Here is a 55,832-nt window from a genome sequence, read left to right on the forward strand (position 1 = left end):
CGCATTGACACGACCAGTCTTCGCCAAACTGCTCCCTGGGGTTATGGGTCCCCGCCTTCGCGGGGACGACGTTGGGGAGAGAGACAGCAAAACAATAAGGCGCCTGAAAAAATCAGGCGCCTTCCGCATCACTCACTTGCTTTAGCTCCGCGGATACCCCGCGGCCTCCAGGATCAAGTTCGCGACCTCCTTCGGGTGCGACACCAGCGAGAGATGGCCGGCGTCGAGCTCGACCGTGGTGGCGTTCATGCGCTTGGCGAGGAAGCGTTCCAGATCGGGATTGATGGTGTAGTCGTTCTTCGACACTGCATACCAGCTCGGCTTGGAGCGCCACGCCGCCTCCGTGGTGCGGCCGGCGAAGATCGAGGCCGCGGTCGGCCATTGCACCGCGTAGAGCTCCCTGGCCTGCTCCGGCTTCACGCCATTGGCGAAATACTTCAGGAACGAGTCCTCCGAGAGCTTGGTGTACCCGTCATGCTCGACGATGCCGGCACGCACCGGGCCGGTCGGAAACTGCTTCGACAGTGCGACAAAGTCCTCGTTCGCATCGGGCGCGCGAGCGGCGACATAGACGAGGCCGGTGACTTTCGGATCGGTGCCGACCTGGCTGATCACGGTGCCGCCCCAGGAATGGGCAACCAGCACGGTCGGCCCGTCCTGCTCGGCCAGCGCGCGCTTCGTCGCGTCGACAGAGTCCGCCAGCGACGACAGAGGATTCTGGACGGCGGTGACGTGCAGGCCCGCGGCCTGGAGGATCGGAATCACCTCCGACCAGCTGGAGCCGTCGGCCCACGCGCCATGCACCAGCACGACGTTCTTCGCTTTCACGGCTTGCTGCGTCTGTGCGTGAGCAAGGCTGATCGGGGCCGCCAGCAGGCTCGCGGCGACGAAAAGGCTGCGCCAAAGTGACATGATCGTTCTCCGTCTTGTTATGGGTCGACATCAAAGGGACGGCACGTGGGGCGGCGGCGTTACGCTTGGTCACTCAGCCGTGACCGGCGCCCGTACGTGGTGATTGCGCAATCGATGCAACCTGTCGCCAGGTCCAGAACGAACATTTGCACCGGGCGCGCAGGCGTGGTGTCCGCAGTACCCGGGCATCGTAAGATGATGAGCCGAACCCGTATTTCCGTTTCGACCGAAAACCGGGGCCGTGGACTGAACACGCAAAAAAACGCCCCGGGGCACCGGGGCGTTTTCTCAAACCTGGAAGTGGCGCGTGACTTACGCGGCGGCTTGCGCGGCCGAGTTCTCGATCACCTGCGGCTTCGGCGCGCTGGTGTTGATCGCGATCTGGCGCGGTTTCTTCGCCTCGGGAATCTCACGGACGAGATCGACGTGAAGCAGACCGTTCTCGAGCGAGGCGTCCTTCACCTGCACGAAGTCGGCGAGCTGGAAAGCGCGCTCGAAGGCGCGCGCGGCGATGCCGCGATACAGCACTTCGGACTTCGAGTTCTCGTTGGCGACCTTCTCGCCCTTGATCGTCAGCGTATTTTCCTTCGCGACGATGGAGAGCTCGTCCTTGGCGAAGCCCGAAACCGCAACAGTGATGCGGTAGGCGTTCTCGCCGGTACGCTCGATGTTATAGGGGGGATAACCGGGGCTGGCGCCGTCCGAACCGGCCTGGTCCAGCAGGTTGAAGAGGCGGTCGAAGCCGACGGTGGAACGATAGAAGGGGGTGAGATCGTAGCTACGCATGGTCAAGTCCTCCATTGAGCGACTGTTGGCAACCCGCCCGCCAATCGGGCCGGGCTTTCGTCTGTGTGCAGCCTGATGTTCCGGTTCCGAAACACTGGTAGCGGCCTGCACGAAGGTGATATGGGTGAGGCGAGACGGCGTTCAAGAGGGCGGCATTGGCGCCTTTTCGGCGCTTGAACCCCTTGATTTGCAGCACTTCCCACCTATGACGCTGGTCTCGATCCCGTCCAACCCAGTCCCTGAAAACGTCGTCAGCGGCACCATCAAGACCCCCGATGGTGTCGAGCTGCGCTTTGCGCGCTGGGCGCCTCCGGCGAACCGCAAGGGCACGGTCTGCGTCTTCACCGGGCGCAGCGAGCAGATCGAGAAATATTTCGAGACCGTGCGCGACCTGCGCGACCGCGGCTTTGCGGTGGCGATGGTCGACTGGCGCGGGCAGGGCCACTCCTCGCGCCGCCTGCGCGACCCGCGCAAGGGCTATGTGCGCGATTTCTCCGATTTCGAGATCGACGTCGAGTCCTTCGTGCAGCAGGTGGTGCTGCCGGATTGCCCGCCGCCGTTCTTCGCACTGGCCCATTCCATGGGCGGCACGGTCATGCTGCGGGTGGCGCATGCCGGCAAGCGCTGGTTCGACCGCATGGTGCTGTCGGCACCGATGATCGACCTGCCCGGCCGCACCACCTCGTTTCCGGTGCGTACATTGCTGAAGACGATGCGCTTGCTCGGGCAGGGCGGCCGTTACGTCCCTGGCGGCAGCGATCGCATCACCGGGCTCGATCCCTTCATCAACAATCCCGTGACCAGTGATCCGGTCCGCTATGCCCGCAATGCCGCGATCCTGGAGGAGGATCCGACGCTCGGACTGGCGTCGCCGACCGTGGCCTGGGCCGATACCGCCTTCCGGGCGATGCACACCTTCAAGGGCACGCACTACCCCTCCGAGATCCGCCAGCCGATCCTGATGCTGGCGGCCTCCAACGACACCGTGGTCTCGACCGCGGCGATCGAGGAGTTCGCCTATCATTTGCGCGCCGGCTCGCACCTCGTGATCGCCGGTGCCAAGCACGAGATCCTGCAGGAGCAGGACCGCTACCGCTCCCAGTTCTGGGCCGCCTTCGACGCCTTCGTGCCGGGCACGCCGCTGTTCAAGTGAGGATACATCCGCGAAGGCGGTGCGCCCCCTCGCCCCGTTCTTACGTGGAGAGGGTTGGGGTGAGGGGCCTCTCTCCACACGCGAGATCGTCGAGAGACCTGTACCCCCTCACCCGGATCGCAAGAGCGATCCGACCTCTCCCCGCAAGCGGGGCGAGGTAAGAAGGCCGCTACAACGTCTTTAGATACTCGATCAGGTCATAGCGCTCGGCGTCGTCCTTGAACGCGCGGCCGATGACGCCGTCGCGCTTGGGCTCACCGGGCTTGCGCTCAAAGGAATGGCCGAGCACGCTGTTGCCCTGGACCGGCTGGCCATCGGATCCCGTCGCGGTGAACTCGGTCTCCCCCGTCTTGCACTTCTCGTTGGCGGCAACGGCAAAGCCGACCGTCACGGGATCATAGTCGCGGCGGCCCATGCAGAATTTGGTCGGGCGCTCGCTCGCCGGCTTCAGCAGCCAATACAGCGAAGGCACCGAGCCATTGTGCAGGTAAGGCGCGGTGGCCCAGATGCCGTTCAGCGGCCGCGCGCGGTAGCGCGGATCGGGCGCCGGATTGAGACAGTTCTTGCGCGCCAGATTCCACATCTTTGCGCGTTCGGCCTCCGGCACCTTCTCGTCGTCCATCCATTTGCGGGCAACGAGATCGACCACCGTCATGAGGCCGAGCGCATAGACCATCTCATTGGGCGACTTGCTCGCAGTCGGGATCTCGCATTGCCACCAGGTCTGGAGGTCGGCGGTGTTCACCTTCAGAAAGCTGGGCACATCGACGATCCTGTTGCTGAGCACGAGCGACTGCTCGGGATCGGTGCTGATCTCCTTCTGCGGGATCGTGACGGCGTTCAGCACCTTGCTGTCGCCGCTCGGCTCCCAATGCGACGACGACCAGAAGGCCGGGGTGCTGATATCAGGCAAATGGCATCCGGAGCACATCTCGGCGTAGATCTTGCGGCCGTTCTCGACCTTCTTCTGGTCGATCCTCCAGGCGTCGCCGAGAATCTGCGACGGCCATTTCGGCGCCAGCAGGCCACCGAACTTCGGTTCGGCCGACTTGAACGGATCGGGGCCCCGGAGCATGTCCTCGATCCAGCCGAGTGTCCTGATATTGACCGAGGATCGCCAGATCCTGTCGTCCGGATAGGCGTCGGACAGATTGAGCAGCGCGGTGACGCCGAGCGCTTCGCCGGCATTGCGGATCAGCGGCTGCTCGATCGAGGCGTCATACTGGGCGAACTTGAACCAGGGCACGGTCCAGATCGCAGGATAGCTGACCGGCGCGTCCTGCGCGTGCAGGTTCTTCTCGAATCCCTTGACCCCGCTCAGCGCGAGGTCCTGCGAGAAGACCTGGTTGCCGATGCGATTGAGGGCGTCGAGGCGGCCGAACCCTTCCTCGGTGTCCGTCTGCACCTTCTTGTCCCAGGTCTGCTTGTGCTTGATCGTGTCGTCGTACTTCTTCTGCCAGTCGATCAGGAATGTGCCGATCGCGCTGAGCTTCTGCTTGAGCGCGGCGCGGTCCGCCTTGCTGGCATCAGGACCGAGCACGCGGTCGGCAAAGCGGTTGAAGCGGAACGGAACGTACAGGGTGTAGGCGATCGACAGGCCGGTGGAGAGCTCCAGCTTCTTCAGGTCGGTCATCGCCGGGCCGCCGTCGAAGCGGACGTCCACGCCCTGGTAATGGATCTGGCCGGTATGGCAGGCCGCGCAGGTCAGCCCGATCTTGTCTTCCTCGCGACGGCCGGTCGCGGGATCGACCACGCCGGTCATCCGCGCGAAACCGACCGGCAGGCCGTCGACGTTCTCCGCCGGCGTCCACCTGGCCGACCAGTCCGGCACCTGCGTCGTGTCATAGACATTGGCGTAACCGAAGCGGCGCAACGTGGTCGTGTCGGTCTGGATCGACTGCGGGCTCGGGATGAAGCCGAAGCGTTCGAGATAAGCGCTGTCCTTCATCATGCCCGGCTTCGACAGCAGATGCAGTCGCGGCTGCTCCAGCGCCATGAACCATTCATAGGGCACCGGGAAGGTCGCGGTGCCCTGGCTCGCATGGTGGAACCAGTGCCGGTCCTTCAGCGACCAGTTCTGGTCGAGCCAGTAAGCGGCCTTTGCCGCGGGCGCCGCAGGCAGGGGCGGCGGCAGAAGATTCACCAGGATGCCCTTTTGCGGCAGCATGGCCCGGATCTGGTTGGGGAATTCGGCCACCGCGACGAGGCCAACGAGCCCTATGGCGATCAGCCAGGCCGCAAGCTTGAGGGCGCCCCGCACCACGCGTTGGCAGGTCGACAGCACCGGCGGGACCAGAAGCTGGTTGATGCGCGCGGGGAATTGGCGCTCGTTGAACAGCGTGCGCACATCGGCGACGCTGAGATAGCGATCCTCGCCCGTGCCCTTGCCGATGATTTTCAAGAGGATCGGCCATTCGAACTTCATCAGCAGCGGGTAGTACCAGCGCGCAGCGCTGCCGGCGCGCTTGAGGTTGTCGCGCATGAAGACGTCGATTTCCGAGGCATTGAGGCCCGGCTCGGAGCCGCCGTTCGGGTCGGTGTAGGTCCGGCCGTAGCTCGCAAACCGCGCGATCTCGTCTTCGTTGACCTTGCCGTCGACGCCGAGGATGCGCGAGCCGGCGCCGCGCTTGTCCAGCGGGCCGCCGCGCAGCGCGTCGAGCTGCGCACCCGAGACGATGCTCTTGAAGATGTGACCGAGGCCGTTGGCGATCAGCGCCACCCCGCGGACCTGGACACGCGCCGAGGCCTTTTTCAGCCCGGTCTCGCCGGTTGCGTTCGCGATCGTCTCGGACAGCTTGCCGAGCGGGACGGTGCCGCCCTCGACGAAGCCTTCGCCGACGAGGCCGCGCAGGAAGGGGCAGGGATTGTTCGGCGAGACCTGGATCGAGGGATTGAATGGCGGTTTCGAAGCGGGGTCATGCATGGCCCAAAATCCTGAAAACGGCGAATCGTGAAATGGCGCGCCGATCAAGCGCTGAAAGTCCTAACAAACTGGCAGCAAGCTATACTACTTGAGCGTGTGGCGAAGTGTGGCCGAATTCACTGTCCTGTCAATAAAAGCAGGCGTGTTCCGGCCAGGAAAGTGCGTGGACAACCGGCGGCCGACTGGCAGCCTGCCGGTCAGGATTCGGCGGCGCGTTTGACGTCGCTCTGCACCAGGGTCAGTCGACCCAGCGGCACGCCCGCCTTGAGCAGTCCCTCGCGATAATGGGCGATGTCCTCGGGGCGCTTCCAGTGGAAGTTGCGCAGGTGACGATCGACGTTGAGGGTCGGGTAGTTGCGCATCAGCACCAAAGTGGCTTCGCTCGCCTCGGCGGTCCGCCCCAACTGGGCCAGCGCCGCGGCGCGGATCGCCAGCGCCTGCATGTGGTTGGGGTTGATGTAAAGCTGCTCGCGCGCCCATGACAGGGTCGCGTCATATTGGCGCAACAGATAATGGCTGAAGGCGTTCAGGGCCGCCCATTGATAGCGCGGGTCGCTGTTGTCACGCTGCGCGGCCATCGAAAACAGCTCGATCGCCTCGCGGTGCTCGCCGATGACGAAATGGCAGATGCCGAGCACGCCGCGTGCGCCATTGTCGTAGGGATTGAGCGCGACGGCGCGCTTGGCGGCGTCCATCGCGGCCTCGTAATGCCCTTCCATGGCATGCGCCCAGGACAGGATCGAGAACGCGAAGGAGGAGCGCGGGTCGAGCCGGACGCTGGTTTCGGCGAGGTTCATCGCCTCGGCCCACATCTCGCGCGTGCCCTTGACCCAGCCGAACTGGATGCTCTGGATCTGGATCGTGGCGAGATAGGCGTGGGCGATCGACAGTTTGGGATCGAGCCGGATGGCCTCCCGGAACAGCTCGACCGCGGTGGCCAGGTCTTCCTTGGTCTGCCGGTAGTAGTGCGACAGTCCCTTGAGGAAACGGTCCCAGGCGCTCACGTCGGTCGAGAGCCGCGCCGGCGCCGACGCCTCGGCCCGGACGATCTCGGTGGCGATGGCGGCGGACAGGTTGGTGGTGATCTCGTCCTGCATCGCGAAGAGATCGCCGATGTCGCGGTCGTAGCGGCCGGTCCAGAGCTGCTCGCCGGTCTCCGGCGCGATCAGCTCGGCGGTGACGCGGATCTTGGCACCGGCGCGCCGCACCGAGCCCTGGATCAGATAGGTGGCGTCGATCTCGCGCGCGATCAGGCGCGTGCTGGTGTTCTTGCCCTTGAAGGCGAAGGTCGAGTTGCGGCTCAGCACGCGATAGAAGGATTGCAGCGACAGCGCGTGGATCAGATCCTCGGTGAGGCCGTCGGAGAAATATTCATCCTGGGCGTCGCTGAGATTGGCGAAGGGCAGCACGCCGACGATCGCGGTGCGGTACTGTTGCGAGAGGGCGGATGCCTCCCGTAGTTCGGGCGCGAGCGCCGGTGCGCCCTCGGGCGTCCAGGTAAAGACCCCGAGCGGATCCTTGATGTTCTTGAAGCGATGGTTGCCGGCATCGACCAGCGGCACGGTGAGATGCTTGCTGGCTTCGCGATGGGCCTTGGCCGAGATTGCGAACCCGCCGGGGCTCGCCACCGATTCCAGGCGGACGGCAATGTTGACATCGTCACCGAACACCTCGTCCTCGTCGGCGATGACGTCGCCCATGTGGATGCCGAGGCGGAACTGCATGGCGCGGTCGGCGGGAAGATGGTGATTGCGCTCCGCCATCAGCGTCTGCATCGCGACCGCGGCCTCGGTGGCACCGACGATGGAGGGGAACTCCAGCAGGAAGCCGTCGCCGGTGTTCTTCACGACGCGGCCGCCGTGATTGAGGATGATCGGGTGGATCGCGGCGCGATGGGCCTTGAAGGCGGCATGGGTGCCGGCCTCGTCGCGACCCATCATGCGTGAATAGCCGGCGACATCGGCGCAGACGATGGCGGCCAGACGTCTTTCCATATTCTCGGAGCTCCAAGGGAGGACAGACCGGCCACGACGTGGCAGTCGCCTCGAATCCCGCATTTCAAGAACCTCACCTTTATAAAGCAGATGGGGCCGAGCGATAGTAGGATCCGCATTGCAAATTCGAGGTAAATCCTCCGCAATCCCGATGGTGGACGGAGAGGGACGAACCGACTAAGCCCGTTCACCGGGGCCGAGGGTGAGGGCACGTCACATATGTTGGGCATTCACGAAATCTGGCTGTTCATCCTGTCGGGCGTGCTGCTCAACATCACGCCGGGGCCGGACTCGGTCTACGTCATCGGCCGCAGCATGCAGATGGGCTGGCGGGGCGGGGCCGCCGCCGCATTCGGGATCAGTTGCGGCTGCTTTGTCCATGTCGCTGGCGCCGCGATCGGCCTTTCGGCTTTGCTGATGGCTTCATCCACCGCCTTCTCGATCCTGAAGCTGGTCGGCGCAGCCTATCTGGTCGTCACGGGATTGCAGATGCTGTGGTCACGGCCGGTGCTGACGGCGGTGAGGGACGAAGCCGAGCGGAGCTCGCTGCGGCGGGTCTTCCTCCAGGGCGTCTTCACCAACGCGCTCAATCCCAAGGTCGCGCTGTTCTTCCTGGCCTTCCTGCCGCAATTCGTCGCAGCCGATTCGTCGCACAAGCCGCTCGCCTTCCTGACGCTGGGCTTGATCTTCATCTTCACGGGAACTCTGTGGTGCCTGGTGCTGGCGGCGTTTGCGGCGAAGGCCGCTCACCGGTTGCGCCAGTCCGAAGGCGCGATCGCCTGGGTCAATCGCGCGCTCGGCGGTCTCTTCATCTATCTCGGCATCCGCGTCGCCATGCTGGAGACGCGGTAGCCTCATTCGAACGAATGAGGTTCGGTGCGCAATCGGCCCAAGAGAGGTCGCGCAGGGGAGGTCTTAATGATTCGTGGAGGCTGTCTGTGCGGCGCCGTGCGTTTCGAGATCGATCAGGTGCGCGCACTGACGCACTGCCACTGCACAAATTGCCGCAAGCTGACCGGCGCGGCCTTCGCGACCTATGCCCATGTCGATGCCGACAAGTTTCGCTTCGTGGCGGGCGAGGACGCGACCGTGGCTTACGAACCCGCGCCGGGCAGTTTCCGCCATCGCTGCAAGATTTGCGGCTGCCTGACTCCGGGCAAGGCGAGCTATCTGCCGACCGTCAGCATCCCCGCCGGCCTGCTCGACGACGATCCGCAAGTCAGGCCCCGCCTGCACGTCTTCACCTCATCGCGCGCGCCGTGGTGGACGATCGAGGACGATTTGCCTCAATACGAAAAGTTTGTGCCGGGCTTTGAGCCGAAATCCTAGGCGAATTCCTTGAGCAGCGCACTGCCGGCCAGATAGAGCCCGAGCAAAATCATCGCGATCAGGAACCAGCGGCGGAACGCTTCCGCCGGCATCCGAGCCCGCACCGACTGGCCGATGAACATGCCCGCGAAGGCCATCGCCATGCCCACGGCGCCCGGCACCGCATTGGCCGGCGTCAATAATCCGCCGACGGTGAGGTTGAAGGCGAGCGCCAGCGTCGCCGTCGTGAAGAACACGCCGAGCGCCTGCACCAGCTCGTCCTTCTCCATGCCGATCGCCTGCATGAACGGCATCGAGGGGATCACCTGCACCCCGGTCGAGGCCGAGATCACGCCGGTGACGACGCCGACCACGCCGCCGACCCATCCCTCGTTCGCGGGAGCGACGTGGAATTTGAACTTGTTGAGGCCGATCACGGCATAGATGACGAGCAGGACGCCGAGCACGATCGTGCCGTAGCGCGCATGCGGGCCGGTCAGCGCGCCGGCATTGAGCCAGCAGCCGATCACTGTGCCGATCATCAGCGGCCATAGCCGCCGCAGGATGTCGCGCAAATAGGGGCCGGCGAAGGTCTGCCAGATATTGGTGACGATGGCCGGCACGATCACGATGGCGATGGCGCGGCTCGGCGCCATGCTCACCGCGAGCAGGCCCATGGACACCGTCGGCAGGCCGAGGCCGACCACGCCCTTGACGAAACCGGCGATCAGGAAGACGGCGGCGATGAGAATGAGGAGCGGATCGATCATGCCGACACATTGACCGAAGCCGCGCGGCCGCACAATCTGGAGGTTACGGAGCTAGCCTTCGATCCAGGCGAAGGCTGTACGATCCGGACCCAAGGGGCCGCGTTAGCGCAACGTGCGAAGCGGTTCCCGACAGGCCGTGCTCAAACCACAGCTATGGGACCTGCCATGCGTTTCGACCTCGTCGATCTCCAGCTCTTCATTGCGGTTGCCGACCAGCGCAGCATCACCCGCGGCGCCGAGCGGGCGCATCTGGCGCTGGCCTCGGCCAGCGCGCGCATCAAGGGGCTTGAGGACGCACTCGGCGTCGCCCTGCTCAAGCGCGGACGGCGGGGCGTGGAGCTGACTGCGGCCGGCGAGAGCCTGCTCGATCACGCCCGGCTCGTGATCCACCAGGTCGACGCCATGCGCGGCGATCTCGCCGGCTTTGCCTCTGGCGTGCGCGCCAGCGTGCATTTCCTCGCCAACACCTCGGGATTGTCGGAGCACCTGCCGAAGGCGCTCGCCGGCTTCCTGCGCGAGCATCGCGATATCGCCGTCGACATCGAGGAGCGCGAGAGCACCGATATCGCGGCCGCGATCACCGCAGGTGCCGCCGATCTCGGCTTCGCCGCGGAGCACGCGCTGCCGGACCATATCGAGCGCTTCGTGTTCAGCGAGGATCGCCTCACGCTGGTGACCGCACGCCGCGGCCCATTCGCCGGCCGCCGTCAGATCGACTTCCAGGAGGCCGGAGCCTGCGATTTCGTCGGGCTGACCAGCGCCACCGCGCTTCAGATGCATATTTCCAAGCATGCGGCGCGGCTCGGCATGCGTCCGCATTTCCGCGCGCGCTTGCGTGATTTCGACGCGATCTGCCAGATGGTCGCGGCCGATGTCGGCGTCGCCCTGGTGCCGGAATCCGCCGCCCGCCGCTGCGCCAGGCTGATGCCGCTGTCGGTTGTTCGGCTACGCGATGCCTTCGCCAACCGCCGCCTCGTGATCTGCGCGCGCAGTTTCAAGGCGCTGCCGCGGCCGGCCAAGATGCTGGTGGAGCATTTGCGGTCGGCGGCGGTGTGAGGCTTCCGACCCCTCCAGGGGAGGGTAAGGAAGCCCTACTTCGCCGTCTCGACCCCGGCGTCCTTGATCACCTTCGCCCACTTCTTCGTTTCGTCGGCGATGAAGGCGCGGAAATGATCCGGCTCGTCACCGACCAGCGTCGCGCCTTGCGCGGCGAGCTTCTCCTTCACCGCGGGATCCGCCATCGCCTTGGTCGCGAGGCCATGCAGCGCGGTGACGATCTCCTTCGGCGTGCCCTTCGGCGCGACCATGCCGTACCAGTTCTCGATGCGCAGATCGGGAAAGCCGGCCTCCTTCATGGTCGGCACGTCGGGCGCGGTCGGAGCGCGCTCGTTCGAGCCGATCGCGATCGGCCGCAATACGCCCGCCTTGACCTGCGGCAGCAGCACGGGGAGATCGAGGAACGTCATCTGCACCTGCTGGCCGAGCAGATCGTTCACGGCCGGCGCGGCGCCGCGATAGGGCACGTGCACGATGTCGATCTTGGCCGTCAGCTTGAACAGTTCGCCGGCCAGATGCGGCAGGCTGCCGGGGCCGGAGGAGGCGAAGTTGAGCTTTCCGGGCTGCGCCTTGGCGAGCGCAATCAACTCACCGACGTTCTTCGCCTCCACATTGGTGGCGACCACGAGCATTTCCGGCACGGTCGCAACCAGTGTCACCGGCGTCAGGTCGGCCAGCGTATCGTAGGCCACCTTCTCCATGCTCGGGCTGATGGCGAGGGCACCGGCCGAGGAGATCGCGATGGTGTAGCCGTCGGGCGGGGCCTTGGACACCGCGTCGGTGCCGAGCACGCCGCCCTGGCCGCCGCGATTGTCGATCACGACCGGCTGCCCCGACAGCTCCGACATGCGCTGGCCGATCACCCGCGCGATGATGTCGTTGGGGCCGCCGGCCGGGAACGGCACGATCAGCTTGATTGGCTTTGCGGGGAAATTCTGCGCCGCCACCGCTGACGGCAGCAGCAGGAATAGTCCAAGGAGAAGCCTGCGTGAGATGGTCATGCAAGCCTCCCGCTCGCGTTTGCTATTGGTTGAGCAACTTCAGTGCTTCTTCATGCACCCTGGCGTCGCCCGCTGCAACGATGCGGCCGCCGCCCTGGGCCGGCTTGCCTTCCCAGGTGGTGACGACACCGCCGGCGCCGGTCACGATCGGGATCAGCGCGGCGATATCGTAAGGCTTCAGCTCGGTCTCGACCACGAGATCGACGTGGCCGGCCGCCAGCATGCAATAGGAATAGCAGTCGCCGCCATAGCGCGACAGCCGCGCGCCCTGCTCGATGCGGCCGAAAATGGCGCGGTCGCGCTCGTTCATCAGCAGGGGGCTGGTGGTGTAGGTCGTGGCTTCCGCAAGCGAGGCGCAGCGGCGGACCTGCAGCCGGCGTTCGCCGGAGGGGCCCTTGTAAGTGGCGGAGCCGTTGTCGCCGGAGAAGCGCTCGCCGATGAAGGGCTGGTGCATCATGCCGTACACCGGCGTGCCCTTGTGCAGCAGAGCGATCAGCGTGCCCCAGATCGGAAAGCCGCCGATGAAGGATTTGGTGCCGTCGATGGGGTCGAGCACCCAGACATAGTCGGCGTCCTCACCCTCATTGCCGAACTCCTCGCCGACGATGCCGTGCTGGGGGAAGCTCGCCTTGATCAGCCGGCGCATCACCGCCTCCGCGGCGCGGTCGGCCTCGGTGACGGGGTCGAATTCCCGGGTCTTGCTCTTGTCGTCGATCGACAGCGAGGTGCGAAAGAACGGCAGGATGGTTTCGCCGGAGGCGGTCGCGAGCCGTCCGATGAAGGCGGAGAAGTCGATCACCGTCACGGCGTATCCTCAAAGCGAAAGATGGATGAAGCTCGTCTCCTGCCTAGCTCAATTCGCCTTCCGCGGGCAGCGCTGTCTTGATTTGCACCCTGGTATTTTGGATGCCGCAATGGGCTGACCTATCCAAGGCATCCGCTGGCCAAATACCGATCACAGTCTTGAAAACTTAGTTCCGAGGTTGCCTTGTTCGTATGCAAATGACAATCAACCCATTGAAATTCCTTATCAAAGAAACTGAATCTGGGTTTCCATGGAAGCAACTGAGCCATGTGCTTATTGCATGGGAAACGGCTCAAAAGCCCTTGCACTTTGTGCGGCGCGGTCGCATATTGTTGCGGTGCGGTAGCGCTTGGCGTTACCGCTGCCCTCCTTGGGCGTTTCCTCCCTAGACTTGGGCCGCTTGCGTCATTCGCGAGCGGCCCTTTTTTCTTGCCGCCGCCGTTTTCATTTTGAGGCGCGCAAGCTTGCGAAGTGAAAACGCACCCGCGCGCACAACATCGTCGCTCGAGGAAGAAGCTCTATTCCGCAGCGGCCTGGAACGGGCCGAGATCGCCGAAGGGAATCGTGGTCGCCAGCACCTCGGCGAGGACGCCGAAGTCGGTCGCCACTTGTGCAAAGCGCGGACCGCGCTCGCGCCGCCGCTCGTCCATGTAGATCGCGCGGTTGAGCTCGAGCTGCACCGCGTGCAGCCCGCTTGCCGGATTGCCGTAATGCTCGGTGATGAAGCCGCCGGCATAAGGCTTGTTGCGGCCGATCGAGTAGCCGAGGCCGGTCATGGTCTCCTCGACCCTGTCAGGCAGCAGTGGCGTGCAGCTCGTGCCGTAGCGGTCGCCGATCACGACGTCGGGCCGCCGCGGCTCGTCCCTGCTGACGCCGACCGAGGGCATCGAGTGGCAATCCACCAGCACGACGGTGCCGAACATCTGGTGCACCTTGTTGATCAGCCGGCGCAGCGCGCGGTGGTAGGGCTTGTACAGCGTCTCGATCCGCCCCAGAGCATCGTCGACCAGGATGCGCTCGCGATAGATCTCCTGGCCGTCGCCAACGACGCGCGGAATGGTGCCGAGGCCGCCGGCGACCCGCATCGAGCGGGTATTGGCAAAGCTCGGCAGCCGTCCGCTGAACATGCGGGGATCGAGCTCATAGGGCTCGCGATTGACGTCGACATAGGAGCGGGGAAAATTGACCCGCACGGTCGGAAAGCCGCGCTCGCTCAAATGGCCGATCAGTTCGTCCATGAAGGAATCTTCAGACCGCCGCAGCGTCGGCAGGTCGATCCTGGACGCCGCCAGGAATTCGTCCGGATAGGTCGAGCCGGAATGGGGCGAGTTGAAGATGACCGGCGCGCGCCATTGCGCGGGCTCCACGATCTCGAAGGCTGGCGACGTCTCGCCGTCAAACCGGGTCATCTTCTCAGGCTTCGTCCCTTCGCACCGGGATCTGGCAGGGGCCAGACCGCATTGATTCGGCCGATGATGCGGCTCTTATGTGTCGTCATTGTCTGGAATCGCAACCATTCTGCCAAGCGAAAAGATGCGATGGTGATTGGAACAGGTCTTAACCGTGTGGGCAGGCAGGCGGGGATGGGCCCGCGCGGCTCGATTGATTCGAGCCGTTTTCCGGTTCACAAGAGGGCGGCAGCGCAGCCGGCCCAGGGTAAAGATTTTCACCCCAAATTTACCCTCTGTCGGGCTTAGTGATCTCTGCTGATATCCTCTGGGGATGCGACGATTCCTGCCATGCCAAAGATCCTGCTCGCCGAAGACGACAACGACATGCGCCGTTTCCTGGTCAAGGCGCTGGAAAATGCCGGTTTTCAGGTCTCGTCCCATGACAACGGCATGGCGGCCTATCAGCGGTTGCGGGAAGAGCCGTTCGAGATGCTGCTCACCGACATCGTGATGCCGGAGATGGACGGTATCGAGCTCGCCCGCCGGGCCTCGGAACTCGACCCTGACATCAAGATCATGTTCATCACCGGCTTCGCCGCGGTCGCCCTGAACTCGGATTCGGACGCCCCCAAGAACGCCAAGGTGCTGTCCAAGCCCGTGCATCTGCGCGAATTGGTCAGCGAAGTGAACAAGATGCTGGCCGCCTAAATCGGCCATGTTCCGTCCTTGCGCCGGCTCCCTTGAGCCGTTATAGGGACCCCACCCGACCCAAGTGGACGATTAGGGCACGTAGCTCAGCGGGAGAGCACTACCTTGACATGGTAGGGGTCACAGGTTCGATCCCTGTCGTGCCCACCACGCTTCGCCAAAGGGCTTCGCGTGGCGCAGCCACGCCCAGAAATGGCGAAGCGTGTCCGGCGTAGCTCGCAGAGCGAAGACGGACTTGCGAGCCTTGCTCAGTGCCGATGCCGCGCCGAAGCCCAAAGGGCGCAGGCGGGCTGCCGCCGCGAGCTTCGGCTCGGCCAGCCAAAATCTTACCCTGCAGTCCTGATGTGTTACGGTCGTACCTCTCTCGCGAGGGCCGCCAATGAGCATATCCGTCATCGCGCAGGCCAAGATCCAGGCCCAGGTGCTGGTGCCGCTGGTCAAGGCGCTGCAGGCCGAGCTCGGCGCGGCGCGCGCCGACGCGCTGGTGCGCAAGGCGCTCGGCGAGCTCTATCGCGGCTTCGGCGAGGAGTTCTGGAAGGCCAGGAACCCCGGCGGGGGCGAAGCCGATCTCGGCAAGTCCGTATCCTCCGCCTTCAAGACCTACGCCCGCGACGACGCGCTCGCCTATGACGTCATCGAGCAGTCGCATGATGCTTTTGCCTTCGACGTCAAGCGCTGCGCCTATGCCGAGTTCTACCAGGCGCTCGGCGAACCCGAGCTCGGCTTCCTCCTGGTCTGCACCGCCGATTTTGCCACCGCGGAAGGTTTTGGTCCCGACCTCAAGCTCACGCGCACGCAGACCATCATGCAAGGCGCGCCGCACTGCGATTTCCGCTACCGGCGCGGCGGCGAGGGCGGCTGAGCGCGGGTGCGGGAGCCTCTCACGCAGCTCCGTTCGTTGTCCCGAGCAGCACGGTCTTCAGTCCGGTCGGATAGAGCTTTGGTCCGCCATCCACGTCGAGATCGGCAAGGTCGAACCAGCGCGCGACGATCTGCTCTCCATTGTCCTCGCAGAAGTCGATGCGGTCCTGCCCGGCGAAGGCGCCCTCTGGAAACGCGACCTCCGCGACGAACACCACTTCGTGGCCGGTCGATCCCTCGTGCACGAAGATGTTCTCCAGCATGAAGGGCTCGCTGGTGATGGTGACGTCGATGCCGAGCTCCTCCCTGAACTCCCGCAACAGAGCGGTCCGCCAGCTCTCGCCGAATTCGATCTCGCCGCCGAGCGGGCGTACGCCCTTGATGCGCCCGGCATCGTCACGAACCTCGGCCGCCAGCAACCGCCCGTCCCGCCGGTGCAGGCCGATTGCGACGACACGGATGTGCGGATGAGGGCGCCATGGGGTCATGGAGGATCGATATCGCGCGCGCTGCCGCTGTGCAATGCGCGGAGGCGTGCTCTGTCAGGCCGGACCAGGCTTCGCAGCCTTGATCGACGACTCGCCGCCTGCCATTGTCCGGCCATCCACCACGGCGAGCGCAGTCCGATCGCGAAATGCGTCGCGTCGCCGGATGCGAAGAGAAGGCTATTGAAATGAGCAGCGTGAACAAGCCCGGCGGCAATTACTTGCCGGTGATCATCCATGGTGGACTCGCCTATGTCAGCGGCCAGCTGCCGCGTCGCGGCGAAGAGCTGCTGTATGCGGGCAAGGTCGGGGCAGGCGTCGATGTCGCGGCCGCACAGGAAGCTGCGGCCCTTTGCGCCGATCTCTGCATTGCTGCCATCAATCACGCAACGGGCGGAGAGGACAGGATCGTCCAGGTGCTGCAGGTCGTGGGATATGTCGCTTCGGCGACCGGATTCACCCAGCAGTCGCAAGTCATGAACGGTGCCTCCGACCGGCTGATCGAACGTCTCGGCGAGCGCGGCCGCCATACCCGCACGTCGGTCGGCGTCGCGGAGCTGCCGCGCGGGGCGCCGGTCGAGCTGAACATGATTGCTGCCGTCCGGTCCTAAAGCATGATCCGGAAAAGTGCGAAGCGGTTTTCCGGAGAGATCATGCGCAAACAACAACCTAAAGCGCGGTGACGATTCATCCAAATCTCATCGCGCTTTTAGCCGGCAGCCTTCTCCGACGAGATATCCGGCAACCGCCGCCCGTTCCCCGCGATGCCGTTGCCGGGCGCCTCGCTCGGCAGCGCAAAGCCGTGCTTGATCTCGATATCGGCAGCATGGGCGAGGGCGCGCAGCTGGGATCAGCGGGTTGATCTTGGTCAAGGTCGTGGTGGCCAAACGGAGCAATCTCAATGAGCGGATGCAAATGGGAGGATCGGCCGTGCGTGCTTGTCTCTTTGCGTTGGCTCTCGTGCTCACGATGCTGGGGTCCTCCTCGGCGCACGCGGGTTGCTGGCCGAGCGAGAATTTTCCGATCGTCTGCTGGCTCGATACGAAGGGCGAAGGGTGTTCGGAGCACCATGCGCTGACCAGCGTCAAGGCCGTGATGTACCCGCACCCGGATCAGTCCATCTATGAGTTCGAAACCACCCATTGGTGGGACGGCCCGCCCATCACGGCCTGCCCGCCGAGCAAGACGGTCAAGTTTACCGGCGTTTGGAACCGCGAGACGGGCAAGGCGGAGGAAACGGCGTCCAACGGTTGGTCGTCCTGGTCGCGCTACGTCTATTGCAGCAACAACCCATGGACCGGACAAGGCCCGGCGACGGTGCCGATCTGCTCGGGGCCTGCCAACGACCCAAATGTGGGCCAGCCGGTGACCTCCGCGATGCTGACGCAAAGTCAGCGCGTGAATCTGCTTCAGGTCCAGGAGCCGCTGCACACCAGATGCTTGCAGATCGAACCCGACCCAATGGGGTCGGAATGGCTTACGGGAAACTCATTGGTCCGTGTCGTCGTTTCGCATCATGAATTCCAGAAGATCGAGTGGCACTATTTCTTCCAGGAGTTCTATTCATTCGACGGCTGGAAGGAAGTTCCCGCGCCGAAGTCGAAGGCCCCCTTGATCTCGACGAAGAAATACACCGAGCGCCGCATCGCGACCACGACGGGACGGTTCTGGCTCAACAAGCAGGGACGTTGGATGATCGTCGCGGTCCCGAAGCCAACCGCGGTCGCCGCCCAGCTCATCGCAACCACCGTGACCAACGAATGCCCGGGCGCGCGATTCAATATCCAGTGATGGGAGATCGACGAAAGCGCCCCTCCTGAAGTGCGTGTTCGACAGCAATGACGAACATGCGGAGGAGCGCCTATCCGACCAGATACTTCTTCACCGCCGCCTCGTCCCACGCGATGCCGTTGCCGGGCGCCTCGCTCGGCAGCGCAAAGCCGTCCTTGATCTTCAGTCGCGTTGCCAGCACGGCATCCGCCCAGTCGACATATTCCAGCCAGTGCGCAGTCGGCGTCACGCAGAGCAGGTGCGCGCTGACTTCCGAGAACAAATGCGAAGACATCTCGATGCCGGCGGCATGGGCCAGGGCGGCCGCCCGCAGCCAGCCGGTGACGCCGCCGATGCGCTGCACGTCGGGCATCACATAGTCGCAGGCTTCCGCGGAGAGCGCCGCCTGCATCGCGAAGGCGCTGTCAAAATTCTCGCCGATCTGGACCGGCGTCCGTAGCGCGTCCGCGATGCGCGCGTTCCCGGCATAGTCGTCGTGCCGGATCGGCTCCTCGATCCAGGTGAGGCCCTCGTCGTCGAGCATCTCGCCGCGGTGAATCGCGTCAGTGACCGTCAGGGCCTGATTGTAGTCGCACATCAGCGTGACCTCTTCGCCGACGGCCTTGCGCACCGCGCGGACGACGGCGAGATCCTCCCGCGCATCGGGACGGCCGACGCGGATCTTGGCAGCCCCGAATCCCTCGGCCAGCAGCTTGTGCGCCTCGTCGACCACGGCACCGGCCGGCATGATGCCGAGCCCCTTCGAATTGTAGGCCTTGACCGGCTTCGGCGCCCCGCCGAGCAACCGCGCCAGCGGCAGGCCGCGTGCGCGGGCGAGCGCGTCCCAGGCCGCCATGTCGATGCCGGATTGCGCCAGCCGCTGCAGCCCGGCGAGGCCCAGCAGGGTGAAGCGCTGACTCAGCTTGCGCTCGATCTCGAACGGCAGCAGCTCGTCGCCCGCAATGAGCTCTGACATTTCCGTGACCATCGCCGCCAGCGGCTTCAGGGCCGACGGCGTGATCGAGAACAGATAGGCGTGCCCGACCGCGCCCTGGTCGGTTTCGCAGTCGATCAGCACCAGCGGCGCCTTCGCCACCGCCCCCGTCGAGGTCTTGAGCGGCAAGTTCATCGGCACGATCACGGGGCGCGCGTTGAAGCGTTTGATGCGGATGGTCTCGGTCATGGCGGCTCCGGATGATCAACAGTGGTTGATGCCGATCTTAGACGTTCGTGATGAAACGAAAAGGCGCCTGGTCCGACCACCATAAAATGGGGTTGCGCGAACCGGCGTTTTCTGGGTTCTTGCCGCTGCATCCTGCCGCAAATCCCGGGCATTTGCGACAAAATCGCACACGACGGAGCCACAGTGTGAAACAAGAGATCTCCGAAGAGCAGCGCAAGAACGGCATCCTCATCGGGGCCGTGATCGTCTTCCTCCTGCTCGCTTTGCCGGTCGCGGTATGGCTGGACCTGACCGAGCTCAGCAAGACCGCGCTGCGCCGGCAGGCGATCGACCTCAATTCGGTGATCACCAGCGTGCGCAGCTACTACGCCTCCAACGTGGTCGGGCGCGTGCTGGCGAACCCCGATGGCACCACCAAGGTGGTGCACAATTACGAATCCGTTCCCGGCGCGATCCCGATTCCGGCGACGCTGTCGCTGGAACTCGGCCGTGTGATCGGCGCGCAGCAGGAGAACATCACCTACCGCTTCGTCTCCGACTTTCCGTTCCAGAACCGCGCGCCGCATCAGCTCGACAGGTTCGAAAAGGACGCGCTCGACGCGCTGCGCAGGGATCCCGAGCAGAAGATCGTGGAGACCGAGACCTCGCTGTTCAACGACAAGGTCCGTCTGGTCGCGCCCGTCACGATGGGCCCGGCCTGCGTGAGCTGCCACAACAGCCACCCCGAGAGCCCGAAGAAGGACTGGAAGGTCGGCGACGTCAGAGGCATCCAGGAGGTGATCATCGCGCAGCCGATCGCCGCCAACATCTTCTCGTTCAAGTTCCTGCTGGCCTATTTCCTGGTCGCAGCCGGCAGTGGACTGGCGTTTCTGTCGTTGCAGCGCCGGCAGGCCGGCCGCATCAAGTCGATGAACAGGGAGCTGGAATCCGCCAACGACTTCCTGGCTTCGCTGTCGATGAAGATCTCGCGCTACATCCCGCCGCAGGTCTACAAGAGCATCTTCTCCGGCCAGAAGGACGTCACCATCCACACCGAGCGCAAGAAGCTCACGATCTTCTTCTCCGACATCCAGAATTTCACGGCGACCGCCGAGCGGCTGCAGCCGGAGCAACTGACCCAGCTCCTCAACGAATATTTCACGGAGATGTCGGCGATCGCCCACGACTATGGCGGCACCATCGACAAGTTCATCGGTGATGCCATGCTGATCTTCTTCGGCGATCCCGAGACCAGGGGCGATCGCGCCGATGCGCAGGCCTGCCTGCAGATGGCCTGGCGCATGCAGCAGCGGCTTGCCGAACTCAACGCGAAATGGCGTGCCGCCGGCATCGAGCAGCCGTTCCGCTCGCGCATGGGCATCAACTCCGGCTATTGCAATGTCGGCAATTTCGGCAGCACCGACCGCATGGACTACACCATCATCGGTGCGGAAGCGAACCTCGCCGCGCGCCTGCAGTCGATCGCCGAGCCAGGCGGCATCGTGCTGAGCTATGAGACTTTTGCCCTGGTCAGCGACATCGTCCGCGCCCACGCGCTGCCGGCGATCACGATGAAAGGCATCAGCCGCGAGGTGATTCCGTATTCGGTCGATGCTTTGAACGATGCGGCGGCGGAGAGCAGCGGCGTCATCACCGAGCGCGCACCGGGCCTGGAACTCTATCTCGATCCCGCCGTGGTCAAATCCGGCGACGCCGCCCATGTGCGCGCGCTTCTGGAGAGCGCCCTGGCTTCACTGAAGCCGGCGTGAGGGCTTCTCACCCTTCCCTGGAGGGGGAGGGTCGATCGTGCGAAGCGCGAGCGGGGTGGGGTGATCTCTCCCCACGGGCAGCGTTCGGTGCGGATGGACCGTCACCCCACCCCGTCTCATGTTTCGCTTTGCTCAACATGAGCCGACCCTCCCCCTCCAGGGAGGGTAAGAGACCAACTCTCACCGTGCCATCCCTTCCGTGAACGCGGTCTCGATCACATCGCCAAAAGGCTGCCACGACCGCCCGTCGAACTGCACCAGCCGCATCTGCTTGATCGGCAGATAATTGCTGGGCGAGGTGCTCATCCTGATGTCGGGCAACGCGACGGAGGGATTGAAGCTCTTCAGCGAAGCCGCCTGCCGCATGATGTTCTCGCGCGAGACGTCGTCGCCGCATTGCTTCAGCACCTGCGTCAGCGCTTCGGCCGCGGCGTAGCCGTAGAGCGCGGCGCTGTTGTTGGTGCTTTCGACCTGGTGGTACTTGTCCATGAAGGCGAACCATTCCTTCATGCCGGCATCGTTCTTCCAGGCGGGATCGCTCGGATCCTTCAGAAAGGCTGCCGAGATCACGCCGGCCGAGTTTTCCAGGCCCGCGGGCGCCATCGCATTGGCGATCGAGGCGGAGGCATCGTTGACGATGAACACCGGATGCCAATTCAGTGACGCGGCCAGCTTGATCACCTGGGACGCCGTCGACGGAACCCCGAGGAAGACGAAGATGTCGGCGCCGGCGCGCTTGAGGATCGAGACATGCGCCTCGAGATGCGCGTCGTTGATGTCGAAGGCGATGTCGACGAGGACATGACGGTTCAGGTCGCCGAGGCCTTCCTGGATGCCCTTGTAGAGCTGGCGCCCGAACTGGTCGTTCTGCCAGAGCACGACGATCTTCTTCCTGGGATAATAGGCCTGGATGTAATTGGCGTAGATGCGCCCCTCCGATCGGAACGACGGCTGCCATCCCATGGTCCAGGGAAACTTCTCGGCCCGGCTCAGTTCCTCGTCGCCGGATGCGACGAACAGCTGCGGAATCCTCCTCTCGTTCAGGTACCAGCGCGTGGCGAGATTGCCGGGCGTGCCGAACGATCCGAACATCAGGTGCACGTCGTCCTTCTCGACCAGATTGCGCGTCAGCTCCAGCGCCGTCGCCGGATCGGAATTGTCGTCGCGCGTGATGAAGCGGATCTTGCGGCCGTTGATGCCGCCGCGCGCGTTGATCATGTCGAAATAGGCCGCCTCAGCCTGACCGATCGCGCCGAATTCCGAGAGCGGTCCCGAATACGGCATGACATTGCCGACGCGGATTTCGTTGTCGCTTGTCGGCTGTTCGGCGTGTTGCTGTGACATCGCCCCAAGTGAGGCGAGAGCGGCGATCAAAGCGAATAGCAGTCTGCCGGTGACGCGCATGCTCGACACCTTGTCGTTGGCCCCCAACGAGATCGGCTCAGCCCACACCAAGGCGAGTTGATCTAGGTCAAGCGTTTGGCAATCGTGTGGCTTGTTGAGCCGAACGAAACGGCAGGCATGTTGACCGGGCCGCCCATATCTCAACCCGTCATCCTGAGGTGCGAGTGACGCGATGCAAAGCATCGCGCCGGGAGCCTCGAAGGATGAACGGCCCCCGCCGCAACCGCGCGGAAGGGACCTCGGCCGTCGTCCTTCGAGGGCCGCTGAAGGAGCGGCCACCTCAGGATGACGGTGATGGACTGTGTCGCGCTTGGGATTTGTAGTTCTTGCCCCGTTACGGCAGCCCCCGCGCTTCGAGCTGATGCACCAGCAGCAGGGTCGGTTCGGCGAGGCTGTCGCCGGAACCGTCGAGACCGAAGGCGCTGGCAATGCCGTCGCGGCTGCGCAGCAGCGCGCTGCGCGGGCAATGGCCGGCACCGCAGAGCGTCTTCTTCAAGGTTTCGCCCTGTGCGACGGTGCCGGCGGAATCGTCTGCAGCCCAGGCCAGCACGATCGGCACATCGACGTTGAGGATGCCCGGGAAGACCGAGCGCTTGTTGTACTGGCCGGCGTCGCTGCCGAGATAGGCCTTCTCGCTGTCGCTCGCATCCTTGCCGGCGCGGTAGATGCCGGACACCAGCACCACGGCGGCAACATCGGCGCGGTCGGTCTGAAGCTCGGGATGCGCCAGCAGGGTCGCGACATGGAAGGCGCCGGCGCCGTAGCCGACCGCAACGATCTCGCGGGCATCGCCGTTGAACAGGTCGATATTGCCGTGAACCCAGGATAACGCCGCCGCCACGTCGGTCGCCCCCATCGGCCAGGTCGCTGCGGGCGCCAGGCGATAGCTGACGCGGACCCCGATCATGTCGTTGCGCGCGGCAAAGCACATCGCCTGGTCCTGGATCTGGCGCGACAGCTCAGGTGCGCCGCGGTCGCCAGTGAAAGTGTCGCCGGTCACGAACAGCAGCACGGGCCGCGGCGTATCCGCCTTGGTCGCGCTGGTGGCGACATCGAGCACATTGGCTTCGCCCTCGCCATAGCGCAGGCCGCGCGAGAAGGTGACCTGCTCGCACAGCCGAGCGGTGCCGCCGGCCGTGGTGTCGGAATCGGTGAGGCCGACTTGCACGAGATCGGACGGCGGCGAGAGCCGGGCTGGCAAAGGCCCGTGCGCGGAGGCCGCGGTCGTGGTCAGAAGCAGGAAAAATGTCAGACAATTCTTCATGGGGATGCCGGCCTTGCGGGGCTCATTTTGGCTCGTTGATGTGGCCTGTCTTTTCAATTCGCCTCAATAGTTAGTTCGGCTTGAGGCAATTTCGCGGCGTCACCCTCGGCCGGTTATGGCGCCGGATTCGGGCACCCGCCAACTGCAACGCAACTGTAAAATTATTGCCCCCGGGCTTGGCGGAGCTTTGGCCTTTAGTCCTAAGCAGACGCACCCGGCACGCGATCGATTGCCGATTTTCGATAGTCATCTTAGCTCCGTTTTAGAGAAGCGCCCCACGTTACCGTCAAACGCCAGCATCAGCTTAACGCGCGTGACAGAATCCGGCCGGAGTGTCGTAGATCGGTCAAATACACTGATAACTCGAATAGGATACGAGCGATCCCGCCGGCGGATATTCCGCCACGGGAACGCAGCATGATGAATGTCATTCAATTTCACGCGGGGCACGGCGCCCCCGAATTGCCGAAACAGGCCGGCGAGTCCGCCGCTCATCTCACGGCCGCATTATGCGCGAGCGCGCGGGACGCGCTCAGCCTGCTGACTGGGCAGTTCGAACTCGCCATTCAGCACGCGCGCGCCATCGAACCGCGAATTCACGATGCAAGGATGCGCCAGCTCTTCGCGGAGCGGATCGAGCTCACCCAGCGCCTGCTGGACGTCGCGCAACTGAAAATCCTGCTGCTCCAGTTCGGCTCGCCAACCGACCATGGCCGTCGCCCTTCTTCGTCCGAGAGATAACGATGCGAACCAATTTGCCTGTTACCGCCACCGAGTACCCGCTCACCGATGAGACCCTGATCGTCTCCAAGACCGATCTCAAGGGCAAGCTGACCTACTTCAACGACCAGTTCGTCCAGGCCTCGGGATTCACCGAGCAGGAACTCGCCGGACAGCCGCACAACATCGTGCGGCATCCGGATATGCCCCCCGAGGCCTTTGCCAATCTCTGGGAGACGCTGAAGAGCGGCAAACCCTGGGCTGGCGCCGTCAAGAATCGGCGAAAGAACGGCGACTATTATTGGGTATTGGCGAGCGCCACGCCGATCTGGGGAGGCGATCGGGTCGTCGGCTACATGTCGATCCGCACCAAGCTTCCGCAGGAGCAGCGCGAACAGGCCGAACAGGTCTACGCCGCGATCCGTGACAAGAAGGCGGGCGCCTTCAAGATCGAGGCGGGCATGATCCGCAAGCGCTCGATGTTCGACGTCCTTGCTCCGTTCACGAGGTCTTTCAAGGCACGCCTGACCACGATGGTCGGCGTCCTGGCAGCGGCGATGCTGATCATCGGCGTGGTCGGCCTGGCCGGCATGAGCGAGGTCAATCAGCGTGCGAAGTCGATCTATGAGGACCGCTCGGTTCCTCTCGCCCAGCTCTTCGAGATCAACGACCGCATGAAGGACAATTCCCTCGTCATGCTTCGATCCGCCATCGAGGGGCGCAACCGTCGCGATCCCGCGGAGGTCCAGAGTGCCGTCTCGGCCAACATTGAGAGGATCGGCAAGCTCTGGTCGGACTACATGTCCACCTACTTGACCCCGGAAGAGAAGGCGGTCGCGGAGTCGTTCACCCCGAAGCGCATCGAATATGTCGATCACGGCCTCAAGCCCGCGCTCGCGATGCTGGCCAACGGAAAATATGACGAGCTGAACGTCCATATGACCGGCAGGGCTGCGGACCTTTTCCAGGCTGCGAAGGCTGACATGGACCGGCTGGTCGCGATCCAGGTCAAGGAAGCAAAGTCCGAATACGATGCAGCGGAGGGCATCTTCTTCGTCGCGAAGATGGCCGCGATTGCCGCGCTGTGCCTTGGCCTGCTCTCGGCAGCCTGGTTCTCGCTCGCGACCATCCGCGCCATCGCAAGGCCGCTCGTTCATTTGAACGAGATCATGTCGAAGATCGCGCAAGGCGTCTTCAATAGCCGCGTCAATGTCGAACGAGACGACGAAGTGGGCGTGGCACTGCGCAATCTTCAGGCGCTCCAGGCCAAGCTCGGCTTCGACCGTGAGGCGCAAAGAGATATGGAGACGCGCGCCGCCGCCCAGCGCCAGGCCGACATGCACAGGTTGGCAGGCGAGTTCGAAGCCGCCGTGGGGAACATCATCGAGACCGTCGCCTGCGCAGCAACGGAACTCGAAGCCTCCGCCGGCACGTTGACGAACACCGCTGAATCAACCCAGCAACTATCGATGGCCGTGGCGGCGGCTTCGGAAGAGGCCTCCACCAACGTGCAGTCCGTCGCCTCGGCGACCGAGCAGATGTCTTCGTCGGTGACGGAGATCAGCCATCGTGTGCAGGACTCCGCCAAGATGGCGGCGGAGGCCGTCCAACAGACCCGGCAGACCAACGACCGTGTCAGCGAATTGTCGCGAGCCGCCGCCCGGATCGGCGACGTCGTCGAGCTGATCAATACCATCGCAGGCCAGACCAACCTCCTGGCGCTGAACGCGACGATCGAGGCTGCGCGCGCCGGCGAAGCCGGCCGGGGTTTTGCCGTGGTGGCCTCCGAGGTGAAGGCGCTGGCCCAGCAGACTGCCAAGGCAACGGAAGAGATCAGCCAGCAGGTCAGCGGCATCCAGACGGCGACCCAGGAATCCGTGACCGCCATCGGGACGATCGGAATGACGATCGGACGTCTGTCCGAGATATCGGCAGCGGTCGCTGCGGCCGTGGAGGAGCAGGGCGCCGCGACCCAGGAAATCTCCCGCAACGTGCAGCAGGCGGCGCAGGGCACGCAGGATGTGTCCTCCAATATCACCGACGTGCAGCGTGGCGCCTCGGAAACGGGATCGGCCTCGTCTCAGGTGCTCTCCTCGGCGCAGTCGCTCTCGGTCGAGAGCAATCGGCTCAAGACGGAAGTCGATCAGTTCCTGGCGAATATCCGCGCGGCTTAGTTCGAGGACGTAACGGGCAGCTGCGGCGAACATGTCGCCGCGGCAGAGACTGCCGCCCCGTGCGGCAGGTCGGCGCTCCCGGGAGGAAGGTCTTAGGCGGTCTTCTTGCGCTTGGCGGTCTTCTTGACCTTCTTCACCGTCTTCTTGGCTGCCTTCTTCTTCGCCGCCTTCTGGGCGGCGAGATAGGCTTCGACCTTCTTGGAGGAATGGCCGGCCACCCCGACCACGAGCTTCAGCCTTGCCGGGGTGATCTTGAACTTCTTTGACCAGTACCGGACTTCGTAGGGCTGGCTCAGCGCGATCCGGCTCTTGTCGGCGGCGCGGTGCTTCTGGAGCTGGATGTATTCCTCGACCTTCCTGGCGGAATGGCCGACCTTCTTGACGGCGTATTTCAGCTTGGCCGGCGTCACCTTGAACTTCTTCGACCAGTAGGCGACTTCGTATTTCTCGGTGAGCGCAATCAGCGCCCGATCGGCTCCGCCGCGCTTTGCCTTGTTGTCGGCCATGCTTCCCTCCTGCCATGGAATGCGTCCACTCTAGCATGCAACCGGATTCGGAAGGCAAGGTGCGAGCCGCGCGCCGGCTGCGCCAGGCGGCCGTTTTGCACCGATGAGTCAAGCCGTTGCGCGACGCGGCCTCGTCTCATGCCGGAAGGCGGCTTCTACTGTGCATGGGGTTGTTTTCGCAATTTTGGTCCGGGCCAACTGTCACACCGGCTTCATCGTCCGGAATGTGATGGAGTGACGGCGTGACTTGACCGGCGGGATGCTGTGCTCCCATTGCGAGCGTGCCTCGTCCTCCATCATGTAGAGCGAGCGAGGCTGTGCCTCGAGCCTGTGGCGCTGCCATTTGTCGCCGCTCCGGCGGCGGAAGCGGAATTTGCAGGCCGCGCCGAGCGACAGGCCGAGGATCTCCCGGAAATGCGGCTTGTCGCGGTGCCAGCCGATGCCGACGCCGACCTCATATTCGGTGCAGAGCACCTGCCGGACGCTTCCCTCCGGCAGGCCCGCCCATGCCTCGGCCCGACGCGCGATCGGCGGGAGCCAGTCCGGGATCGGGTCGGCCTCGGTCAGCCGTTGCAGCGTGTAGTCGTAGCGGTAGCCGAAGGAGGCCACCCGGCGATTGCCCTCGAACGCCCCGAACTGGAAACGCTGCAGCGGCAATGCTGCGATGCGGCCGATCAGTGCCTGCTCGGTGGCAGGCTCGATAAAATTATCAGTATAGCGAAGGCCGGCCGGACCGGCCTCCGGTTCGGTGAACAAACCAAGCTGCGTCATTCCTCGCATTTCCGTGATGGAACCTATTGGCGGCTGATGCGACTTACATATGACGCGGGAAGTAACGTGCGAGGCTGTCATGGCACAGAAGCATACCGCCGATCCGGCAGAGATCATGCGGGCGACCGGTCATCCTGAGCTGGAATACGCCGCCGGCTGGACCATCGCCGGTCTGGTCACCATCGGCACCATCGTCGCCGCCTGGGTATTTGCCATCTAGGCTGCGGGAAACTGGAGCTCGAAGGCCGCCCCCTCGGCGGTCGGCTTGAGCCTGATCGAGCCGCCATGGCTCGCCATCACTGCGCGCGCGATCGCAAGTCCCATCCCGGTACCGCCCTGGTCGCGGCGGGTGGTGAAGAACGCATCAAAGATCCTGTCGCGGTTGGGCGCCGAGATCGGTTCGCCGTCATTGCTCACCGTCAGACGCAAGCTCGTGCGCTCGAAGGTCGCCTCCAGCCTGATTGTCCCAGCCTTGTGCCGCACCGCGTTGTCGGCGAGATGCGACAGCACGATCAGCGCTTTCTCGCCGGACATGCCGATGGGGCGGTCGAGGCTGCCGCTGGCCGAGATATCGCTTGCGGGAAACCGGCTCCTGAGCTCGGCGATCACGGGTGCCAGCTCGGTGCGCTCGTTCTGGGGCAGGCTCTCGGCGCGGGCGAGCTCGCGCAGCCGCTGCGCCATCGCCTCCAGCCGCTTTGTGTCGGAGAGGATGTTGGCAATGAACGTCTTCTGTTCCGCCGGTGTCAGGCCCTCGGCCTTACCTTGATAGGAATCCTGCAGCAGCTCGGCGGCACCCTTGATCGAGGTCAGCGGCGATTTCAGCTCGTGGGTGAGGTGGGCCGAGAACGTCGCGATATAGTCGGAGCGCCGCGCCAGCTGCTCGGCCATGCCGAGGAAGCTGTGCGAGAGCTGGGCGAACTCGCGCGTGCCGTAATGCCGGAGCGGCTGGAACGCCTCGCGGTCGCCGCGGCCGATTCTGGCCGCGCGGTCGATCAGCTCGCGCATCGGCAGGGTGATGGTCCGCGAGAACACGAGGCCGATCGCGACCGTGCCGAGAATGACGGCAAGCCCGGCCAGCACGAACTTGGCCCGCTCCTGGTAGAGATGATCGAAAATGTTGCTCGGCGTTCGCGTGGTATAGATCACGCCGGCGACGCGGTTGTTGACGATGACGGGCATCGCCGAGAACACGTGGACGCCGAGGCCGCGGCTGAAGGAATAGATCGGCGGCGGCGGCTTGTCCGGCACGCGGTTGCGCAAGGTGGCGCGGTACTGCCCGTGCAGCGCGTCCGCGACCTCCTCGATATGGGCGAGCGACTGTCCGACCTCCTGTCGTCCGGCAATGACGACGCCCTGCGGGTCGAGGATGCGGAAGCCCGCCAGCGTCACCTTCTGGGTCTCGCGGATGATCGGTGTCAGCCTTGCGCCGATCTCGACATAGGCCGCTTGTGCCGGGTGGCTTGCTGCTTGCGCATCGGGCCGCCGCCGCAATAGGTCGTTGGCGGTGAGGTCGAGCGCGGGCCGGATCGGCGTGACCTGGTCGCCGGGATCGGGCAGCACGTTCGGCGGCACCTCGGCCCCGAGCGTCAGCCCGCTGTCGAGCCGCGCCGTGACCTCCTGCGCATAGATCGTCGCCAGCACCCGGCTCTGCGCGATCAGCTCGGCCTGGGTCTGGCGGATCAGCTGGTTGTCATAGAGGCGGAAGAAGAACAGGCCGACCAGCGGCAGGATCGCGACCGTCGCCAGCACCGTGAAGATCACGAGAGCGAGCGAGGGCCGCCATTTGTCGGGCGCCGAGCTCATACCTCTTGCTCGCAGCGGCCGAGCTTGAAGCCGACGCCGTGGATGGTCTCGATCACGTTCTCGCATTTCTGTGCCGCGAGCTTGGCGCGGATGTTGCGGATGTGGCTGTCGATGGTGCGGTCGGAGACCTGGATGTTGAGCTGATAGGCCGCCCGCATCAGCTGCTCGCGGTTGAACACCGAGGTCGGCCGGGTCAGGAACGCGCGCAAAATGCCGAACTCGATCGCGGTGAGCTTCAGCGGCGTGCCGGCGAAGGTCGCGACATGCTGCTCGGGATCGATCAGCAGGCCGCCTTGGACAAGCGCGGCCGGCCCCGCCTTGGCATCGCCGTTGCGCGGGCTGAGCCGGCGCAGGATGACATTGACCCGCGCGACCAGCTCGCGCGGGCTGAACGGCTTGGTCACGTAGTCGTCGCCGCCGATCTCGAGGCCGAGGATGCGGTCGATCTCCTCATCGCGCGCCGACAGGAACAGGATCGGCACGTCGGAGACTTTGCGGACCTCGCGGCAGACGTCGAGGCCGTCGAACTCGGGCATGCCGATGTCGAGCACGATCAGATCGGGCTTGTCGGCGGCAACGCGGAGAAGCGCCTCCTTGCCGTCGCGCGCCTCGATCACGTCCATGCCGGCCTTCTTCAGGGCGACGCGGATGACCTCGCGGATGTGGCCCTCGTCGTCGACGATGAGAATGCGATGCGCCAAGGAACTCTCCGCTCACCCTGCCGGCCGGCTACCGGACTGATCTGTTGCCTGCGCATCCAGCCGGCGCTGCAGCCGCCAGCTCCGAAAGCCCCAGCTCCGCCAGGCCAGATCCTGGCGCTGCTGTTCTACAAGGCGGTCGCGCCGTGACACAAGGCAGTAGCTGCGCGCCGACAGATCGCTCCCCTTCGCGCCAGCCAGGAGTGCGATCGCCTTGTCGATCGCGGGAAGCGCCTGCGGCCCGAGCGAGAGGAGGTAATTGGTGTCGAGCTGCACGCCTTTTCCCGAAGCTTCCTTGCTGTGCGCCACATTATAGTCGGCAATGAAGGCGTCGAAGTTCACCAGCGCGCAGCCATAGAGCACGATCGCAAGCGCGATCAGATTGACGCCCACGAGCCATTGGTTGGATCGGCTGAGCGCGATGCGGGTCACGATCAGGACCAGTCCGAGCGCGACCAGCCCCATCCAGATGAAGGCCGCGATCCGCCAGTAGGTCAGCATGTAGATGTCGACGTAGAGGTCGAGGCGAAGGATGGAGGAGGCGACGAGAAGCACGTTCTGCCCCACCCAGAGATAGACCAGCGGCCGGATCACCTTGGACTTCTCGGCCGGCCCGCCCGGGCGCATCGCCACCAGCACGAAAGCCGCGGCGAGCAGGGCGGTCACGATCAGCGGGTAGGCGCCGCGATGGGCGTAGCCCGCATAGGTCAGATTATCCGGCAGTGCCACATGGCCCCAGAGATAGATGCCGTCGAGAACGGACTGCGCCGCGAACAGCAGGTTGAACAGGATCAGCGAGCGCAGGATGGTGGAGGGACCAAGAAATTCCACTGAGACCAGCGGCGGCAGCGGCGGCGGGAGGGGGCCATCCGCGATGGCGGTGGTGACGATGGTCTTGCTCCGCCAGCGCACATGGATGAAGGGCCAGACCAGTGCCAGCATCAAGGCCCAGAACAGCACGCGCGGGACGCTGATATATTGGAGGATGAGCTTCGGATTGAGGAGGGACACCCACTGCTCGATCACCGGATTGGCGGCGGCGAACAGCGCGACGAAGACCGCGCTGAGTGCCGCAGGAAGCAGCCACTGTGCGATGCTGCGGGTCAGTGCCGAGGCGTTGAACGCTTGGGGCGCATCGAGGAAGAACCTGAAGGGTCCGAGCAGGACGAAATTGCGCAGCGCGCGGAGGCGGTCAGCGAACCCGGTTGTTTCCGCATTGGTCACGAGCAGCAAGGCAATCGCCAGCGACGCGATCAGGATCAGGAACGACAGCGTGTTGAGTTCCTCCATGGCCGGCACCAGACCGGCGGCGAGAATGGCCGAACCGATCATGGCGCGGCGCAAGTCGAGAGCGTCGCGATTGAAGAGCGCCGACACGGCGGCGAGCGCGATCGCAAACAGCGTCAGCGATAGCCCGATCCGCTGTCCGTAGAACAGCCAGTCCGCGAGTGCGGCCAGCACCAGCGCGAGGCCGACCTTGGCCGGGATCGAGGAATGACCGATCGGTTTGATCTCTTCTACGATCGTCGAAGCCAGGCTTGTCATATCGGTATGACCTTTCATGATGGTTGGCATCACGAAGTCTGAACGTCGTCTGTGCAGAAGGCGGGATCGCCGTCTGCAGGGCTTCAGGAGTCTTTTGCAGATTTCGTGCAGGCGCGCGTTTGCCTCTCGCGGAACGCAAATCGCTTTGATAGGTGCGAAGCATTCGTCCCTCATCGCATGTGGCACATCATGCAATTCCTTCGTCGCCTCGGTCTCATCCTGCTCTGGTTGGCCGCGCCCCTTGCCGCATTCGCGGCCGCAAACAAGAACGATCCCTATCTGCTCGTGCTGCGCGGCGCCGGAAACATCGCGCTTGTCGTCGCAAGTATCCTGATCGTCGCCGTGCTGCTGTGGCGGGGAAGCTGGCGCAGCATCGCCGGCAAGATGCTCGTCGTGCTCTGGTGCCTGCCGCCGCTCCTGATGTCGGCGGCGCATCTCAAGTTCGAGCTCCGCAAGCACGAGGTCCTGGCCGCCAGTGCCGGCGAGGCGCGCCAGCTCGGGCCTCACTTCATGGTCGGCTATTCCTCCTATTCCGAGGTCGCGCACCTCGCCGGGCAGGGCTTGATCGGCGGCGTCTACGTGACCCGGCACAACGTTCGGGGCCGAGGCATCGAGGCGCTGCGCGCGGAGATCGCTGCGCTCCAGGATGTCAGGCGCGCCGCCGGCCTGCCGCCGCTGGTCGTCGCTGCCGACCAGGAGGGCGGCATCGTCGGGCATCTCGCGCCGCCGCTGACGAAAGTGCCGGCCTTGGCAACGCTTGCCGGACTTGCGCCCGACGACCAGCAGGCGAAGGCGGAAGAGTTCGGCCGCATCCACGGCCGCGAGCTCTCGGGTTTGGGCGTCAATCTCAACCTTGCCCCGGTGCTCGACCTCAAGCCGCCGCGGCGGCGCAACCGGCTCGACTTCCACACGCTGATCGGCCAGCGCGCGATCGCCACCGATCCCATGGTCGTCAGCACGATTGCAAGCGCCTATGTGCGCGGGCTGGAAGAGTCGGGCGTCGGTGCCACGCTCAAGCATTTCCCCGGCATCGGTCGCGTCCGCACCGACACGCATCATTTCAGCGCCAATCTCGACACGCCGGTGAGGGAGCTGGAGGTGACCGACTGGCTGCCGTTCCGCGAGGTGTTGTCGCATTCGCGCAGCGCGCTGATGGTGGGCCATGTCACGCTGACCGCCGTCGATCCCGATCACGCCGCGTCGCATTCGAAACGCGTCGTCGACGGCATCGTCCGCGACAAATGGGGTTACCAGGGCATGGTGATGACCGACGACCTCGTGATGGGCGCGATCTACCAGAATGACGTCTGCAAGGCCGTGGTCGAGGCCGTCAATGCCGGCGTCGACATGCTGCTGGTCGCCTATGACGGCGCGCAGTTCTACCGCGTCTTTGCCTGCGCTCTCGACGGATCGCGGCAGGGCAAGCTCGACGCGGTAATGCTGCGCGCGAGCGAGGCGCGGTTGCAACGTCTCGTCATGCCCGGGCTTGTCCCGGGCATCCACGTTCTTGGTGCAGAGAGGCAAGACGTGGACAAGCCCGGCCATGACGATGCGAACACGGCGGGTTCTCGGCGCGCCAGGCTATGATTTCGCGAACCGGCGATAGTCCGGCTCGCGGTGAAACCAGAACTCGTAGCCGGTGACGGCCTTCTGCATCGCGACGTCGTGGATCGGCTGGTTGAGCGGAATGACCGGGACGTCGCGCATGCAGAGCGCGATGAAGTCCTTCACTGCCCGGTCGTACTCCGCCGCATCGGCGGTGAACCGCGCCTTGTCGATCAGCGCGTCCATCTCCTTGTTCTGGTAGGAGGAGATGTTGAAGATCGAGTTGTTGCCGTGGAAATTCCAGTAGAAGTAATATTCGGGATAATCCAGCCAGCCTGAGAAGCGGTTGAGCGCGAGCGGCAGCTCCTTCTTGTTCAGCGTCGTGCGCCAGTTCGCGCCGGGGATCTTTTCGATCGCCGCCTTGATACCGATCTTGGCGAGGCTCTCCTGGATCAGGATGGCGGTCGGCTCGCCGACCGTCGCGGTGCCCGTGTCGAGCGACAAGGTCGTCTCAAGGCCCTGCGCGAAGCCGGCTTCCTTCATCAACGCCTTGGCCTTGTCGAGATCGGTGACATAGGGAGACGGCTGCGGCCAGACCGGCTTTGAGACCTCCGCCGCTCCGCCATACATCGGAACGGCGCGTCCGAAGAATGCGCTGCTCTGGATCTGCTCGTAGGGCATGGCCCAGGCGATCGCCTGGCGCAGCTTGGCATTGTCGAACGGCGGCTTCGCCGTGTTGAGCGCGACGTACCAGAGCGCGTTCGGTATCGGCACGCCCGAGACCTTGACCTTGCCCTCCCCAATGATCTGCTCGAAATCGCGCGGCGCGAAGCCGCTGGAGATGTCCGCATCGCCCCGCTCCAGCATGGCGCGGCGGGTGCCGGCGGAGGGAACGTCGCGCGCGATCACGCGCCTCACCTTCGGCAGCGGGCCGCTCTTCCAGTCGTCGAACCGCGTCAGCACGGTCTCGCTGCCGGGCTTCCAGCTCTCGATCTTGTAGGCGCCGCCGCCGGCCTCGTGGGTCCTGAGCCAGGCCAAAGCCCAGGGGTCTTCAGCCGTCGCGTTCTTCTTCGCAAGCTCCGAGTTGATGATGAAGGGCACGACCACCGCGACGTTGAACAGCAGCATCTTGTCCTTGCGGACATAGTCGATGCGGAAGGTGTGGTCGTCGACGACGACGAACTGCTCGGGTTTCTCCAGCGATCCCGCCGACATCTGGAAGGTCGGAAAGCCGCCGACCTTCACCGCGCGGTCGAACGACCATTTGACGTCCCTGGCGGTCACGGGCGTGCCGTCGTGGAATTTGGCGTCCTTGCGAAGCCTGAAGGTGCAGGACATGCCGTCGGCGGCGACCTCCCAGCTCTCGGCGAGCTCGGGCGCGAGCTTCTCGCGGTCGTACGAGAGCGTGCCATCGGGCAGCGTCTTCGAGGCGTAGCTCAGCAGACGGTCGTAGCAATTCCAGGACAGGCCGTTCACGGTCTGGTTGGAGCCGACGCCCTGCATGTCGAGCGAGTTCGGCCCGAGCTCCTGCACCACCAGCAGCGTCTCGCTGCGCCCCTGCGCCGAGGCGCGGGGAGAGGCGATGGCTGTCATTCCGGCTGCGGTCAGGCCGCCGAGAACAACGCGACGTCGGTTGATTAGGAAGTTTGAGTCGCTCATCGCTGCCCCCAAGAGAGAGAGTTGTCTCGGGATCGAGAGGCAAAGCATGTGCCACCAGAGCGCGTCGCGGTACCGCAAGCGGCTCCGCGCCTATCTCAACTCCTCCACCAGGAAGTCGACCAGCGCGCGTATCTTGGTCGAAGGACGCGGGCCGCCCGGGAAAACGGCATGGACGTCGAGGAACGAGGCGCTGTAGCCCTTCAAGAGCGGGACCAGCGCGCCGGACTTGATTTCAGGGGCGGCCATCACCGATGTCGCCATCGAAATGCCGAGGCCGGCCAGGGCGCAGGCGAACACGCCCGGCCCTGAATCGGTATGGATGCGGCCGCGCACGTCGACCGACGTTGCCGTGCCGTTGCGCGTGAACACCCAGCTCGCGCGGCCGGAATGACCGGGTCCGAAGATGCAATCATGTGAGGCAAGATCGGCCGGCGTTTTCGGCGTGCCGCGCGTGGCGAGATAGGACGGCGACGCCACCAGCAGGCGCTGCAAGGTTTCGAGCTTGCGGGCGCCGAACGCGGAATCGTCGAGCTCGCCGAGGCGAATGGCGAGGTCGGCGCCTTCGGCAACGAGATTCTGCCGTTCGTCGACCACCGACAGCTCGACGTGGAGCAATGGATGCATCGCCAGGAATTTGCGCAGACGCGGGATGATCTGCCGCATGCCGTACATGATCGGCATGGCGATGCGGATGGTTCCGCGCAGCGAGTCGACGCCGCGCGCGGCGTCCTCGGCGTCCTCGATGTCGGCGAGAACTTCGCGGGCGCGCGCGAGGAAGAGCGCACCGGCATCGGTCACGGTGATGCGACGCGTGGTCCGCAGCAGCAGCTTGACGTCGAGCCGCGCCTCCAGCTCGCCGATGATGCGCGATACCGAGGGCTGGGACAGGCCGAGTTCGCGGGCCGCCTTGGAAAAGCTGCCGCATTCGGCGGCCCGGACGAACACCGCCATTTCCTGAAGCCGATCACTCATTTGTATTCCAAATAGATCTTCTCCGTCCGGGCGGTATACCCCTCTAAATGCAAATGATCCAGATAGGCCGGGCCAAGCAATCGATGGAGTTTCGCCATGGCCCTGCAAGACAAGCTCGATGCCTTCAAAGCCGATTTCGAAGGCGGCCGCCTGCCGCTCAAGCCCAGCCGGGAGGTGCTCGACATCATGCACCGCGCGACCGCCGAGCTGATCGCGAGCGGTCAGGCGCAGCGCGCCAAGAAGGCCGGTGATGCCGCGCCGGATTTCACGCTCAAGGACCCCGAGGGCAAGCCGGTCGCCTTGCGTGACCTGCTCGCCAAGGGACCGCTGGTGGTGTCGTTCTATCGCGGCGCCTGGTGCCCCTATTGCAATCTCGAGCTCCAGGCGCTCCAGGAGGCGCTGCCGCAGATCGTCGCCCTCGGTGCGAGCCTCGTCGCGATCTCACCGCAGACCGCGCCGAACAGCCGGAAATCGGAGCGCGACAACAAGCTGTCCTTCCCAATCCTGAGCGACGTCAGGAGTGCGGTCGCCGAAGCCTTCGGTATCCGCTTTGCGCTGCCGAACGAGCTCGTCGCGCTCTACAAATCGTTCAAGAACGACCTGCCTGTTTTCAACGACGATCCTGCCTGGGTGTTGCCGATGCCGGCGCGTTACGTCGTCGGCCGCGACGGGATCATCGCCTATGCGGAGGTGAACCCGGACTACACGCAGCGTCCCGATCCGTCGGAGCTGCTGCCGGTGCTGGACCGCCTGCGGGCCGGCAAGGCGGCTTGAACCCAACGCCGTGACTGCTCCGCGCGTCGATGCGCGCGGGGCAATCAACTCCTTCCGTGAAAAGCTACCGCTCGCGCGCGATCAATCCGTCGATCGTCGCGCGCACGAGGTCGGCGATCTCCTTGCGTAGCGCCGGCAGCGGCACGGCAACCAGCTTCTGCTCCAGGCCCAGCGCCACCATGCCGTGCACCGCCGAGAACAGGCTGCGCGCGGTGATGCCGAGCTGCTCCGGGCTCCGCTTTGGCAGCAGCGCGGTCAGCGGCTTGTTGATGTGGCGGAACAGCTGCAACTGATCCGCAACCGACCAGTCAGGCACGACCTTGTCGGCCTCCATGCGGTGCTCGAACAGCGCTCGCCAGAGCTGGAGATTGTCGGCCGCGAAATCGCAATAGGCGATGGCGATGCGGACCAGCGTCTCCCGCGGGGAGGGCTCGCCTGCGCCTTCCGCCGTGCTGAGTGCCTCGTCGAGCCGGAGCAGCGTGCGCGAGCCCACGCGCAGGATCAGCTCGTCGATATCCTCCACGAGATTATAGACCGCGCCATTGGCGCAGCCGATCTCGCGAGCAAGATCCCGGGTCTTCAGCCCTGACAAGCCGCGCTCGGCGATCATCCGCTCTGCCGCCAGGATCAGGTCAGAGCGGAGTTTCTCTCGACGTTCCAACGCCTTAGACATCGGTAGCCTAATTTCTTGAGCAGCGCTCAAATTTCTATTGAACAATGTTCAAGATTGCTGCTACTAAGAATTTATGAGCAATGCTCATAACAGGGAGCTGCAGATGTTCAAGACCGTCGTGACACTTATCCGGGGCAGCGTGGCCGCCACCGGCGAGGAGCTGGAGGACCGGACCGCCCTCCTCATTCTCGACCAGCAGATGCGTGATGCGGCCGCTGCCGTCGAGCGCAGCAAGCGAACGCTGGCGCTGGCGATCGCGCAGGACCAGCAGGAGGGCCGCAAGCTCGAGGCGACCATCGCTCGCATCGATGACCTCGAGACCCGTGCGGTGGCGGCCCTCGAGGGCGGCCGCGAGGATCTCGCCAGGGAAGCCGCCGAAGCCATCGCCGGCCTCGAGGCAGATCGCGATGCCGCTATGACGGCACGCGCGCTGTTCGCAACCGAGATTGCCCGGCTGAAACAGCACGTGGCGAGCGCTCAGGCCCGCATCAACGAGCTCGATCGGGGCCGCCGTCTGGCCCGCGCTTCGGAAGCGGTGCGTTCGCTCCGCCGTAGCGGCATCGAGGCCGCGCGTCCCTACGAATCCACCTTGCCGGAGGCGGAGAGCACCCTGCGGCGTCTGCGCGACCGGCAGATGGAAGCCCAGGCGGCCGACGACGCGCTGGTCGAGCTCGATGTCGCGACCGGTCCTCTCGCCACCGCCGAGCGCCTCGCCGAGCAGGGCTTTGGCCCGCGGCTGAAGACGACCGCAGACGACGTGCTGGCGCGGCTGAAGTCCAAGCAGACGTCCACGACTTGATCCCAGATCCAAACATCATTCGTACCAACAGGAGACCACCATGAACCAGAACGGCCAGCCCCACAGCGGCGCCTGGGTGACCTTCACTTACGCGTCCTTCGCAGCCTCCGCCTTCCTCGTCGCCATCGGCGTTTTCTTCCTGCCGATCGACGTCTGGATGAAGGGCTATCTCACCATGGGTATCGTCATGCTGGTCCAGACCTGCATCACCCTGACCAAGACCGTGCGCGACAATCACGAGAGCAGCCGGCTGGTGAACCGCATCGAGGACGCCAAGGCCGAGCGCCTGCTGATGGAGGTGTCCAAGGCTGCGTAAGAAAGGCTGCGTAAGAAACGCGTCAGACCCGGGACCATGAGCAAGAGAGCCGCGGAACGCCCCGCGGCTTTCACGCATCCCGCATTGTGCTTCGACCCCAGGTGCGATATGGCTCGCGCGCTTTCCAGAGGCGGAGACGAGCTTTGTCGAAACAATCGCTGCGTGAGGAGGCCGAGCGCCTGATCCGCGAATCGATGGAAAAGAAGTCCATCGTCGTCAAGCAGGGCTCGACCCGCATCGAGGCCGTCTGCGGCAAGTGCGGCGCGCCGAACCGGGTCCAGGCGGAGAAAGGCCAGACCCGCGTCAAGTTCGCCTGCAAGAATTGCGGGCACAAGCAGGAGACGCTGTAGCTTTCTTACCTCTCCCCGCCCTTATGCGGGGAGAGGTCGGATTGCCCTCGGCGATGCGAAGCATCGTCCGACGCAATCCGGGTGAGGGGCATGGCACTGACGTGCTGCAATAAAAAGCCTGCCCGACTCCACGGCCGTCGTCACAAAATCTCGCTTCACAATTTAGGTCCCAGTTTGCCGAGGCAGCCCCTCACCCCACCCTCTCCCCGTAAGAACGGGGCGAGGGAGCGAGAGAGCAGGGCATACTCACTTCCCCTCCACAAATCTCCTGAACGCGTCCGCATAATCCGGATGCCAGCGCGACAGCGGCGGGCGGTTCTCGACGATATCGCCGGCGGCCCAGAGCATGCGCTTCTCGTCGAGCGCGCGCGGCACGTCGTTGTCCGGACACAGGATGTAGAAATCGCCGGCTTCCAGCCGCGCAAGCATGAAATCGACCGTCTGCTCCGGCGTCCAGGCACCGGCCGGCTTTTCGGTGCGGCCCTTCGCAGTGAGACCGGTGAAGACGAAGCCGGGGATCAAGAGATGCGCGGTGATGCGACAATCCCTGATGTTGCGCAGCTCGTGCTGCAGCGCCTCGGTGAAGGCTTTCACGCCGGCCTTGGAGACGTTGTAGGCGGGATCGCCCGGCGGCGTCGTGATACCCTGCTTGGAGCCTGTGTTGATGATGAGACCGGGCTTGCCGCGCGCGATCATGTTGGGTGCGAAGATGCGCGAGCCGTTGATGATGCCCCACATGTTGACGCCGATGATGCGCTGCCAATGATCGGGCTCGCCGAACAGCGTGCTGCCCGGCTGGATGCCGGCATTGTTCATGAGGACGTCGGTGCCGCCGAACCGCTCGCGCACGGCGCGCTCCAGTTCCGCCACATTCTCGACCTTGCTGACATCGACGGCCAGGGTCATCACGTTTGCAGCAGACGTGATGGATGACAGTTTTGTTGCGGCCTCGGCAAGGCGAGCCTGATCCACGTCAGCGATGCACACCTTCATGCCGGCGCGTGCGAAGGCTGCGGCGGCCGCCAGGCCAATGCCGGATGCACCGCCGGTGATTACGGCAACATTGTCTTTGACGATGGCGGATTGTGGCATGGCAAGGTCTCCGGGGAGGGCTCGGTCGAGCTATAGCATGGCATGCGCGCGACCCTGCACAAGTCGGCATGGGAGGTCTTCGTTCCACGCTGCCTTTACGCCCCTCGGGCAGCGCTGTATTCTTCACGACCTAACGATCCCGCCCAGATCGAACCAATCAATCACCTGACAGGGAGTGCAGCCATGGCTGTATCGCAGGCTATTCCGATCACACGCCATCCGTTCGCCAACGGGTCCTACAAGCAAATGCTGATCGACGGGAAGTGGGTCGATGCCGCTTCCGGCAAGCGCTTCGAGACCCACAACCCTGCCACCGGCGAATTGCTCGCCACCGTCGCCGAGGGCGACAAGGAAGACATCGATCGTGCGGTCGCCGCCGCCCGCCGCGCCTTCGAAGGTCCCTGGAGCAAGGTCAAGCCGTTCGAGCGGCAGAACCTGCTTCTGAAACTTGCCGACCTCGTCGAGAAGAATTTCGACGAATTGTCGCAGCTCGACACGATGGACATGGGGGCGCCGCTCAGCCGCACCCGCGCCTATCGCCTGCGCGCGGTCGGCATGCTGCGTTATTACGCTGGCCAGACCACCGCGATCCACGGCGAGACGATCGAGAACTCGCTGCCGGGCGAGATCTTCTCCTACACGCTGAAGGAGCCGATCGGCGTCGTCGGCGCCATCATTCCCTGGAACGGCCCGCTCACCGCGACGATCTGGAAGATTGGCCCCGCGATCGCGACCGGCTGCACCGTGGTGCTCAAGCCCGCCGAAGAGGCGCCGCTGACCTCGTTGCGCATCGCGGAGCTGGCGATGGAAGCCGGCATTCCGCCCGGGGTCATCAACGTCGTGCCCGGCTATGGCGAGACCGCGGGCGCGGCGCTCGCCTCGCATCACGACGTCGACAAGGTCGCCTTCACCGGCTCGCATGTCACGGGGCAGTCGATCATCCGCGCCTCCGCCGGCAATTTGAAGCGCGTCTCGCTCGAGCTCGGCGGCAAGTCGCCGGACATCGTGTTTGCGGATGCCGATCTCGATGCCGCCGTGCCCGGCGCGGCCATGGCGGTGTTCGCCAATTCCGGCCAGATCTGCAGCGCCGGCACGCGCCTGTTCGTCGAGCAGGCGATCTATGACGAGTTCGTCGGACGTGTCGCCGAGTTCGGCAAGAAGCTGCAGGTCGGCAACGGCCTCGATCCCAACGTGCAGATCGGTCCGCTGGTGTCCGAGGAGCAGCTCAAGCGGGTCACCGGCTATCTCGATATCGGCCAGAAGGAAGGCGCCAAGGCCCTCGCCGGCGGCGGCCGGGCCACCGAAGGCGCGCTGTCGAAAGGCTTCTTCGTCTCACCGACGGTGTTCGCCGGCGTCCAGGACAACATGCGCATCGCGCAGGAAGAGATCTTCGGTCCCGTCATCTCCGCGATCGCGTTCAAGGACATGGACGAGCTGGTCAAGCGCGCCAACAACACCACGTTCGGCCTCGGCTCCGGCCTGTGGACGCGCGACGTCAGCAAGGCGCATGCGGTCGCGAAGTCGTTGCGTGCCGGCTCGGTGTGGGTGAACTGCTACCAGGCGATGGACCCGGCGGTGCCGTTCGGCGGCTACAAGATGAGCGGCTATGGCCGCGAGTCCGGCAAGCAGCATGTCGAGGAATATCTCAACGTGAAGGCCGTCTGGATCAAGACGGCGTAAGGACTCTCCTCGCGTTCCGCGCGAGGGAATATCTGTTTTTACAGGGGCGGCGCCTTTTCCGGTGGCCGCCCCTCGCTATATGATTTGCATCCTTTCAGTGACATCCGGGGCTCCCATGAAATTCGAGGCGTTGTTTAGACCGCTGCAGGTCGGACCGTACAAGCTCGCGCATCGCGTCGCGCTGGCGCCGCTGACGCGCATGCGCGCCGAGCGCGAGAGCTTTGCGCCGCGGCCGCTCAACGCCGAATATTACGGCCAGCGCGCGACCAAGGGCGGTCTGCTCATCGCCGAAGCCTCGCCCGTGGTCTCGCATGGCCGCGGCAACCCGGCGACACCTGGCATCTATTCGGACGCTCAAATCGCCGGCTGGCGCAAGGTGACGGACGCCGTGCACGCCAAGGGCGGCATCATCTTCCTCCAGCTCTGGCATGTCGGCCGCGTCTCGCACTCCTCCTTCCACGGCGGCGCGCTGCCGGTCTCGGCCTCGGCGATCCCGATCAAGGCCGAAGGCATGAAGGCGATGACCGCCGACGGCAAGATCTCGGAGTACGAGACGCCGCGCGCGTTGGAGACCGATGAGGTCAAGGGGGTGGTCGAGGCGTTCCGGCAGGGCGCGAAGAACGCGCTCGCCGCCGGTTTCGACGGCGTCGAGATCCACGGCGCCAACGGCTATCTGCTCGAGCAATTCCTGCAGTCGCGCAGCAACCAGCGCACCGACCAATATGGCGGCTCCATCGAGAACCGCGCGCGGTTGCTGCTCGAGGTCACGCAGGCCGCGATCGACGTTTGGGGCGCGAACCGCGTCGGCGTGCGGCTGTCGCCGCACGGCATCGCCAACGATTCCGGCGAGCCGGATCCGATGCCGCTCTACACTTATGTCGTGAAGGCGCTCGACAAGCTCGGCCTTGCCTATCTGCACTTCATCGAGCCGCGCTCCAGCGGCGCCGGCCGCGCTGACGTCCATTGGGAGAACGTGCCGTCGGCGATGGTGCTGTTCCGCCCGCTCTACAGCGGCGTGCTGATGACCGCCGGCGGCTTCACCGGCGAGACCGCGAACGCGGCGATCGCCGAGGGACATGCGGACATCATCGCGTTCGGCCGCATCTTCATCTCCAACCCCGATCTGCCGCGGCGCCTCGCGCACGACTATCCGATCACGCCGTACAACCGCGCGACGTTCTATGGCGGCGAGGAGAAGGGATACACGGATTACCCGGTGTATGACGAGCTGACGCCGGCGTAGGCTCTCCTTCTTGGTCATTCCGGGCTCGATGCTTCGCGTCGCCCCGGAATGACGAGCTTGCTTCGCTGCGCTCGCAATGACGATCGGGAGGTATCATGGCCAAAGCCGCAGCCGCCGCAGGGATCGCCAACGGCCAATGCCTCTGCGGCAAGGTCACCTTCGAAATCGACGTCCCCGCGCGCTGGGCCTGGCACGATCATTCCGCGGCAAGTCGCCGCGCTCATGGTGCCGCTTACGCCACCTATGTCGGCAGCTGGAAAAAACGCTTCCGCATCACCTCCGGCAAGACCGCGCTGACCCGTTACGAGGACAAGGCCACGAAGACCACGCGCAGCTTCTGCTCCCATTGCGGCACGCCGATCGCCTATGAGCGTCCGCGCGGGCCCCACATGGTCAATATTCCCCGCGCGCTGTTCAAGGAACGCACCGGCCGCCAGCCGCTCTATCACATTGCCATCGAGGAGTTGCAGGAATGGGCCTACACCGGCGAGCCGCTGGTGCCGCTGAAGGGCTTTCCCGGCGTGGTCTGGCAGCGCTCGAAAAAGAAGACGCGCGCAGGCGGCGAGGACCCGTTTGAACTCGGGCGCGAGGAAATGTAGCGCCGCTCTCGTGCCCCGGACGCAGCGCAGCGCCTCTTTGGCGGTGCGCTGCTGAGCCGGGGCCCACGCTGCCGCGAGCTCGGCGCCAACTCTGGGTCCCGGCTCTGCGCCGTAACGTTGCACGTTGCGTCGCGTCCGGGACACGAGAGCGGGCCCCCCGCGCAACGCAGCCATGACCGCGCTTCCTTGCGCGTCGCCTCTGACTTCGGCCATCATGTCCTCGTCCTTGCGGCAACGTCCGCTCCCTGGAGGAAACATGAAGAACAAGATCACCGGCCGCTCCGCCTTTCTCGCGCTGCTCAAGGACGAGGGCATCACGCATCTGTTCGGCAACCCCGGCACCACCGAGCTGCCGATCATGCATGCTCTGAAGGACCATCCCGACCTCACCTATGTGATGGCGATGCAGGAGAGCCTCGTGGTCGCGATCGCCGACGGCTACAGCCGCGCCTCAGGCAAGCTCGTCGCATGCAACGTCCATGTGGCGCCCGGCCTCGGCAATGCCATGGGCTCGCTCTACAACGCCCAGTTCACGGGCACGCCGATGATCCTGACCGCGGGCCAGCAGGAGCAGGGCCATGGCCTGATGGAGCCGGTGCTGTACGGTCCGCTGGTGCGGATGGCCGAGCCGCTAGTGAAATGGGCGGTCGAGGTGACGCGTCTGGAGGATCTGCCGCGCATCGTGCGCCGCGCCGCCAAGATCGCGACGACACCGCCCACAGGGCCGGTGTTCATCTCGCTGCCCGGCGACATCCTCAACAGCGAGGCCGGTATCGACCTCGGCCGCTCCACCCGCATCGATGCACGCGTCAAGCCGTCGGACGAGGCGTTGAGAGCCTTTGCCGCGCGGCTATTGAAGGCGGAGCGGCCCGTCATCGTCACCATGGACGAGGTCGTCAAGAGCGATGCGCTGAAGGAAGCCGCCGAGCTTGCCGAGCTGTTGGGTGCCGCCGCCTACCAGTCCTCGACGCCGTATGGATCGCACTTCCTCTCGGAGAGCCCGAGCTTCGTCGGCACGCTCGCGCGGGTGCAGAAGGTCGCGCGCGATACGCTCGCGCCCCATGATCTGCTGATCGCGCTCGGCGGCGATCCCTTACGCATGTCGGTCTATAGCGAGGTCGATGCGCTGCCTGACGGGCTTGGTATCGTGCAGATCGGTCTCGCCGATTGGGAGATCGCCAAGAATTACGGCGCCGAGATCGCGCTGAAGGCGGACCTGAAGGAAACGCTGCGCGCGCTGATCCCGGTGCTGAAGGAGATGGGCGGCGCCGCGCTCGCGAGCCGCGCAAAACAGCGCCTCGCCGACCTCGCGCCGCAGAACTGGACGGCGCGGCGTGCCGCGCTGGTTGAGCAGATCGGCAAGAGCGCGGGCCGTAGCCCCATCGATCCCGATTATCTCGTGCTGCAGATGGTCGAGGCCATGCCTGACAACGCCATCCTCGTCGACGAGGGCCTCACCTCCAGCCGCCAGGTCACGGCGCTGCGCGCACATCGCGACCGCTACGGCTATCATGGTCTTGCCTCCGGCGGCATCGGCTGGGGCCTGCCGGCCTCCGTCGGCGCCAGCATCGCCAACCCGGATCGTCCCGTGGTGTGCTTCTCCGGCGACGGCAGCGCGATGTATTCGATCCAGTCGCTGTGGACAGCGGCGCATCACAAGCTGCCGCTCAACGTCGTCATCGCCAACAATGGCGGCTACCGCATCATCAAGCAGCGCCTGCTCGCCTTCCATGGCGACGACAATTACGTCGGCATGGATTTCGTCGATCCGCCCGTCGATTTCGCCGGCGTTGCGAAAGCGCTGGGATGCGAGGCGATCAGGATCAGCGATCCCCGCGAGTTGAAGGCGACGCTGGCCTCGGCGTTCAACAGGCCGGGGACGAAGCTGATCGAGGTGATGGTGGACGGGAAGGTGTAGCCCCGCTGTCGCGGGGACGACAGCGGAGGGTGGAGGAGCTACCCCGTCTTCCCCACCCGATACCCCGCTGCCGGATGCGGCGCATCCAGCCTGGCGCGACCATTGCCGAACAGTTTTTCGCGCAGCGTGCCTTTCGCATATTCCTTCTTGTAACGCCCGCGCTTGGTCAGCTCCGGCACCAGCATGTCCGCGATATCCTCGAAATCGCCGGGCGAGATCGCGAACGCGACGTTGAGGCCGTCGACATCGGTCTTCTCGAACCAGTCCTCGATCTTGTCGGCGACGCTTTCTGGCGTGCCGACCACGACCGGGCCGGCGCCCCCGATGCCGACATGCTCGATGACGTCGCGCACGGTCCAGACACGGTCAGGGTCGCCGCGCGTGACATTGTCGAGCGCACTGCGGCCGGCGTCGTTCTGGACGTGACGCACCTGCTGGTCGAGCTCGTAGCCGGAGAAGTCGATGCCGGTCCAACCCGACATCAGCGCCAGCGCGCCTTCCGGATTGATGTGCGAGCGGTAGTCGGCGTATTTCGCCGCCGCTTCCGCCTCGGTGTTGCCGAGGATGATCGTCATCATGTTGAACATCAGGATCTCCGCCGGATCGCGGCCGAGCGCGGCGGCCTCCTGGCGGATCGCCGAGACGCGCGGCGCGATGATCTTGGCCGACGGTCCCGACATGAACACGCATTCGGCGTGCTTGGCCGCGAACTGCCGCCCGCGCGGCGAGGTGCCGGCCTGGTACAGCACCGGCGTGCGCTGCGGCGACGGCTCGCTGAGATGGATGGTGTTGTTGATGCGGTAGTTCGCGCTCTCGTGGTTGATCCGATGAACTTTTGACGGATCGGTGAAGATGCCGCGCTTGCGGTCACGCAGCACGGCGTCGTCTTCCCAGCTTCCTTCCCAGAGCTTGTAGACGACCTCCATATATTCGTCGGCGATGTCGTAGCGGTCGTCGTGTCCGGTCTGCTTGTCCTTGCCGGCGCCGCGCGCGGCGCTGTCGAGATAGCCGGTCACGACGTTCCAGCCGATCCGCCCCTCGGTGAGGTGATCGAGCGTCGACATCCGCCGCGCGAACGGGTAGGGCGGCTCGAAGGAGAGGTTGCTGGTGACGCCGAAGCCGAGATTCTTCGTCACGGCGGCCATCGCCGAGAGCAGCAGCAGCGGCTCGTTCGACGGGGTCTGTGCCGCGTTGCGCAAGGCTGCGTCAGGGCTGTTGCCATAGACGTCATAGACCCCGAGCACGTCGGCCAGGAACAACCCGTCGAAACGGCCGCGCTCCAGCGTCTTGGCGAGATCGATCCAGTAGGGCAGGCGGTTATATTCGGCGGTGCGGTCGCGCGGATGGGTCCACAGGCCCGGTGATTGGTGCGCGACGCAATTCATCGCAAAGGCGTTGAGCCTGATCTCTTTGGCCATGCTGGTCCCCCGGCGCCCTGTACTGAGCGCTCTTCGAATGATAGACGTGCGCCTCAACTTGACGCGAAACTTGGCGAAGTTCTTGCATATCGCTTGTGCTTGGCAAGGCCAAAATCAGCGGCGCCCCCGCTCTTGGCAAGCCGATCTCAAGGATGCAAGGACGGAATCCCAAGCGAATTACAAGAGAAGTACAAGCGAACTACAAGAACTATCCAACTCCCCGCCACTTTCGAAGGACACCCTGTCTCGGATAGGGTCCCTCGTCTCAAAGCCTCGAAATGCAAGTCATGACCAGAGCCGACGCCATCGCCCGCGCCCGTGAGGATTTCAAATCCGGCGCCTTCCTCGCCGAGCTCGACCGCCGCGTCGCCTACAAGACCGAGAGCCAGAATCCGTCACGCGGTCCCGAGCTGCGCGCCTATCTGGAACAGGAGATGCAGCCGGCTTTCGCCGCGCTCGACTTCACCAGCCGTATCGTCGAATCCCCCAGCGGCAAGGCGCCGTTCCTGTTCGCCGAGCATCACGAGAGCGCATCCGCGCCCACCGTGCTGGTCTACGGCCATGGCGATGTCGTCGACGGCATGGAGGGCGAGTGGCGTGAGGGGCGCGACCCCTGGCGGACCACGGTTGCGGGCACGCGGCTCTACGGCCGCGGCACCGCCGACAACAAGGGCCAGCACAGCATCAACATGGCGGCGCTTCGCGCGGTGCGTGAGGCCCGCGGCGGCAAGCTCGGCTTCAACGCCAAGTTCATCGTCGAGATGGGCGAGGAGATCGGCTCGCCCGATCTCGGCAAGGTTTGCGATCTCCATCGCGACGCGCTCAAGGCCGACCTGTTCATGGCTTCCGACGGGCCGCGCCTGTCCGCCGACCGTCCGACGCTGTTCCTCGGCTGCCGCGGGGGCATCCGCATCCATCTGGATGTGAACCTGCGCGACGGCGGCCATCATTCCGGCAATTGGGGCGGCGTGCTCGCCAATCCCGCAACCATCCTGGTCAACGCGATCTCAACGCTGGTCGACGGCCACGGCCGCCTCCAACTCGAGGCCCTGAAGCCGCCGCGGCTCACCAACCAGATCCGCTCCTATCTCGCCGACGTCCGGGTGGTGCCGAGTGCGGATGAGCCCGCGCTAGCCGACAACTGGGGCGAGGAGGGGTTGTCGGCGGCCGAACGGCTATACGCCTGGAACACGCTGGAAGTGCTGGCGATGTCGTCGGGCAATATCGACAAGCCCGCCAATGCCATTCCCGGCCATGCCAATGCCGTGCTGCAACTGCGTTTCGTGGTCGGCACGAAGATTGAGGGGATGATCGAGGCGATCCGTGCCCATCTGGTCGAAAAGGGTTTTCCGATGGTCGAGGTGCGGGCTGCCCAGAGTTTTGCTGCATCGCGCACCGATTTCGACAGCCCCTGGATCAAATGGGCGGCGGATTCGGTGCAAGAGACCACCGGCAAGGCGCCGGCGGTGCTGCCGAATTTCGGCGGCTCGCTGCCCAACGACGTCTTTTCCGAGATCCTGGGCCTGCCCACGATCTGGGTCCCGCACTCCTATCCCGGCTGCTCCCAGCATGCGCCCAATGAGCACATTCTGCTGCCTCTGACCGAGGAGGCCTTGACTGTGATGGCTGGCCTGTTCTGGGATCTCGGCCAGTTGCCCAAACCGCTGAGTTGAGCCGTTAACCTGAGGCGCGATCTCGCCGAAAGTCACATTCTAATCCAGGCCGATATGTGCTTGCATCCGGCCGCATCATCCTGAAAGGGGAAGAAGAAGTGAAACATTTCCGTAGCATCGGGCTCGCACTCGCCGCGACCTTCGTCGTCAGCCAGGCCGGGGCCCAGGAGCTGACCGGCACGCTGAAGAACATCAAGGACACCGGTGCCATCACGCTGGGCTTCCGCGACTCCTCGATCCCGTTCTCCTATCTCGACGACAACCAGAAGCCCGTCGGGTTCGCGATGGACATCTGCTACAAGATCGTCGATGCCGTGAAGAAGGAGCTCAAGCTCGACAAGCTCGAGGTCAAGCTCAACCCGGTGACCTCGGCGACCCGCATCCCGCTGATGGCCAACGGCACCATCGACCTCGAATGCGGTTCGACCACCAACAATGCCGAGCGCCAGAAGCAGGTTGCCTTCACCAACACCCACTTCCTGACCGCCAGCCGCTACGTCTTCAAGAAGGCGAGCGGCCTGAAGTCGATCGACGACCTCAAGGGCAAGACCGTGGTCTCGACCGCCGGCACCACCAACATCAAGCAGCTCACCGAGGCCAACGTCGAGAAGAAGCTCGGCGCCAACATCATCCCCGCCAAGGACCACGCCGAAGCCTTCCTGATGGTCGAGACCGACCGCGCGGTCGCCTTCGTCATGGACGACATCCTGCTGGCGAGCCTCGTTGCCGGCTCGAAGTCGCCGGGTGACTACGTCATCTCCAAGGACGCGTTCTCCAAGCCGGAGCCCTACGGCATCATGCTGCGCAAGGACGACGCGGCCTTCAAGAAGGTGGTCGATGCCGCGACCGCCGCGCTCTACACCTCCGGCGAAGGCCAGAAGATCTACGACAAGTGGTTCACCCAGAAGATCCCGCCGAAGGGCCTGAACCTCAACAGCCCGATTTCGGCCGAGCTGAAGAACGAGTTCGCGAAGCCCACGGACTCGCCGAATCCGGACGACTATAAGTAAGACGAAGTGTTCGCCTCTCCCCGCTTGCGGGGAGAGGCCGGAATTCGCGCAAAGCGCGGATTCCGGGTGAGGGGGACTCTCCACGAGTCCAGCTCCGACCTCCTTCGCGGGGAGCCCCCCTCACCCCTGCCCTTTCCCCGCAAGCGGGGAGAGGGGGATAGAATTGGAGGAACATGTCCGGCCACTCTTGACACAGGGGTGGCCGGACATTTGCATAGGCGCTCAAGGCTTCTCTGAAGACGTCCAATGACGGGCGCGTTCGCGCGGGGGACACGTGAACTACAACTGGAACTGGGGAATTTTCTTCCAGCCGAACCCGATGGGGACCGGTACCTATCTCGACATGCTGCTGTCGGGTCTGGCGCTGACCCTCAAGACCGCAGCGTTGGCCTGGGTCATCGCGCTGATCACCGGCTCGATCGTCGGCGTGATGCGCACGCTGCCGTCGAAGGGAGCGAACTGGTTCGGCTTTGCCTATGTCGAGTTCTTCCGCAACATGCCGCTGCTGGTGCAGCTGTTCCTGTGGTTCTTCGTGCTGCCGGAGCTGTTGCCGAAGGCTGCCGGCACCTGGCTGAAGCAACTGCCGAACGCGCCGTTCTGGACGGCCGCGATCGGCATCGGCTTCTTCATGTCGGCGCGCGTGGCCGTGCAGCTGCAGGCCGGCATCTCGTCGCTGCCGCGCGGGCAGAAGATGGCGGCGACCGCACTCGGCCTCACCACGGTGCAGGGCTATCGCTACGTGCTGTTGCCGATGGCGTTCCGCATCATCCTGCCGCCGCTGACGTCTGAATTTCTCAACACGATCAAGAATACCGCGGTCGCCATCACCATCGGCCTGCTCGAGCTGACCGGCCAGGCGCGCTCGATGCAGGAATTCTCGTTCCAGGTCTTCGAGGCCTTCACCGCCGCGACCATCCTTTATCTCCTCGTCAACGCTGTCGTCGTGACCGCGATGCGTTTCCTCGAGCGCTGGGTCGCGATCCCCGGCTACATCACGGGGAAATAAGCGATGCTCGCCAATTTCGATTTCGACGTCATCCGCCGCGCGTTGCCCTATCTGTTCTACGAGGGCATGACGTTCACCCTGACCTTGACGGGTCTTGCCGCGCTCGGCGGCCTCATCTTCGGCACGGCACTCGCCCTGATGCGGCTCTCCGGCTACAAGACCCTCGGACGCATCGCCGGCCTCTATGTCGACTTCATGCGCTCGCTGCCGCTGGTGCTGGTGATCTTCTGGTTCTACTTCCTGGTGCCCTATATCGGGCAGTGGCTGACCGGCGCCTCGCGCCCGATCAGCGTCGGCGCGTTCGCATCCTCGCTCATCACCTTCATCATGTTCGAGGCGGCGTACTTCTCCGAGATCATGCGTGCCGGCATCCAGTCGATCTCGCGCGGGCAGCCGGCTGCCGCCAGCGCGCTCGGGCTGACCTACGCCCAGACCATGCGCTACGTCGTGCTGCCGCAGGCCTTCCGCAACATGCTGCCGGTGCTGATCACGCAGACCATCGTGCTGTTCCAGGACACTTCGCTGGTCTACGTCCTGTCGATCACGGACTTCCTGGGCGCGGCGAGCAAGGTGGCGCAGCGCGACGGGCGCCTCGTCGAAATGTACCTGTTCGCCGCCGTCGTCTACTTCACCATTTCCTGTATCGCGTCCTTCGGCGTTCGCCGCCTGCAGGCGCGCATCGCCATCATTCGCTAGGGCTCCCCGCTCATGATCGAAATCAGCCACGTCAACAAATGGTACACGCCGAGCTTCCAGGTGCTGACCGATTGCACCACCAGCGTGACCAAGGGCGAGGTCGTCGTGGTCTGCGGCCCCTCCGGCTCGGGCAAGTCGACGCTGATCAAATGCGTCAACGCCCTGGAGCCGTTCCAGAGCGGCGAGATCACGGTCGACGGCACCAAGGTGCATGATCCCAAGACCAATTTGCCGAAGCTGCGCTCGCGCGTCGGCATGGTGTTCCAGCACTTCGAGCTGTTTCCGCACCTCAAGATCATCGACAATCTCTGCCTCGCGCAGGAGAAAGTGCTGGGGCGCCCGCACGACAAATCGGTCACCAAGGGCATGCAGCTCCTGGAGCGCGTCGGCCTGAAGGAGCAGGCGCAGAAATTTCCGGCGCAGCTCTCCGGCGGCCAGCAGCAGCGCGTCGCCATTGCCCGCGCGCTCGCGATGGATCCGATCGTCATGCTGTTCGACGAGCCGACCTCGGCGCTCGATCCGGAAATGGTCAGCGAAGTGCTCGACGTCATGGTCGATCTCGCCCGCGAAGGCATGACCATGATGGTCGTGACCCACGAAATGGGCTTTGCCCGCAAGGTCGCCAACCGCGTCATCTTCATGGACCGCGGCGAGATCGTCGAGGACGCGGCGAAGGAAGACTTCTTCGGCAAGCCGCGCAGCGACCGCGCGCAGAAGTTCCTGTCGAAGATTCTGTCGCATTAGCCGTCATTCCGGGGCGCGCGTAGCGCGAGCTATGACGCGCAATTGCGCGTCTGAGAATCCATAACCACGATCGGGAGTATGGATCCCGGGCTCGCGCTTCGCGCGCCCCGGGATGACGAATAGAGGGGTGCCCGACGCCTCCAATCGGCGTATAAGCCGGTAATCCCATTCCCGCCAGGAGACCTGCCTTGGACTCGATCGCCTACGTCAACGGCTCATTCGTCCCGCTCTCGGAAGCCAAGATCTCGGTCCTCGATCGCGGCTTCCTGTTCGCCGACGGCATCTACGAGGTTTCAGCCGTGCTGGACGGCAAGCTGGTCGACAACGCCTCGCATCTGGCGCGGCTGGAGCGGTCGGTCGGCGAGATCAAGCTGAAGCTGCCGGAGACGGTCGAACGCATCACCGAGCTGCAGAAGGAGCTGATCGCGCGCAACAAGCTCGCGAACGGCCTCGTTTACCTCCAGGTCACGCGCGGCGCCGACAAGGGCCGCGACTTCGCTTTCCCCAAGGGGGACGTCAAGTCGAGCCTGGTGATGTTCACCTCGGAAAAGGACATCATCAACGCCGCCTCGGCAAAGACCGGCATCAACGTGATCACGGTGCCCGACATCCGCTGGGAGCGCCGCGACATCAAGAGCGTGGCGTTGCTGGCGCAGGTGCTGGCAAAGCAGGCGGCGGCCGAAGCCGGCGCGGGCGAGGCCTGGATGCTGGAAGACGGCTACGTCACCGAGGGCGGTTCGTCCTCGGCGTTCATCCTCACCAAGGACGACGTCATCGTCACCCGCAAGAACTCCAACGCGATCCTGCCGGGCTGCACCCGCAAGGCCGTGGTGGCGCTCGCCGAAGAGCGCCAGCTCCGCGTCGAGGAACGCTCCTTCACGGTCGAGGAAGCGCTGGCCGCAAAGGAAGCCTTTGCCACCTCGGCCTCGCTGTTCGTCCAGCCGGTGATCGCGATCGACGGCAAGAAGGTCGGCGACGGCAAGCCCGGCCCGATGGCGACGCGCCTGCGCGAGATCTACGTCGAGTTCGCCAAGGCGACCGCGGTCTAGCCACACGCTCAGCTTCCGTAGGGTGGGCAAAGGCGCCCTTGCGCCGTGCCCACGTCTTCGCTCCTGTTAGCCACAGTAGGTGGGCACGCTTTCGCTTTGCCCACCCTACAAGACCGTCGTTGTGGTTGGCTCACGCCACCGACGCCCTCACCTTCACCGGATGCACCGCGCGGAACGCGATCGCAATCCTGTTCCAGGCGTTGATGGCGCCGATCAGCATGGTCAGGTTCACCGTCTCCGCATCGGAGAATTGCGCGCGAACCTGTTCATAGACGTCATCAGGCGCGCGCGTCTGCGAGATCAGCGTGACGGACTCGGTCCAGGCCAGGGCGGCGCGCTCTCGATCGGTGTAGAGCGGGGATTCACGCCAGGCGTTGAGCAGGTAGATGCGCTGTTCCGTCTCGCCGCGCTTGCGGGCGTCCTCGGTGTGCATGTTGATGCAGAAGGCGCAGCCGTTGATCTCTGATGCGCGGATCTTGACCAGCTCGATCAGCGATTTCTCGAGGCCCGTCGACTGGATCTGCTCCTCGAGCGCCAGCAGCGCTTTGATCGTATCCGGCGCGGCCTGGTAGTAGTTCATGCGGGGTTTCATGGTCGTTCTCCTTGCTTCCTAGGGTGGGATCAATGTGCTCCGCCAGCCGACGTCTGGCCGGGCTTCTTCAGAAAGAACACGGCGATCAGAGCGATGATCAGAGCCATGCCGAGCAGGTAGAAGGTGTCGCTGAAGGCGAAGATGTAAGCCTGCTTCTGCACGATGCGGCCGACCGCGACATAGGCACGATGCGCGGCGTCTCCACGGTCGAGAATGCCGTGGCTGACGAAGTATTGCGTAAGCTGTTCGAGTCGCGTGCGGGTGGCCTGCTCGAACACTGAGACCGACTGCATCAGCACGTTGGAGTGATATTGCTCGCGCTTGGTCAGCACGGTTTGCAGCAGTGCGATGCCGACGGCGCCGCCGAGGTTGCGCATCATGTTGAACAGGCCGGAGGCGGAACCCGCATTCTCGGCTTCGATGCCGGCGGTCGCGACCGCCGACAACGGTGCCATCACCAGCGCCTGGCCGATGGCGCGGACCACGTTGGGCCACAGCAGCTGGTCGGCGGCGTAGTCGTTGGTCATATAGATGTTCATGAAGTTCGAGGCCGAGAACAGCACGAAGCCGACGCCGATCACGATGCGCGCGTCGAATTTCTGCATCAGGCGCGGCACCAGCGGGATCAGCACGAGCTGCGGCAGCCCGGTCCAGGCCAGCACCATGCCGATCTGCTCCGCGTTGTAGCCCTGGATGCGCGCCAGATATTGCGGGAGGATGAATACCGAGCCGTACAGCGCGACGCCGAGCAGGAAGTTCGCCAGCATGCCGAAGCCGAAGTTGCGGCGGGCGAGCAGGCGCAGATTGAGCAGCGGCCTCTTCACCGTGAGTTCGATGATGAAGAAGGTGGTCAGCGCCGCGACCGCGATTACGCTGAGTTTGACGATGAAGGGCGAGCCGAACCAGTCGTCCTTGTTGCCTTCCTCGAGCACGGTCTGGAGGGCGGACAGCCCGATTGCCATGGTGATGATGCCGGCCCAGTCGCCCTCGCGCAGCAGCGCCAGCTTCATCGGCCTCGCCTCGAGCGCGTACCAGAGCATGCCGACCATGACTGCGCCGGGGACGAGGTTGACGTAGAAGATGTACTCCCAGCCGAAATTCTCGGTCAGATAGCCGCCGATGGTCGGGCCGATCGCGGGCGCGAACGTCGCGGACAGCGCGAACAACGCAAGCCCGACCGGCTGTTTCCCGCGCGGCAGCAGCGTGATGATCAGCGTGAACGCCATCGGGATCAGAACGCCGCCAGTGAATCCCTGCACGGCGCGCAGCACGATCATTTGCGGCAGGTCCTGCGCCAATGCGCAAGCCGCCGACAGCAGCAGGAACAGGACCGCGTTGGTAAGAAGATAGATCCGGATCGAGAAGACCTGCGCGAGCCAGCCGGAGAGCGGGATCACCACGATCTCCGCGATCAGATAGGAGGTGGAGATCCAGCCGCCGTCGTCGATACCGGCGCCGATTGCGCCCTGGATGTCCGCGAGCGAGGCGTTGACGATCTGGATGTTCAGCACCGCCATGAAGGCGCCGAGCGTCGCGCCGATCACGGCGATCCAGGTTCTTGCCGACACGGCCGGCGTCGCGGGAGCGGCTGGCGCGGGGAGGTTGGCGATGGATGCGGCGTTGACGGTCGGTTGAAGCGTGCTCATGGAAGCCTCGTCTCGGGTCCGGAGACAGGATGCGTCAGACAGGTGGTTTCGATAATCGAGGAAGTTCTGGAAGGATCATCCGGCAGGATTTGACAATCCCGCCGGAGCCTTCCGGCTTCAACCGCCGTTGCGGCGAGGCGCGTTGTCAGCCAGACGCTTTGCAGTGTCGCGCTCTGCCAGCACCGTCTGCTTGGTGTCGACCGTCGGCACCGCCGACATGCCGGGGCGGAGCAGGCCGACCAGGCTGTGGTCGTCGAGCACGATCTTCACGGGAACACGTTGCACGATCTTGGTGAAGTTGCCGGTGGCGTTGTCCGGCGGCAGCAGCGCGAATTCGAGCCCGCTGGCCGGCGACAGGCTGTCGACATGGCCGCGCAGGGTGTGCTTGCGGAAACTGTCGACGTGCAGCTCGACCGGCTGGCCGGGGCGCACATGTGTCAGCTGCGTCTCCTTGAAGTTCGCGACGACATAGACCGCATCGAGCGGCACCACGGCCATCAATTGCGTGCCGGCCTGGACGTATTGGCCGACCCGCAGCGCGCGGGCACCGACCGTGCCGTCGACCGGCGCAGTGATCTCGGTATAGGACAGGTTCAGCGCCGCCTGCCGTGCGACCGCGCGGGCCCGGTCCAGCTGGGC

At 64.6% G+C, this 55,832-nt stretch carries 52 protein-coding genes and 1 tRNA gene (1 of these 53 running past the window's edge); 28 read left to right on the forward strand and 25 right to left on the reverse strand.

All coding sequences use genetic code 11. The annotated features are described in order from the left end of the window. Window positions 1–141: 141 nt before the first annotated feature. Complete coding sequence (locus Q0743_RS07515; RefSeq protein WP_298240933.1) at window positions 142–912, reverse strand: alpha/beta hydrolase; 771 nt, start codon at window positions 910–912, stop codon at window positions 142–144. Between the two features lie 312 nt (window positions 913–1,224). Next, window positions 1,225–1,698: an Hsp20 family protein gene (locus Q0743_RS07520; protein WP_298240934.1), complete on the reverse strand. Its 474-nt coding sequence runs from the start codon at window positions 1,696–1,698 to the stop codon at window positions 1,225–1,227. 205 nt (window positions 1,699–1,903) lie between these two features. Between Q0743_RS07520 and Q0743_RS07525 the strand changes: the two genes are divergently transcribed. Then, window positions 1,904–2,851 carry an alpha/beta hydrolase gene (locus Q0743_RS07525; protein ID WP_298240935.1) on the forward strand — a complete coding sequence of 316 codons (948 nt, stop codon included), beginning with the start codon at window positions 1,904–1,906 and terminating at the stop codon, window positions 2,849–2,851. Window positions 2,852–3,020: 169 nt separating this feature from the next. On the opposite strand, the gene Q0743_RS07530 is transcribed toward Q0743_RS07525, so the two are convergent. Both Q0743_RS07530 and Q0743_RS07535 read right to left on the reverse strand, forming a co-directional pair. Beyond that, window positions 3,021–5,774 (reverse strand): di-heme-cytochrome C peroxidase, encoded by a 2,754-nt coding sequence (locus tag Q0743_RS07530; RefSeq protein ID WP_298240936.1) that lies wholly within the window; start codon window positions 5,772–5,774, stop codon window positions 3,021–3,023. Window positions 5,775–5,971: 197 nt separating this feature from the next. Beyond that, the gene (locus tag Q0743_RS07535; RefSeq protein WP_298240937.1) at window positions 5,972–7,768 is read right to left on the reverse strand and encodes a tetratricopeptide repeat protein; all 1,797 of its coding nucleotides are present in this window, start codon (window positions 7,766–7,768) and stop codon (window positions 5,972–5,974) included. 219 nt (window positions 7,769–7,987) lie between these two features. On the opposite strand from Q0743_RS07535, the gene Q0743_RS07540 reads away from it, so the two are divergent. Both Q0743_RS07540 and Q0743_RS07545 read left to right on the forward strand, forming a co-directional pair. Beyond that, entirely contained in the window at window positions 7,988–8,620 is a 633-nt protein-coding gene (locus Q0743_RS07540) for a LysE family translocator (protein WP_298240938.1), read from the forward strand. Window positions 8,621–8,686: 66 nt separating this feature from the next. Then, the gene (locus Q0743_RS07545; protein WP_298240939.1) at window positions 8,687–9,097 is read left to right on the forward strand and encodes a GFA family protein; all 411 of its coding nucleotides are present in this window, start codon (window positions 8,687–8,689) and stop codon (window positions 9,095–9,097) included. Here Q0743_RS07545 and Q0743_RS07550 read toward each other — a convergent pair. After that, window positions 9,094–9,846 carry a sulfite exporter TauE/SafE family protein gene (locus Q0743_RS07550; protein ID WP_298240940.1) on the reverse strand — a complete coding sequence of 251 codons (753 nt, stop codon included), beginning with the start codon at window positions 9,844–9,846 and terminating at the stop codon, window positions 9,094–9,096. The two genes, Q0743_RS07545 and Q0743_RS07550, sit on opposite strands and share 4 nt — an antisense overlap. A gap of 165 nt (window positions 9,847–10,011) precedes the next feature. On the opposite strand from Q0743_RS07550, the gene Q0743_RS07555 reads away from it, so the two are divergent. After that, a complete protein-coding gene (locus Q0743_RS07555) occupies window positions 10,012–10,902 on the forward strand; it encodes a LysR substrate-binding domain-containing protein (protein ID WP_298240941.1) in 891 nt (296 codons plus the stop codon). Between the two features lie 35 nt (window positions 10,903–10,937). On the opposite strand, the gene Q0743_RS07560 is transcribed toward Q0743_RS07555, so the two are convergent. The 3 genes from Q0743_RS07560 to Q0743_RS07570 all read right to left on the reverse strand — a co-directional run bounded on the left by Q0743_RS07560 (window position 10,938) and on the right by Q0743_RS07570 (window position 14,117). Continuing rightward, window positions 10,938–11,903, reverse strand: coding sequence for a tripartite tricarboxylate transporter substrate binding protein (locus Q0743_RS07560; RefSeq protein WP_298240942.1), 966 nt, complete (start codon window positions 11,901–11,903; stop codon window positions 10,938–10,940). Window positions 11,904–11,925: 22 nt separating this feature from the next. Beyond that, complete coding sequence (gene hisN / locus Q0743_RS07565) at window positions 11,926–12,708, reverse strand: histidinol-phosphatase (RefSeq protein ID WP_298240943.1); 783 nt, start codon at window positions 12,706–12,708, stop codon at window positions 11,926–11,928. A 518-nt stretch (window positions 12,709–13,226) separates the two neighbouring features. Then, window positions 13,227–14,117, reverse strand: a complete 891-nt coding sequence (locus Q0743_RS07570; RefSeq protein WP_298240944.1) for an N-formylglutamate amidohydrolase — start codon at window positions 14,115–14,117, stop codon at window positions 13,227–13,229. A 330-nt stretch (window positions 14,118–14,447) separates the two neighbouring features. Between Q0743_RS07570 and cpdR the strand changes: the two genes are divergently transcribed. The 3 genes from cpdR to Q0743_RS07585 all read left to right on the forward strand — a co-directional run bounded on the left by cpdR (window position 14,448) and on the right by Q0743_RS07585 (window position 15,669). After that, window positions 14,448–14,807 (forward strand): cell cycle two-component system response regulator CpdR, encoded by a 360-nt coding sequence (cpdR, locus tag Q0743_RS07575; RefSeq protein WP_007597092.1) that lies wholly within the window; start codon window positions 14,448–14,450, stop codon window positions 14,805–14,807. Between the two features lie 75 nt (window positions 14,808–14,882). Continuing rightward, window positions 14,883–14,957 (forward strand) — tRNA-Val (locus tag Q0743_RS07580). Window positions 14,958–15,186: 229 nt separating this feature from the next. Then, a complete protein-coding gene (locus tag Q0743_RS07585; RefSeq protein WP_298240945.1) occupies window positions 15,187–15,669 on the forward strand; it encodes an L-2-amino-thiazoline-4-carboxylic acid hydrolase in 483 nt (160 codons plus the stop codon). Window positions 15,670–15,688: 19 nt separating this feature from the next. Here Q0743_RS07585 and Q0743_RS07590 read toward each other — a convergent pair whose 3' ends face one another. Continuing rightward, window positions 15,689–16,156: an NUDIX hydrolase gene (locus Q0743_RS07590; protein WP_298240946.1), complete on the reverse strand. Its 468-nt coding sequence runs from the start codon at window positions 16,154–16,156 to the stop codon at window positions 15,689–15,691. A 185-nt stretch (window positions 16,157–16,341) separates the two neighbouring features. Here Q0743_RS07590 and Q0743_RS07595 point away from each other — a divergent pair, with 185 nt between their 5' ends. Together Q0743_RS07595 and Q0743_RS07600 are read left to right on the forward strand one after the other, a co-directional pair. Then, window positions 16,342–16,764: a RidA family protein gene (locus tag Q0743_RS07595; protein ID WP_298240947.1), complete on the forward strand. Its 423-nt coding sequence runs from the start codon at window positions 16,342–16,344 to the stop codon at window positions 16,762–16,764. Window positions 16,765–17,017: 253 nt separating this feature from the next. Continuing rightward, window positions 17,018–17,944 (forward strand): hypothetical protein, encoded by a 927-nt coding sequence (locus Q0743_RS07600; RefSeq protein ID WP_298240948.1) that lies wholly within the window; start codon window positions 17,018–17,020, stop codon window positions 17,942–17,944. A 70-nt stretch (window positions 17,945–18,014) separates the two neighbouring features. On the opposite strand, the gene Q0743_RS07605 is transcribed toward Q0743_RS07600, so the two are convergent. Further along, complete coding sequence (locus Q0743_RS07605) at window positions 18,015–19,106, reverse strand: enolase C-terminal domain-like protein (protein WP_298240949.1); 1,092 nt, start codon at window positions 19,104–19,106, stop codon at window positions 18,015–18,017. Between the two features lie 185 nt (window positions 19,107–19,291). Between Q0743_RS07605 and Q0743_RS07610 the strand changes: the two genes are divergently transcribed. Next, window positions 19,292–20,854 carry an adenylate/guanylate cyclase domain-containing protein gene (locus Q0743_RS07610; protein ID WP_298240950.1) on the forward strand — a complete coding sequence of 521 codons (1,563 nt, stop codon included), beginning with the start codon at window positions 19,292–19,294 and terminating at the stop codon, window positions 20,852–20,854. Between the two features lie 180 nt (window positions 20,855–21,034). On the opposite strand, the gene Q0743_RS07615 is transcribed toward Q0743_RS07610, so the two are convergent. After that, window positions 21,035–22,258, reverse strand: coding sequence for an ABC transporter substrate-binding protein (locus tag Q0743_RS07615; protein WP_298240951.1), 1,224 nt, complete (start codon window positions 22,256–22,258; stop codon window positions 21,035–21,037). Window positions 22,259–22,592: 334 nt separating this feature from the next. After that, window positions 22,593–23,522 carry a carboxylesterase family protein gene (locus tag Q0743_RS07620; RefSeq protein WP_298240952.1) on the reverse strand — a complete coding sequence of 310 codons (930 nt, stop codon included), beginning with the start codon at window positions 23,520–23,522 and terminating at the stop codon, window positions 22,593–22,595. 417 nt (window positions 23,523–23,939) lie between these two features. Here Q0743_RS07620 and Q0743_RS07625 point away from each other — a divergent pair, with 417 nt between their 5' ends. Next, window positions 23,940–24,263 carry a hypothetical protein gene (locus tag Q0743_RS07625; protein ID WP_298240953.1) on the forward strand — a complete coding sequence of 108 codons (324 nt, stop codon included), beginning with the start codon at window positions 23,940–23,942 and terminating at the stop codon, window positions 24,261–24,263. 2 nt (window positions 24,264–24,265) lie between these two features. Beyond that, window positions 24,266–26,416 (forward strand): methyl-accepting chemotaxis protein, encoded by a 2,151-nt coding sequence (locus tag Q0743_RS07630; protein WP_298240954.1) that lies wholly within the window; start codon window positions 24,266–24,268, stop codon window positions 26,414–26,416. Between the two features lie 92 nt (window positions 26,417–26,508). On the opposite strand, the gene Q0743_RS07635 is transcribed toward Q0743_RS07630, so the two are convergent. Continuing rightward, a complete protein-coding gene (locus tag Q0743_RS07635) occupies window positions 26,509–26,922 on the reverse strand; it encodes a DUF3606 domain-containing protein (protein ID WP_298240955.1) in 414 nt (137 codons plus the stop codon). 201 nt (window positions 26,923–27,123) lie between these two features. After that, window positions 27,124–27,693: an alpha-ketoglutarate-dependent dioxygenase AlkB gene (locus Q0743_RS07640; protein ID WP_298240956.1), complete on the reverse strand. Its 570-nt coding sequence runs from the start codon at window positions 27,691–27,693 to the stop codon at window positions 27,124–27,126. Between the two features lie 79 nt (window positions 27,694–27,772). On the opposite strand from Q0743_RS07640, the gene Q0743_RS07645 reads away from it, so the two are divergent. Beyond that, window positions 27,773–27,913 (forward strand): hypothetical protein, encoded by a 141-nt coding sequence (locus tag Q0743_RS07645; RefSeq protein ID WP_164718835.1) that lies wholly within the window; start codon window positions 27,773–27,775, stop codon window positions 27,911–27,913. Here the strand turns inward: Q0743_RS07645 and Q0743_RS07650 are convergent. The 3 genes from Q0743_RS07650 to Q0743_RS07660 are packed head-to-tail and all read right to left on the reverse strand — an operon-like array spanning window position 27,910 to window position 31,739. Further along, window positions 27,910–29,496, reverse strand: coding sequence for an ATP-binding protein (locus Q0743_RS07650; RefSeq protein ID WP_298240957.1), 1,587 nt, complete (start codon window positions 29,494–29,496; stop codon window positions 27,910–27,912). The genes Q0743_RS07645 and Q0743_RS07650 overlap by 4 nt on opposite strands. Beyond that, window positions 29,493–30,197, reverse strand: coding sequence for a response regulator transcription factor (locus Q0743_RS07655; RefSeq protein ID WP_298240958.1), 705 nt, complete (start codon window positions 30,195–30,197; stop codon window positions 29,493–29,495). Before Q0743_RS07655 ends, Q0743_RS07650 begins: the two co-directional genes overlap by 4 nt. A gap of 12 nt (window positions 30,198–30,209) precedes the next feature. Beyond that, entirely contained in the window at window positions 30,210–31,739 is a 1,530-nt protein-coding gene (locus Q0743_RS07660) for a DUF4173 domain-containing protein (protein ID WP_298240959.1), read from the reverse strand. Between the two features lie 189 nt (window positions 31,740–31,928). On the opposite strand from Q0743_RS07660, the gene Q0743_RS07665 reads away from it, so the two are divergent. Beyond that, the gene (locus Q0743_RS07665) at window positions 31,929–33,326 is read left to right on the forward strand and encodes a glycoside hydrolase family 3 N-terminal domain-containing protein (RefSeq protein WP_298240960.1); all 1,398 of its coding nucleotides are present in this window, start codon (window positions 31,929–31,931) and stop codon (window positions 33,324–33,326) included. Here Q0743_RS07665 and Q0743_RS07670 read toward each other — a convergent pair. Further along, window positions 33,321–34,943: an ABC transporter substrate-binding protein gene (locus Q0743_RS07670; RefSeq protein ID WP_298240961.1), complete on the reverse strand. Its 1,623-nt coding sequence runs from the start codon at window positions 34,941–34,943 to the stop codon at window positions 33,321–33,323. The genes Q0743_RS07665 and Q0743_RS07670 overlap by 6 nt on opposite strands. A gap of 90 nt (window positions 34,944–35,033) precedes the next feature. After that, on the reverse strand, window positions 35,034–35,915 hold the full coding sequence (locus tag Q0743_RS07675) for a LysR family transcriptional regulator (protein WP_298240962.1): 882 nt from the start codon (window positions 35,913–35,915) through the stop codon (window positions 35,034–35,036). Between the two features lie 96 nt (window positions 35,916–36,011). Here Q0743_RS07675 and Q0743_RS07680 point away from each other — a divergent pair, with 96 nt between their 5' ends. Next, window positions 36,012–36,689 carry a peroxiredoxin-like family protein gene (locus Q0743_RS07680; RefSeq protein ID WP_298240963.1) on the forward strand — a complete coding sequence of 226 codons (678 nt, stop codon included), beginning with the start codon at window positions 36,012–36,014 and terminating at the stop codon, window positions 36,687–36,689. 64 nt (window positions 36,690–36,753) lie between these two features. Here the strand turns inward: Q0743_RS07680 and Q0743_RS07685 are convergent, their stop codons facing one another. Continuing rightward, window positions 36,754–37,362 (reverse strand): TetR/AcrR family transcriptional regulator, encoded by a 609-nt coding sequence (locus Q0743_RS07685; protein WP_298240964.1) that lies wholly within the window; start codon window positions 37,360–37,362, stop codon window positions 36,754–36,756. A 103-nt stretch (window positions 37,363–37,465) separates the two neighbouring features. Between Q0743_RS07685 and Q0743_RS07690 the strand changes: the two genes are divergently transcribed. The 3 genes from Q0743_RS07690 (at window position 37,466) to Q0743_RS07700 (ending at window position 38,827) form a co-directional block, all read left to right on the forward strand. Then, window positions 37,466–38,161 carry a PspA/IM30 family protein gene (locus Q0743_RS07690; RefSeq protein ID WP_298240965.1) on the forward strand — a complete coding sequence of 232 codons (696 nt, stop codon included), beginning with the start codon at window positions 37,466–37,468 and terminating at the stop codon, window positions 38,159–38,161. Between the two features lie 40 nt (window positions 38,162–38,201). After that, the gene (locus Q0743_RS07695) at window positions 38,202–38,477 is read left to right on the forward strand and encodes a YiaA/YiaB family inner membrane protein (RefSeq protein ID WP_298240966.1); all 276 of its coding nucleotides are present in this window, start codon (window positions 38,202–38,204) and stop codon (window positions 38,475–38,477) included. A 143-nt stretch (window positions 38,478–38,620) separates the two neighbouring features. Further along, window positions 38,621–38,827 (forward strand): hypothetical protein, encoded by a 207-nt coding sequence (locus Q0743_RS07700; protein ID WP_097657432.1) that lies wholly within the window; start codon window positions 38,621–38,623, stop codon window positions 38,825–38,827. A 246-nt stretch (window positions 38,828–39,073) separates the two neighbouring features. On the opposite strand, the gene Q0743_RS07705 is transcribed toward Q0743_RS07700, so the two are convergent. Continuing rightward, on the reverse strand, window positions 39,074–39,919 hold the full coding sequence (locus Q0743_RS07705; RefSeq protein ID WP_298240967.1) for an SDR family NAD(P)-dependent oxidoreductase: 846 nt from the start codon (window positions 39,917–39,919) through the stop codon (window positions 39,074–39,076). 183 nt (window positions 39,920–40,102) lie between these two features. Between Q0743_RS07705 and Q0743_RS07710 the strand changes: the two genes are divergently transcribed. From Q0743_RS07710 to Q0743_RS07725, 4 genes are all read left to right on the forward strand, one after another. Continuing rightward, the gene (locus Q0743_RS07710; protein WP_298240968.1) at window positions 40,103–41,599 is read left to right on the forward strand and encodes an aldehyde dehydrogenase family protein; all 1,497 of its coding nucleotides are present in this window, start codon (window positions 40,103–40,105) and stop codon (window positions 41,597–41,599) included. Between the two features lie 115 nt (window positions 41,600–41,714). After that, window positions 41,715–42,842 (forward strand): alkene reductase, encoded by a 1,128-nt coding sequence (locus Q0743_RS07715; protein WP_298240969.1) that lies wholly within the window; start codon window positions 41,715–41,717, stop codon window positions 42,840–42,842. A 95-nt stretch (window positions 42,843–42,937) separates the two neighbouring features. Continuing rightward, window positions 42,938–43,441, forward strand: coding sequence for a GFA family protein (locus Q0743_RS07720; protein WP_298240970.1), 504 nt, complete (start codon window positions 42,938–42,940; stop codon window positions 43,439–43,441). A 256-nt stretch (window positions 43,442–43,697) separates the two neighbouring features. Continuing rightward, window positions 43,698–45,359, forward strand: a complete 1,662-nt coding sequence (locus Q0743_RS07725; protein WP_298240971.1) for a thiamine pyrophosphate-binding protein — start codon at window positions 43,698–43,700, stop codon at window positions 45,357–45,359. A gap of 38 nt (window positions 45,360–45,397) precedes the next feature. Here the strand turns inward: Q0743_RS07725 and Q0743_RS07730 are convergent, their stop codons facing one another. After that, window positions 45,398–46,777: an LLM class flavin-dependent oxidoreductase gene (locus tag Q0743_RS07730; protein ID WP_298240972.1), complete on the reverse strand. Its 1,380-nt coding sequence runs from the start codon at window positions 46,775–46,777 to the stop codon at window positions 45,398–45,400. Between the two features lie 287 nt (window positions 46,778–47,064). On the opposite strand from Q0743_RS07730, the gene Q0743_RS07735 reads away from it, so the two are divergent. The 6 genes from Q0743_RS07735 (at window position 47,065) to Q0743_RS07760 (ending at window position 52,955) form a co-directional block, all read left to right on the forward strand. Continuing rightward, window positions 47,065–48,450, forward strand: a complete 1,386-nt coding sequence (locus Q0743_RS07735; protein ID WP_298240973.1) for a M20 family metallopeptidase — start codon at window positions 47,065–47,067, stop codon at window positions 48,448–48,450. A 98-nt stretch (window positions 48,451–48,548) separates the two neighbouring features. After that, window positions 48,549–49,460 (forward strand): amino acid ABC transporter substrate-binding protein, encoded by a 912-nt coding sequence (locus tag Q0743_RS07740; RefSeq protein ID WP_298240974.1) that lies wholly within the window; start codon window positions 48,549–48,551, stop codon window positions 49,458–49,460. Between the two features lie 274 nt (window positions 49,461–49,734). Continuing rightward, entirely contained in the window at window positions 49,735–50,466 is a 732-nt protein-coding gene (locus Q0743_RS07745; RefSeq protein ID WP_298240975.1) for an amino acid ABC transporter permease, read from the forward strand. Between the two features lie 3 nt (window positions 50,467–50,469). Continuing rightward, window positions 50,470–51,162, forward strand: coding sequence for an ABC transporter permease subunit (locus Q0743_RS07750; protein ID WP_298240976.1), 693 nt, complete (start codon window positions 50,470–50,472; stop codon window positions 51,160–51,162). Window positions 51,163–51,174: 12 nt separating this feature from the next. Next, window positions 51,175–51,906, forward strand: coding sequence for an amino acid ABC transporter ATP-binding protein (locus Q0743_RS07755; protein ID WP_298240977.1), 732 nt, complete (start codon window positions 51,175–51,177; stop codon window positions 51,904–51,906). A 188-nt stretch (window positions 51,907–52,094) separates the two neighbouring features. Then, window positions 52,095–52,955: a D-amino-acid transaminase gene (locus tag Q0743_RS07760; protein WP_298240978.1), complete on the forward strand. Its 861-nt coding sequence runs from the start codon at window positions 52,095–52,097 to the stop codon at window positions 52,953–52,955. A gap of 130 nt (window positions 52,956–53,085) precedes the next feature. Here the strand turns inward: Q0743_RS07760 and Q0743_RS07765 are convergent, their stop codons facing one another. From Q0743_RS07765 to Q0743_RS07775, 3 genes are all read right to left on the reverse strand, one after another. Next, on the reverse strand, window positions 53,086–53,547 hold the full coding sequence (locus tag Q0743_RS07765; RefSeq protein ID WP_298240979.1) for a carboxymuconolactone decarboxylase family protein: 462 nt from the start codon (window positions 53,545–53,547) through the stop codon (window positions 53,086–53,088). 29 nt (window positions 53,548–53,576) lie between these two features. Then, window positions 53,577–55,193, reverse strand: a complete 1,617-nt coding sequence (locus tag Q0743_RS07770; RefSeq protein WP_298240980.1) for an MDR family MFS transporter — start codon at window positions 55,191–55,193, stop codon at window positions 53,577–53,579. Between the two features lie 117 nt (window positions 55,194–55,310). Then, window positions 55,311–55,832, reverse strand: the final stretch of a protein-coding gene (locus Q0743_RS07775) for an HlyD family secretion protein (RefSeq protein ID WP_298240981.1). Its footprint extends 660 nt past the window's final position; only the last 522 of its 1,182 coding nucleotides appear in the window; the start codon falls outside the window, past its right edge; it ends in the stop codon at window positions 55,311–55,313.

Origin of the sequence: uncultured Bradyrhizobium sp., from assembly GCF_936943645.1 — a bacterium.
In the GTDB taxonomy this organism is placed as follows: Bacteria; Pseudomonadota; Alphaproteobacteria; order Rhizobiales; family Xanthobacteraceae; genus Bradyrhizobium.

What these genes read in the sequence shown, in the direction of transcription:
- Q0743_RS07515 (WP_298240933.1), bottom strand. Translation starts at nt 912, where the DNA reads ATGTCACTTTGGCGCAGCCTTTTCGTCGCCGCGAGCCTGCTGGCGGCC.
- Q0743_RS07520 (WP_298240934.1), bottom strand. Translation starts at nt 1,698, where the DNA reads ATGCGTAGCTACGATCTCACCCCCTTCTATCGTTCCACCGTCGGCTTC.
- Q0743_RS07525 (WP_298240935.1), top strand. Translation starts at nt 1,904, where the DNA reads ATGACGCTGGTCTCGATCCCGTCCAACCCAGTCCCTGAAAACGTCGTC.
- Q0743_RS07530 (WP_298240936.1), bottom strand. Translation starts at nt 5,774, where the DNA reads ATGCATGACCCCGCTTCGAAACCGCCATTCAATCCCTCGATCCAGGTC.
- Q0743_RS07535 (WP_298240937.1), bottom strand. Translation starts at nt 7,768, where the DNA reads ATGGAAAGACGTCTGGCCGCCATCGTCTGCGCCGATGTCGCCGGCTAT.
- Q0743_RS07540 (WP_298240938.1), top strand. Translation starts at nt 7,988, where the DNA reads ATGTTGGGCATTCACGAAATCTGGCTGTTCATCCTGTCGGGCGTGCTG.
- Q0743_RS07545 (WP_298240939.1), top strand. Translation starts at nt 8,687, where the DNA reads ATGATTCGTGGAGGCTGTCTGTGCGGCGCCGTGCGTTTCGAGATCGAT.
- Q0743_RS07550 (WP_298240940.1), bottom strand. Translation starts at nt 9,846, where the DNA reads ATGATCGATCCGCTCCTCATTCTCATCGCCGCCGTCTTCCTGATCGCC.
- Q0743_RS07555 (WP_298240941.1), top strand. Translation starts at nt 10,012, where the DNA reads ATGCGTTTCGACCTCGTCGATCTCCAGCTCTTCATTGCGGTTGCCGAC.
- Q0743_RS07560 (WP_298240942.1), bottom strand. Translation starts at nt 11,903, where the DNA reads ATGACCATCTCACGCAGGCTTCTCCTTGGACTATTCCTGCTGCTGCCG.
- Q0743_RS07570 (WP_298240944.1), bottom strand. Translation starts at nt 14,117, where the DNA reads ATGACCCGGTTTGACGGCGAGACGTCGCCAGCCTTCGAGATCGTGGAG.
- cpdR (WP_007597092.1), top strand. Translation starts at nt 14,448, where the DNA reads ATGCCAAAGATCCTGCTCGCCGAAGACGACAACGACATGCGCCGTTTC.
- Q0743_RS07585 (WP_298240945.1), top strand. Translation starts at nt 15,187, where the DNA reads ATGAGCATATCCGTCATCGCGCAGGCCAAGATCCAGGCCCAGGTGCTG.
- Q0743_RS07590 (WP_298240946.1), bottom strand. Translation starts at nt 16,156, where the DNA reads ATGACCCCATGGCGCCCTCATCCGCACATCCGTGTCGTCGCAATCGGC.
- Q0743_RS07595 (WP_298240947.1), top strand. Translation starts at nt 16,342, where the DNA reads ATGAGCAGCGTGAACAAGCCCGGCGGCAATTACTTGCCGGTGATCATC.
- Q0743_RS07605 (WP_298240949.1), bottom strand. Translation starts at nt 19,106, where the DNA reads ATGACCGAGACCATCCGCATCAAACGCTTCAACGCGCGCCCCGTGATC.
- Q0743_RS07615 (WP_298240951.1), bottom strand. Translation starts at nt 22,258, where the DNA reads ATGCGCGTCACCGGCAGACTGCTATTCGCTTTGATCGCCGCTCTCGCC.
- Q0743_RS07620 (WP_298240952.1), bottom strand. Translation starts at nt 23,522, where the DNA reads ATGAAGAATTGTCTGACATTTTTCCTGCTTCTGACCACGACCGCGGCC.
- Q0743_RS07625 (WP_298240953.1), top strand. Translation starts at nt 23,940, where the DNA reads ATGATGAATGTCATTCAATTTCACGCGGGGCACGGCGCCCCCGAATTG.
- Q0743_RS07630 (WP_298240954.1), top strand. Translation starts at nt 24,266, where the DNA reads ATGCGAACCAATTTGCCTGTTACCGCCACCGAGTACCCGCTCACCGAT.
- Q0743_RS07635 (WP_298240955.1), bottom strand. Translation starts at nt 26,922, where the DNA reads ATGGCCGACAACAAGGCAAAGCGCGGCGGAGCCGATCGGGCGCTGATT.
- Q0743_RS07640 (WP_298240956.1), bottom strand. Translation starts at nt 27,693, where the DNA reads ATGACGCAGCTTGGTTTGTTCACCGAACCGGAGGCCGGTCCGGCCGGC.
- Q0743_RS07645 (WP_164718835.1), top strand. Translation starts at nt 27,773, where the DNA reads ATGGCACAGAAGCATACCGCCGATCCGGCAGAGATCATGCGGGCGACC.
- Q0743_RS07650 (WP_298240957.1), bottom strand. Translation starts at nt 29,496, where the DNA reads ATGAGCTCGGCGCCCGACAAATGGCGGCCCTCGCTCGCTCTCGTGATC.
- Q0743_RS07660 (WP_298240959.1), bottom strand. Translation starts at nt 31,739, where the DNA reads ATGACAAGCCTGGCTTCGACGATCGTAGAAGAGATCAAACCGATCGGT.
- Q0743_RS07665 (WP_298240960.1), top strand. Translation starts at nt 31,929, where the DNA reads ATGCAATTCCTTCGTCGCCTCGGTCTCATCCTGCTCTGGTTGGCCGCG.
- Q0743_RS07670 (WP_298240961.1), bottom strand. Translation starts at nt 34,943, where the DNA reads ATGAGCGACTCAAACTTCCTAATCAACCGACGTCGCGTTGTTCTCGGC.
- Q0743_RS07675 (WP_298240962.1), bottom strand. Translation starts at nt 35,915, where the DNA reads ATGAGTGATCGGCTTCAGGAAATGGCGGTGTTCGTCCGGGCCGCCGAA.
- Q0743_RS07680 (WP_298240963.1), top strand. Translation starts at nt 36,012, where the DNA reads ATGGCCCTGCAAGACAAGCTCGATGCCTTCAAAGCCGATTTCGAAGGC.
- Q0743_RS07685 (WP_298240964.1), bottom strand. Translation starts at nt 37,362, where the DNA reads ATGTCTAAGGCGTTGGAACGTCGAGAGAAACTCCGCTCTGACCTGATC.
- Q0743_RS07690 (WP_298240965.1), top strand. Translation starts at nt 37,466, where the DNA reads ATGTTCAAGACCGTCGTGACACTTATCCGGGGCAGCGTGGCCGCCACC.
- Q0743_RS07695 (WP_298240966.1), top strand. Translation starts at nt 38,202, where the DNA reads ATGAACCAGAACGGCCAGCCCCACAGCGGCGCCTGGGTGACCTTCACT.
- Q0743_RS07705 (WP_298240967.1), bottom strand. Translation starts at nt 39,919, where the DNA reads ATGCCACAATCCGCCATCGTCAAAGACAATGTTGCCGTAATCACCGGC.
- Q0743_RS07710 (WP_298240968.1), top strand. Translation starts at nt 40,103, where the DNA reads ATGGCTGTATCGCAGGCTATTCCGATCACACGCCATCCGTTCGCCAAC.
- Q0743_RS07715 (WP_298240969.1), top strand. Translation starts at nt 41,715, where the DNA reads ATGAAATTCGAGGCGTTGTTTAGACCGCTGCAGGTCGGACCGTACAAG.
- Q0743_RS07720 (WP_298240970.1), top strand. Translation starts at nt 42,938, where the DNA reads ATGGCCAAAGCCGCAGCCGCCGCAGGGATCGCCAACGGCCAATGCCTC.
- Q0743_RS07725 (WP_298240971.1), top strand. Translation starts at nt 43,698, where the DNA reads ATGAAGAACAAGATCACCGGCCGCTCCGCCTTTCTCGCGCTGCTCAAG.
- Q0743_RS07730 (WP_298240972.1), bottom strand. Translation starts at nt 46,777, where the DNA reads ATGGCCAAAGAGATCAGGCTCAACGCCTTTGCGATGAATTGCGTCGCG.
- Q0743_RS07735 (WP_298240973.1), top strand. Translation starts at nt 47,065, where the DNA reads ATGACCAGAGCCGACGCCATCGCCCGCGCCCGTGAGGATTTCAAATCC.
- Q0743_RS07750 (WP_298240976.1), top strand. Translation starts at nt 50,470, where the DNA reads ATGCTCGCCAATTTCGATTTCGACGTCATCCGCCGCGCGTTGCCCTAT.
- Q0743_RS07755 (WP_298240977.1), top strand. Translation starts at nt 51,175, where the DNA reads ATGATCGAAATCAGCCACGTCAACAAATGGTACACGCCGAGCTTCCAG.
- Q0743_RS07765 (WP_298240979.1), bottom strand. Translation starts at nt 53,547, where the DNA reads ATGAAACCCCGCATGAACTACTACCAGGCCGCGCCGGATACGATCAAA.
- Q0743_RS07770 (WP_298240980.1), bottom strand. Translation starts at nt 55,193, where the DNA reads ATGAGCACGCTTCAACCGACCGTCAACGCCGCATCCATCGCCAACCTC.